Source organism: Streptomyces sp. NBC_00647 (assembly GCF_045207245.1).
In the GTDB taxonomy this organism is placed as follows: domain Bacteria; phylum Actinomycetota; class Actinomycetes; order Streptomycetales; family Streptomycetaceae; genus Streptomyces.
Genome location: NZ_CP109040.1, coordinates 5902462 through 5958695, shown reverse-complemented (window position 1 = coordinate 5958695; position 56234 = coordinate 5902462). Strand labels below are relative to the sequence as shown.

Here is a 56234-nt window from a genome sequence, read left to right as displayed (position 1 = left end):
CCGTGGGGCTCTTCTCCACCGTAGGGAACGGTGTCGCCCAGTGCGCGCTCACTGTGGCCGCCGTGCGGACCGATCAGACGGACCCGGACATCGCCGCGCACGGCACACTCGCCGTTCTCTCCACGGACCCGCTGAACGACGCCCGTTGGCTGGACCTGCCCTGCGGTCCGGCGGTCTCCTGCGTGACGCTGCGGGAGTTCACTCTCCGGCCGGAGGTCACCTCGACCGGTGAAGAGGCCAAACTCCTCACCGGCCAGATCCAGGTCCATGTCCCCTTCCCGACAGGTCCGTACACGGCGATCCTCACGCTTTACACAGCCTCGACCGAGTACTGGGGCGAGTTCTGCGACATGATCGCGGCAATCCTCCAGACGGTCTCGTTCGCCGAGCCGGAGGACTGAGGCGTAGCGGCAGCCGAGCCCGGCCGACGCCGGCTCGGCACTCGACCGGATGCCCTCCGGCTGGCCATCCGCCAGAACACCGATGCCGAGCGGGTCGGCCGGATTCGCGATGCCGTCGAACTCTGACGAATCGCGGGAATTGTCCTCGCACGCTCCAAGAAGCCCGCGACAGTCGCGATTTGGGCCGCCCGAGATTCCCTCATCGGAACAAAACGCGGAACGCAAAGCCGGGGCGAGGTATGGAGGCGGGCCCGGACGCGGGTGGGTGGATGTGGCCATGGACACGATCGGGCGCCGGCGGGCCTCTGTTTCGCACCGACTCCACCCCGTATGACCGCATCCAGAAGGAGGGTTCAGCCTGGCGAAACCAGGAGCCCCACGGATACCGTCATTGCCCTTGACTGACTTCGCTCAACCGATGTCTCACGGGGAGTCCACTGTGAAGCGCCGCTCTTTGCCCGTTGCTGCCGCGTTCGCCGCGACAACAGCCCTGCTGCTGACGGCTTGTGGCGGCGGGGGTGACAGTCCGAAGGACAACGACAAGATCGCGGGGGCGGACAACAGCAGGACGAGCAAGCCCGCTTCACCCAGCGCGAGCTCATCGGACAGCGCCGACCGGCCGGACATCACCCTGCCGAGCGACGTGAAGGACGAGTTCGAGGGCTGGAAGACAGGCGACACCAGGAAGGACGCCATCCTCGCGGATGCCGGCCGCGCGCAGACGGCCACCAACGACGCCATCATCAAGGGCACGTCGAACACCCCCGGCATGACCTTCTACTACAAGGGCAAGGCGCTGACCTCGTCCGCCCAATGGGTGCAGAAGTGGCTGGACGCCGGAATCACGTACACCGGCACCACGCGCTATTACGGCCCGAAGGTCGAAATCTTCGACAGCAAGTCCGCGGGTGTCTCGTACTGCGCCGACGAGAGCAAGGCGTACAACAAGGACCGGAAGACCAAGAAGGTCGACCGGACACCCGCCGGGAAAGACGCCTACGTGCTGTACAACACGCGACTGGAGAAGAACGGCCAGGGCGTGTGGCAGACCTCCGACGGGACGTCCGTACGCGGGAGCAAGACGTGCGTTCGGTGACCAGGTCCCGCGCCGCGACCACAGCCGGAGCGCTCGCGATCGCCTGCGCGCTGTCCGTGCCCACCAGCGCCTTCGCCAAGGGTCCCGGGGGATCCCAGTTCGACGTCGAGGGAAGCAACCAGAAGGACGGCGGCAAGACCCTCGAGTCGCGCATTGTCTACAGCGGTTCCACCGGAGGTTCCAAGGGAACGCGTTCCGGTGGGTTCACTCCCGTCGGCGACTGGTCTCCGCCAGCCTGCTGGTACGAGCCCAAGTGGACACCGGACGAATTCGCCAAGGAGTTCCAGAAGGACTGGGACATCCCGAACGCCAGCGGCGTGGGTGAGGCGTACAACCTCGCCAAGGAGCACTACAAGAACGGTCAGCCCTACAAGGACTTCAACAAGTCCGAGACAGGCAAGGGCATGTGGTGGGACGCGGTCCGCGACAGGGGCCGCGAGGAATCCGGCGACCCCGCCGCCTTCGCCTGCGACACGGCCACCTTCTGGGTGGAGAACGGCGAGACCCCGAACGTGAAGAACGCGGTGACGCCGGAAATCCTGGCGCAACTGGCGTACAGCCGGATCAAGGTGCCCGACACCGAGATCACGCTCGCCCCCGAGGACGTCACCAAGGTCAACCTGCCGACCTGGGCCTGGCTCGACAAGGCGACGTTCAAGGAAGTGTCCGTGACCGCGGCGCTCGATGTCGCCGGGCTCGACATCTCGGCGACGACCACCGCGAAACCCGTCTCGCTCAAACTGGAGCCGGGTACGAGCGACGCCGTGACCTATCCGGCCTCGGGAGAGTGCCGGCTGAACGACGACGACTCGATCGGCGCACCGTACGCCAAGGGCAAGGCCCGCGAGACGCCGTCGTGCGGGATCAAGTACCTGCGCTCATCGGGCGACGGGACGTACAAACTCCGGGCGACGATCACCTGGCAGGTCGACTGGACCGGCACCGGTGGGACCGGCGGCGACCTTCCCGACGGGACCTTCGGAACGACCCAGGACATCACCGTCCAGGAGATCCAGTCCGTCAACCGGTGATGTCCTCCGTCTCGGCGCCTGGGGGATCGTCGCAAGTCGACTTGACACCCGCGGCGGCGCTCAGTGGCAAGCACACCCAAGTGACCGCGGTAAGGAAAGCAGGGGGAATGGCTGAGTCTCTCCGCGAGCAGTTGGGCACGGGAGCGAATTTCAGAGTGCGGGTGACCATCATCGGCGCCCTGGTTTCCATCTTTCCGTTGATCGGAATCTCAGCGGCGATCCCCGCCGCCGGCCGTGACGCGCTGTTCTGGATCTACTGGGCGACGCTGTCCGGCTGTCTGCTCCACCTGCTCTGGATCCTGGCCAGGAATCCGACTCCCGGTAAGCGGCCACCGCTGCTGACGCGGGACCTCGCCATGGGCTGGGCCATCATGATGCCGTGTCTCCTCACTTCCTTCTGGCCGGGAATCGTCGGGGCCCCGTTGTTCACGGTGTTGGTCGGCGCGACCTGGGTCGCGGAAAAGATTCGGAGCCGAAGTGTCACGTTCTGAGAACTCCGTGGAATCGTCCGGCGCCCCGACCGGATCCGCGAGCACGACCGGTACCGGACGCCGGGCGGGGCAGGCACGGAACACTCGAAGGAACAGCGCTTGCCACCCCGCCTCCCGGAGGAACCGTCTCGGGTTCACTCCGGAGGCCGCGGCCTGGTGCACGATCGGCAGGATCCCCGAGCCCCCTGAGGACGTCCGGCAGGCGGCCGGTGCGCTGCGAACCCGGCCGGCGTTCATACGCCCGCCGGCCATGGTCGGAGTCGTCCTCGCCGCTCCCTTCATGCTCATCGGCCTGCTCCTCGGACTCCTCGCGACCGGAGCGGAAGCCCTCCAGGAACTGCTGTCGACGAAGGAGGAGCGTGACGCATCCCGGTCCGAACGCCGGGCGGCCGAGCTCCGCGACCGGGCCGTCACCGAACACGGCCTCGACACGACCTTCGACGGCGACTGGAACGGCGCCGCGGGGCAGTTCCTGCTGCGCTGGTACGGCCACTCCTCCCACCACCAGCGGCTCGTCGCTCTGACCGAGGGCCGCACCGTGCTGGCCGCGCCGCCGAAGCGCGTGTCCATCCGCCGGGAGAGCCTCGTACAGGTCGTCGCGGAGATCCCCTCGGAGGACGCGGTCCTCGAGGATCCGCTCCTCGGTGAACACGCGAGCGACAGACTCCGCCTCCGCTTCTCGGACGGCTCCTGGCTGACCCTGATCACGGAGGAGCGGCGGAGCGAGCTCCATATGTATGTGCTGCGGCGTTCGCGGACGGGTGGTGCCGACGCCGCCATGGGGTGAAGGCGAGCCGCCCCCGGGGATGGACGTATCGTCCGCGTTCAGAGCGGGCGCTGTCGACCGGTACCAACCGCGCGAACAGCTCGGGAGGGGCGTCACCCATGTTGATCTGCCTCGGGCATGGTCAGTTCGGGTATCCGCCCTGGTCCAAAGGCACCTGCCCTTACCACTCCTCCCGAGCGAGCGTGGCGGCGGAATCTGCACAAGGGGGACGCCTGCGTCGCGGGCGAGTCACGTCCAGTGAAGAGTTTCGGAAACCGTGTCGAAGAGCTCCACCATGCGATCAGCCAGCGGATCGACGGGCGTAGAGAAGTTGAGCATCAACCACCTCTTCGTCGCCGGGACCTGAACGTAGTAGGTGAGGTTGGTGGTGGGAAGCGTGTTGCCCAACTGCGCTTCGGGGTCGGGTGCTTCGCGGTGACGGTGGCGTACGGCCGGGCCTGCCATCTCCAGCTCCACGACACCGAGTTCGGCGCTCTCGCCGATGCCTCGGCCGGCCAGATGCTCCGCCAGTTCGTCTGCGTCCGAGTACTCCGGCCACTCATCGGGGGCCGGGAGGCTGATGAGCAGCGAGGACGCGAGCGGCACAGGGCCGATCGTGAGCGTGGACAGATAGAGCTCGATGCCCCCGACCTTGTAGGCGTCCTTGGCCTGGCGCTGAAGGTCCCGCATGAACTGGTCCCGGAGGTGGGGTGCGTTGTCCACCCCTCGGAACGTGCGCTCGGCGAGGGCGATGATGCCGCGGTCACGGTCGTCAGGATCGAGCTGAAGCTGGAACCAGCCGTCCGGCACGACGACGTTGTAGTCCTGCGGCGGTGAGGTGAACTCGGCCGCCCGCTTCATTCGTTGTCCCCGTGACCGCTCGCCTCGCCCGCGCCCGAGGCGAGCAAGGAAATCCGAAGCGTCTGTACGGCCTCATCTGCGAGCTCGGCGATTTCCTCCGTACGAGCGATCACCTCCCAAGTGACGGTGACGACGATCAGGCTCTTCATTCCGGGCGGGAAGACCGCGTACTTGATGAACTCGGTCAGCTTTCGGCCGAAGCCGAACATCCGCTTCACCTGCAGCATGGCCTGCACACGCACTGCGGGCCCGGCGGGCAGTTCCAGGTAGGCGACCTGCGGATCACCCGCGACCTCGGCGTTCGCCCACTCCAGGAGGACGGGCTGGACCTCCTCGCGCGTGGGGCGCTCCACGCCCTCGTCGCCGTACGAGTCGACCATGAGGTTGGCGAGGGCCTCGCCGCTCTCGGTGTAGTACGCCGCCGCGAGCGTGGGGACGTCGTCGTTCAGATCCACGGCCCGCGCGACCATGTCGTCGAAGACCGCACTCTTCTCGATCTCGAGCGCAAGCGGGTTCAGGCTGTTCACGACCTGGGTAGCCAGCGCCTTGGCCTCGGCTTTGGTCCCGTCGCGGAGCGTCAGGTCGATCCATCCCGGCTGGAAGTCGAAGCGGCACTCGAAGTCCTCCGCCAGGGGAGCACCGTCGTCCGGTGTGGTCATGTCGTTCCTTTCGCGCCAGGGCATGGTCGTGGGCATCAGCCCAGGAGCGGGTTGATGTTGTCGTCCAGACCCAGACCGCCCAGCGTAATCCCACCGCCGACAACAGCCAGTCGGGTGGCTGTCCTGGAAATCTTGTTGAGGGAATTGGCGTCGAACTGACCACCGAGCGCCGAGGTGCCCAATTTGACCGACTTGAGATCGGATGCCACTCCGGGGTCCGCGATGGAGAAGGACTTCCCGAGCCCCTTGACGGCGCTCCCGCCTCCGCGAGCCGAGAGCTCGTTCTTTGCCAAGCCGAAGTTTCCGCTGCCGGGCTTGAGGATCTTGAGGTTCTGGCTCCAGGAACTCTTGGAGAACGGCTCGATGAAGGGCTCCTTGAGCGACTTCCACACATCGCCCTTGCCGAGCTTGAAGGACTTCCCGGAAAGCCTCCGGAGGTTCTTGTTCGCACGGCTCATCTGACGGACGGTCCTCGCCGCCCCGGCCCTCCCCAACTTGCCGAGCGCCCCCTTGGCGAACTTGCCCGCGATCTTGGAGAAGCCCTTGCCGACACCCATCATGAGGAACCCGAGCGCGGCGATTCCCAAGTCCATCCAGTCCGCGTTCCCTCGGAGAACCTGCACGAAGGTGCACGCGAAATTGACCAATGTCGCGATCATGGCAATGGCGCCCAGGACTCCCGCCAACGCCTGACCGATCACAGGAATCCAGCCGACTACGAGCGAGAGAATCCCGCATACCGTGGCAATCCCGGACGCCCAGTCGGCGATGTCGGCGACCAGGGTGTCCCAAAAGCCATCCTTCAGGGAGTCGTGGCTGATGACGGCATCGATGGACTCACGGGCCCGTTTGGCCGCGTCGTCCCGGATCTTCTTGGCCGCGTTGATCTTCTCGCGCGCTGCGTCGATCTCGCCGCCTGCAGCATCGCGCTTGTCCTCCAGGTCCTGGCGGTCCTTGTCGGCGTCTTCCTTCTTGCCCTTGTCGGACAGCCCGTCCAGGCTCCTCTGGGCCGCCCCCTTGCGCTCCTCGGCGTCCTGAGCGTCTTTGAGCGCCGCGTCGGCGATCTCCTGGGCACGGTTCAGATCGGAGGCATAATTCCGGGAACCGGCATGCAGCTTGTCCTGATAGCCGCCACCTACCTCGACGACTTCTGAACCGATCGCCGTGGCGGCCGTGTCGTACCGCTTGAAGGCCGCTTCGAGCTTCTTGACGTTGCCCTTGGCCTTCTCGCGGAATTCCTTGCCGGACTTGTTGTCCCAGGCGTCGACGTCGACGACCGCCTTGAGATTGCGGATCTGCCGGTCGAGTTCCTCAGCGGTCTTGCGCAACTGCCGCCCGAGAGCGGCCATACGGTCCGGGTCGCCGGGGATGGGGTCACTGTCGGCGACCGGATGCCAGTCGTGCGGCCGTCCAGCCACCGTCACTTCCCCTTCTTCTTGGAATCCTGCGCACCACGAATCGCCTCGGCCAGTTGGTGATCGATGTCTTCGTACGCCTTCGCGGCCGCCTTGGCAATCTGAGCGAGTGCATCGACCTCGCCGGTCAGCTTCTTTCGACTGATCTCCCAATTCTTGGCGAAATCATCGAACTTGTCCGCGAGGTCGCCGTTCCCGAAGTCGTCCTGGTACTTGCCGCTCAGCTTCTCTATGCCGTCGAAAGCCTTCTTGACATTGCTGAGGCCCGTCCCCATCTCCTTGATCACGTCAAGGTCGAGTCGGGTGTGATCACTCTCGCCGCCCATGGCGCTCCCGTTGTGCCGTCCTGCCAAGCTGCCGTGATTCCGCCGAAGCCGACGGACACACACCGGTGCGATGGAGGGCCGGGGCACCCCATCGCACCGGATCGGATGCGAGCCGAAGAGGGTCTCAGCCCTTGACACCCTTGGCCAGCTGATCATCAAGGTCCTCGTACGCCTTCGCGGCGTCCTCGAGGAACTTGGCCATGCCCTTGAGGCCCTCAAGGGTGTCCTTCATGCCCTTGGTGAACTCCTTGAAGGAGTCGTCGAAGGCCTGGGAGCCCTTGGACGTCGTGTAGCCGTCCGCGACGAGGCCGTCGATGTAGCTGTCGAGGCCGTGGAGCTTGTCCTCCATCTTCTCCTTCTCGTGGCCGAGTCGCTTAGCAGCGTGCCGCATCTTGTCGTAAGTGATGTCCGCGTCTTTGCCGCCGGCCATGTGGCGTCCTCCATGCTTCAACTCGCCGCAGGGCCAACCCCCGTGGCTCCTGATGCGGATGGTGTGATCGTCCGCATTGAGCAAGCAGCTTACTTACGACGCTTGCAGGAGCACACCCCGGTTCTGTCACGAGCCCGCACCAGAGGCGGTGTCCGCCCGGGGCCTCCCTGCTTCCCTCACATGGGCCGTTGCCTGCGGGAAGCGGCGAGCGGCTATCGTCGGGAGCACTGTGGCCCGCGTTCCGGAAGCGGCCCGGGGTGTCTGGGGGAGGACGAGCGTGCGGCTCACTCTGACCGTCGTCGACCCGCTCGGCGGCGCCACCGCCGACGTGGTTCTTGATGCGGATCCCGAGTCCTCGGTGGGGGACATCGCCAAGGAGCTGGCGGAACACGTCGGTTACGGCGGTGGTGCGCAGATCATTCCCCTCGGGCGGCACCAGGGAGCCGTGACCGGGGGCGCGCCCCTCGCGTACGTCGACGGGTATCCCGTCGATCCGGCCGCGACGATCGGCACCTCTCCGCTGCGCGAAGGCGCCGTCGTCAGCCTGCACGACCCCGCCGGATGCCTGCCCGGCGAGCCGACCGGACTCGTCGAACTGCGGGTGGCCGGGGGTCCGTCGGCGGGCGCCGTGCACCGGCTCGGGATCGGCCGCTACGACATCGGCGCCGGCGCGTCGTCGTACCTCCGGATCGACGATCCCGAACTTCCGAAAAGGGCGCTGACGTTGTCAGTTGCAACGGACGGAACGTGTCGCGTCGCCGTGCACGGGGACAAGGACGGCGTCACCCTCGACGGCGGGGCCATCGAGGAGCGCGAGGACGACGAATGGCCGCTCGGCAGCGAGGTCGCCGTCGGCAACACCCTTTTCCAGCTGGACCGTTACTCGCCACCCGACGCCGCGCTCAAGTGGTCGGACGACGGCGCGGGCCTTGACTACAACCGTCCGCCGCGCCTGCATCCGCCGGAGCGCGAGACGAAGTTCCGGCTGCCGAGCCCGGTACGGGACTACGAAGCACGTCCGCTGCCCTGGCTGATGGCCCTGACGCCCTTGGTCAGTGCCGTCGTCATGGTGATGGTCTTCGGGCGCTGGTACTACATGATCATGGCTCTGCTGAGTCCGCTGATCATGCTGGGCAACTACCTGATGGACAAGAAGCAGGGGCGCAAGTCCCATGCCAAGCAGGTCAAGGAGTACAACGAGCACAAGGCGCGGATCGAGAAGGACGCCCAGGAGGCCCTGCTCGCCGAACGGCTCGACCGGCGCCGGGCGATACCCGATCCGGCGACCGTGCTGTCGCTCGGCACCGGGCCGCGCACCCGTCTGTGGGAGCGTCGCCGCACCGACGCCGACCATCTGCTGCTGCGGGTCGGCACCGGGCAACTGCCCTCCGAGGTCGTGCTGGACGACCCGGAGCAGGACGACCACAAGCGTCAGGTCACCTGGACCATCGAGGACGCGCCGGTCGCCCTCCCGCTCGGCGAGCGGGGTGTCGTCGGCATCGCCGGTCCCGGCGACTCGGCGCAGGCACTGGGGCGTTGGGTCATCGCGCAGACGGCGGTGCTGCACAGCCCGCTGGACGTCCAGTTCTACGTCCTGACGGAGAACAGCGGCCGGGACAGCTGGGACTGGGTGCGCTGGCTGCCGCACAGCCGGCCCGCCGGGGCCCAGGACGCCAACGTCCTCATCGGCACGGACGCCGAGACCGTCGGCGCGCGCATCGGTGAACTGACCCAGCTCCTCGACGCCCGTCAGAAGGCCGCCCGGCAGAACGGCAACAAGGCCTCGTTCAGCGATCCGGACATCGTCGTCGTCTGGGACGGTTCCCGGCGGCTGCGGTCCATGCCGGGCGTGGTGCGGCTGCTGCGTGAGGGCCCGGCCATGTCCATGTACGCGATCTGTCTGGACGCCGAGGAGCGGTTCCTGCCCGGCGAGTGTCAGGCCATCGTCATCGCGGAGCCCAAGCCCGAGGAGCACGCGACCGCCCAGCGTCCGGCCCGGACCGCGCCGGCCGCCCCCGGTGGCTTCCCCTCCTTCCACGCCTGGCACGCCACCGAGCCCGACGATTCCGCGTCCGGCGCGGACAAGGCCCTCGAACTGCGGCTGCGCGTCCAGCAGACGGGCATCGCGCGTGTACGGGACGTACGGCCTGACTTCGTGTCGGCGGCCTGGTGCGGCCGGCTGGCCCGCTCCCTGTCCCCGCTGCGCGACATCAGCGGCGAGACCGAGGACTCGGCGCTCCCGGGTGCCAGCCGGCTGCTCGACGTGCTGCAGCTGGAGCCGCCGACCGGTGACGCGATCAGCGCGCGCTGGCGGATGGGCGGGCAGTCGACGACGGCGGTCATCGGTGAGTCGTACGACGGTCCGTTCGGCATCGACATGCGGCGCGACGGACCGCACGGTCTGATCGCCGGTACGACGGGTTCCGGCAAGTCGGAGCTGCTCCAGACCATCGTGGCGTCGCTGGCCGTGGCCAACACCCCCGAGAACATGACGTTCGTGCTCGTCGACTACAAGGGCGGCTCGGCGTTCAAGGACTGCGTCAAACTCCCGCACACCGTCGGCATGGTGACCGACCTCGACGCCCATCTCGTCGAGCGCGCACTGGAATCGCTCGGGGCGGAGCTGAAGCGACGCGAGCACATCCTGGCCGCCGCCGACGCCAAGGACATCGAGGACTACCAGGATCTCGTACGCCGTGATCCCTCGCACGCGCCCGTGCCCCGACTCCTCATCGTCATCGACGAGTTCGCTTCCATGGTGCGTGACCTGCCGGACTTCGTGACGGGCCTGGTCAACATCGCCCAGCGGGGCCGTTCGCTCGGTATCCACCTGCTGCTCGCCACCCAGCGGCCGAGCGGTGTCGTCTCGCCCGAGATCCGGGCCAACACCAACCTCCGTATCGCGCTGCGCGTGACCGACGGCGGCGAGTCCAGCGACGTCATCGACTCCCCCGAGGCCGGACACATCTCCAAGAGCACACCGGGCCGGGCCTACGTCCGGCTCGGGCACGCCTCGCTCGTGCCGTTCCAGTCGGGCCGCGTCGGTGGCCGTCGGCCCGGTGCCGCCGATCCGACGGCGCTCGCGCCCTGGGCGGGACCGCTCGGCTGGGAGGACCTCGGGCGGGCCGCGCTGGTCAAACCGAAGGCCGAGCAGCGCGAGGAGGAGGAGATCACCGACCTCAAGGTCCTGGTCGACGCGGTGCGCGAGGCCAATCAGGCCCTCGGCATTCCGCCGCAGCACAGCCCCTGGCTGCCCGCGCTCTCCGAGACGCTGCTGCTCGACGAGATCCGGATGCCCGCGTTCGCGGGCGGTCCCGGCAAGCTGCCGCCCGCCCCGTACGGCGTCGAGGACCTGCCCGCCGACCAGGCCCGCCGACCCGTCGTGGTGGACTTCGCCGGCTTCGGGCATCTGCTCATCGGCGGTGCCCCGCGCAGTGGCCGTTCGCAGATCCTGCGGACGATCGCCGGCTCACTGGCCCGCACCCACTCGGCGGCCGACGTCCATCTGTACGGCATCGACTGCGGCAACGGCGCGCTCAACGCGCTGACCCGGCTGCCGCACTGCGGCGCCGTCGTCGGCCGCAACCAGACCGAGCGCGTGGTCCGTCTCATCGCCCGTCTGAAGGGTGAACTCACCCGCAGGCAGGATCTGTTGGCGGACAAGGGTTTCGCCGACATCGGCGAGCAGCGGGCCGCGGTGCCGGAGGACGAGCGGCTTCCGCACATCGTGGTGCTGCTCGACCGGTGGGAGGGCTGGCTGCCGACGCTCGGCGAGTACGACCACGGCGACCTGACCGACCAGCTCACCGCGATGATGCGGGAGGGCGCGAGCGTCGGCCTGCACATGGTGATGACGGGTGACCGTCAGATCCTCTCCACCCGGATCGGCTCGCTGACCGAGGACAAGTACGGTCTGCGGCTCGCCGACCGCTCCGACTTCTCGCTGATCGGCATCAACGCCCGCAAGATCCCCGAGGAGATCCCGCCGGGCCGCGGTTACCGCAACGAGCACGGCACCGAGACCCAGTTCGCCCTGCTCACCGAGGATTCCACGGGTCAGGGCCAGGCCGCGGCGATCGGGGCGATCGGTGAGGCCGCAGCGGCCCGCGACGCCGGACTGCCGCGCGACAGGCGCCCGTTCCGGGTCGATGTGCTGCCCACCCGGATCGGCTTCACCGACGCCTGGGAGATGCGGGACCCGGACGCCTCCCGCTCCAAGCTGTGGAGTCTGGTGGGCATCGGCGGCGACGACATCATGGGCTTCGGCCCGGACCTGTCCCAGGGCGTGCCGACGTTCGTCATCGCCGGCCCTGCCAAGTCCGGTCGCAGTACGACCCTGTTGAACATGGCCCGGTCCTATCTGGCCCAGGGCGTACGTCTGGTCGTGGCCGCGCCCCGCCCGTCGCCCCTGCGCGAACTGGACGGGCAGGAAGGCGTGTTGAAGGTCTTCGACGAGGACGACATCGAGAGCGACGACCTGCGCGAGGCCATCGACTCGGCGTCGCGCGAGGAGCCGATCGTGGTCCTGGTCGACGACGGCGAGGTCCTGGAGGACTGCGACGCCGAGACGGTCTTCAAGCGGATCGTGCAGCGCGGCGCCGAACGCGGTCTCGGACTGGTCATCGCCGGTGACGAGGAGGACGTGTGCAGCGGCTTCTCCGGCTGGCAGGTCGAGATGAAGAAGGGCCGCCGCGGCATCCTGCTCTCGCCCCAGGACTCCTCCGCGGGCGAGCTGATCGGCATCCGGACGAACCGGAGCATGGTCGGCGGACCGGTCGCGCCCGGCAAGGGCCTGCTGCACCTCGGGGACGGCGAGCCGCTGACGGTGACGACGCCGATGTGATCCGACGCGTCGAGCGGGTGAGAGAAGGAAGAGCAGGAAGAGCAGGAGAAGGAAGAAGAGGGGGCGGATCCGGTGAGCGGATCGGCGAAGCCGAAGCGGCGGAGGGCCGCGGGAGCGGCGCTGCGCTACGAGCACGTACGGCAGCGGCCGTCGGCGTGGCAGCAGGCGAAGGAGAAGACGTCCTGGAAGGACACGGGCTCGGGCTGCCTGATCCTGCTGGTCTGTCTGGTGGCGGTCGTCGGGTTCGCCATGACCGAGCATGAGTGGGGGCCCGAGCTCTGGGGCCGGGTCGCCCCCGCATCGCCCGGTGGCGGGTACGGCTTCGCGGCCGCCGTCGGTGCCGTGCTGCCGCTCGGGCTCGCCGCCGTGATCGCGACGCTCTCCCGGATGAAGTGGAAGGCGAGCCCCCTCCGTTCGCTCGGCTGGGTGGCCGCTTCCCTGCCCGGCGTCGCCGTCTGCGTCTTCTGGGCGCTGGTCGTGGCCGCGACCACGCGCCCCCGGTACCGGCGCAACTGGGACTCCGGGTGCTACGGCCTGGGCGACCCCTGCTGGGTCCACCAGGAGTACCCCTGGGTCTGGGCCGTCGGCCTGCTCTCGACGGTACTCGTTGCCGCGGCGCTGATCGCCGTGCTCATCAAGGCGACGGACGCCCGCGAGAGGACCGGGTCCACCTGAGTCCCCGCCCGCACAGCCCGTCCCACGGCCCCCACGCCCCCGGCCCGTCCCGCGGCCCGGCACCGAGCCCCTCTAGTCGACCTTCGTCATCCTGGCCACCGGGTCCCCCGCCTCGGCGTTGTCCGTGTCGTAGGTGAGGGAGCTGCCGACGGGAGTCAGCCGTACCTCGTGCCGGCCCTTGGTGCAGACGTCGCGGTTGGACTCCTCGGCCACGCTCGTGGCGACGAGCTGCTTCTTCGTGACCTTCTTGAGGATGAGGACGTCGTCGCAGATGCCGCCGATCTGGTCGGTCTGCCGGAAGGTGCCCAACTTCTCGCCCACGGCGGCCTGGTGGACGGTGACGCGGAACGTGCCCATGGGAAGGGTGCCGTTGAGGGCGAGGCCGTCGCCCTCCCAGGTGCCGAGGTAGGAGGCCGGGATCGCGGACGGCTGCCCGCCCGGGTCGGAAGCGCTCGCCGATGAACCCGGCCCGGAAGGGCTCGCCGTGACATCGGGTCCGGGGGCGCTCGCGCTCGCCGACGGACCCGCGTCGGGGGCGGTCCGGCTCGCGGTGGCCGACGGATGTTCACCCGACGCGCTGCTCTGGTCGTCCGTGTCGCCGCCGCCCGGCATCAGGTCGAAGAGGAACGCCGAACCCACGGTCGCCGCCGCCAGCGCTCCGGCGACCGCCAGCGCGACCGTGCAACTCATCCTGCGGCCACGCCCGTCGGATCCGGGCGCGGAGGTCGCGGCCACGCTGACGGAGACCTTGCCCGGACGGTCGTACGGCTGCTGACCCGGCGCTCCCTCGCGGTGCACCGCATCCTCGGCGGCCCGGTTCTCGCGCTGCCCGGGTACGTAGGTGGGCATCGGAGGCGGAGGCGGTCCGAAGCCCTGCGGAGCCGGCCCGAACCCGCCGGCCGGGCCGGGCGCCACGGATCCCGGGCCCGAACCCGGACCGGACTCCACCGAGGGGCTGCTGAAGCCCACCGGCCCGGAGGGCGCGACTTCCGCGGTCCCGGTCGCCTCGAGGTTCAGCAGTTGCACGGCACTTCGGCTCACCTGCTCGACCAGGGAGCCCGGCAGCCACCCCGCCGACACCAGCCGGGCGGCGCCCTGCGGTGCGAGCCGGACGGCCACCTCGCCCGGAGTGGGCCGCGCCGCAGGCTCCTTGGCCAGGCAGGACGCGACCAGCTCGCGCAACTCGCCGTCCAGGGAGTCGAGTCGGGGCTCCTCGTGCACCACCTTGTAGAGGAGGGAGGCGGAGGAATCGCCGGGGAAGGGGGGTTCGCCGGTCGCGGCGTACGCGAGGACCGCGCCGAGCGAGAAGACGTCCGCGGCTCCCGTGACGCCCTTGCCGAGGATCTGCTCGGGGGACATGTAGCCGGGGGAGCCGACCGAGACGCCCGTCGAGGTCAGGGAGGCGGTGCCGTCCGTCGCCCGGGCGATCCCGAAGTCGATCAAGAGCGGGCCGTCCAGAGTGAGCAGGACGTTGGAGGGTTTGACGTCACGGTGGACAAGACCGAGTGCGTGGACCGCCGCGAGCGCCTCGGCGAGCCCGGCACCGAGAACACGCGCGGAGTGCACCGGAAGCGGTCCGCCGTCCGCGACGGCACCCGTCAGCGAAGGGCCGGCCGCGTAGCCGGTGGCGACCCAGGGGACCGGCGCCTCCGGGTCGGCGTCCAGGACGGGGGCCGTCCACGCGCCGCCAACCCGCCGCGCGGCATCGACCTCGCGGCGGAAGCGCGCACGGAACTCCTCGTCGAGCGCGAAGTGCGGATGCACGATCTTGACCGCGACCGTACGCCCGCCCGCGCTGCGTCCCAGATACACGCGCCCCATGCCGCCCGAGCCCAGCCGGCCGAGCAGCCGGTAGGGCCCCACGACCGTGGGTTCGTCGACTCCGAGCGGCTGCATGGCACCCACAACTCACCCCTCCCCCGTACACACTGCCCAGCAGCGTAGTGCCGTGCGCGCCCGGAGCCCCGAATCTATCGGCACCGCGACGGCCGGCTCACGGCTGGAGGAGCCGTACGTTCACGTCGGCCGGGAACCCGGTGGTGGAGCCGACACGGCGCGCGAACTCCCGTACGGCCTCCAGCTGCGGGCCGCCGAAGCGGAAGTCGAGCGTCGTGAAGTACTGCTCGAGGACGGCCTCGTCGAAGGCCTCCCAGCGGGCGGCCTGTTCGGCGACCTTGGAGACCTCGTCGAGGGAGAGGTCCCGGGAGGCGAGGAAGGCCTGGTGGACCTTGCGGGTGACGAGGGGCTCGCGCTCCAGGTAGTCGCGCCGGGCCGCCCACACGGCGAAGACGAACGGCAGGCCCGTCCACTCCTTCCACAGCGCGCCGAGGTCGTGCACCTGGAGTCCGAACTTCGGTCCGTCGAGCAGGTTGGCGCGCAGCGCCGCGTCACCGATGAGGACGGCGGCGTCCGCCTCCTGCATCATCAGGCTCAGATCGGGCGGGCACGTGTAGTACGAGGGCTGGACGCCGACCTTCTCGGCCAGCAGCAGTTGCGCGAGCCGCACGGAGGTCCGGGAGGTCGAGCCGAGGGCGACGCGGGCGCCGTCCAGCTGGTCGAGGGGGACCTGCGAGACGATCACGCAGGACATCACGGGGCCGTCGCAGCCGACCGCGATGTCCGGGAAGGCGACCAGATCGTCGGCGTGCTTGAGGAACTCGACGAGCGTGATGGGCCCGATGTCGAGATCCCCTCGCACCAGCTTCTCGCTGAGCTTCTCCGGGGTGTCCTTGGTGAGCTCGAAGTCGAGGAGTGTGCCCGTTCTCGCGAGCCCCCAGTAGAGGGGCAGGCAGTTCAGGAACTGGATGTGGCCGACGCGCGGCCGGGTGCGAGAATTGTCCACATCGCGAGGCTAGACCCCATGCGCTACGGTGCGGGCTCCAGGGTCGGCGTGTGCTGGTGGAATCCCTCCGGACCCCTCGTGTCAACGGTTGTGACACCACGAAGTCGACGCACGTCAGACCCCTCGCCCGGGCGGGCCACCCTTCCGGATGACGTGATCTTTGCCTCTATTGCTTTCGGCTGCCTGCGTGCTAGGCTCGCCGCAAGTTGCAGTTTGGTTTCCCTTGCAGTACAGAGCCTGCGGAGCATGTGACCGCGGGCTCTCGTCGTTTTCAGACGTATGCAGTTGTTTACACAATCGCAGGTTCTGGAGCAGGGCAACCCTTTGGGCCCAAGGAGGGCTTATGGCTACCGGAACCGTGAAGTGGTTCAACGCCGAAAAGGGCTTTGGTTTCATTGCCCAGGAAGGCGGCGGCCCGGACGTCTTCGTCCACTACTCCGCGATCAACGCGAGCGGATTCCGCTCTCTCGAAGAGAACCAGTCGGTTTCCTTCGACGTCACGCAGGGTCCGAAGGGCCCGCAGGCGGAGAACGTCACCCCGCTCTAAGCCTTCGGCTCCATGAGCCCAATGCTTTGATCCGGAACGGATAGCAGTACCCAAGGAGCCCCGCGCCAGCCGGTCGTGGGGCTCCTGCCTTTGCTCCGGCGCGGGCCCCGCCCGCCTTCCCCGGACCCCCGCCTTCCCCGGTCCCCCGCCTTTCCCGGACCCCCGTCACACGTGCTGCATCACGAGCACGAACGTCGTCGCGGGTTCCAGAGCCTCGTACGCGTGCGGCACATCGCCCCGGTACGCCATGTAGTCACCGGGTCCGAGCTCGACCTCCTCGCCGCGCGGGCCCGCCTTCAGCCGCCCCGCGCCCACGATCAGATGCTCCACACTCCCCGGAATGTGCGCTTCCGACTCCCGCGCCGCACCCGGCTCCACCCGCAGGTGGTAGATGTCGCGCCGGGCTCCCGGCGGACTCGCGGAGAGGAGCGTCGCCGCGTACTCCGCCTGCTCCGAGTGGACGGTCGGACCCTCCCCCGCACGGATCACCTGGACGGCCGGGGTCGGCGGCTCGACCAGCGCGCTGAACGGGACGCCCAGCGCGACACCCAGCGCCCAGAGCGTCTCCATGCTCGGATTTCCGCTCGCCCCCTCCAGCTGGGAGAGCGTGGACTTCGCGATCCCGGCGCGCTTGGCCAGCTCGGACAGGGAGAGGCCGGCCCGCGCGCGTTCCCGGCGCAGGGAGGCGGCGATCCAGTCGAGGGGGAGGCGGGCCGGGGGGACGCCGGAGCCGTCATCGGTCATGTCGTTCTCTCCATCGGTCCGATCGTTCGCCTTGACGAACGAGGTGCTTGCTGTTCATTGTAGAAAACATGCGTTCGCTGCTCCGAACACCACTCCCGTCCCACGACCCGCATCTGCTGCGGGACGTGGCCCTCGTCTGTCTCGCCGGCGGGATCGTCGGCGTCTCCTTCGGGGCCCTCGCCGTCGCGGGAGGGCTTCCGCTGTGGTTGCCGGTGGTGATGTCACTGCTGGTGTACGCGGGCTCCGCCCAGTTCAGCGCCGTCGGGATACTCCTCGCCGGGGGCGGACCGTTCGCCGCGGCGGCCACCGGACTGCTGCTGAACACCCGCACGGCCGCCTTCAGTCTCGCCGTCGCCGACGTCATCGGGCGGGGCCGCGTCACCCGCTGGGTCGGCGCCCACCTCGTGACCGACGAGACGGTCGCCTTCACCCTCGCCCAGCCGGACCCCGCCCGCCGCCGAGCCGCCTTCTGGATCTCGGGGCTCGGCCTCTACGTGTCCTGGAACCTGTGCGTCCTTCTCGGCGCCCTCGCCGGGGGCGCGCTGGGGGACACCGGACGCTACGGACTCGACGCCGCGTTTCCCGCGGTGCTGGTGGCGCTGGTGCTGCCCGCGCTGCGCGGGGACCGCGGCGTACGGCGCGCCGCACTCGCCGGGGGCGCGGCTGCACTGGCGCTGACGCCCTTCGTGCCGGTCGGGGTGCCCGTGCTGATGGCCCTCATCGGACTGCTGCTCCTGGGCGGGAGGACGGCGTGAGCGGCACGGCACCGGCCCTGGCCGCCGTCCTCGCCCTGGCCGTCGGGACGTACACCTTCCGGCTGGCCGGTCCGCTGCTGCACGGGCGGGTCGAACTCTCCGCCCGGGTACGGAGGTTGCTGTCCGCGGGAGCGGTGGTCCTGCTCGTCGCGCTGCTCGCCACGGGCGCGCTCACCGAGGCCCGCGGCTTCGCGGGGTGGGCCCGGCCCGCCGGGGTGCTGGCGGGCGGGGTACTGGCCTGGCGGCGGGCCCCGTTCGTGGTGGTGGTGCTGGGAGCCGCGGCCACCACGGCCGGGCTGCGCTTGGCCGGGGTCGGCTAGAACTTGGCCCGGGTCGGCTGGAAGCTGCGTCCGGATCACACCGGCCCCGTTCGGATCACTCGGGGTCCGCGGCGTCCCGCACCGGGGCTACGTCGCGTAGAGGGCTTCTATCTCCTTGCTGAAGTCCTTCTCGATCGCCGCGCGCCGCAGTTTCATGGAGGGGGTGAGGTACCCGGCCTCCTCGGTGAAGTCGACCGGCAGGACGGTGAAGCGGCGGATGGACTCGGGGCGAGAGACGAGCTTGTTGGCCTCGTCGACGGCCCGCTGCAGGATGGCCAGCAACTCGGGGTCGTCCATGATGAGTTCGGCGGGAACCGGGTGCTTGCCGTTCATCCGGCGCCAGTGCGCGATGCCCTCGGGGTCGAGGGTCACGAGGGCGGAGACGAACGGGCGGCGGTCGCCGAGGACCATGCACTGGGCGATCAGCGGATGGGAGCGGAGCCAGTCCTGCAGGGGCGCCGGGGCGACGTTCTTGCCGCCCGCGGTGATCAGGATCTCCTTCTTGCGGCCGGTGATGGCGAGGTAGCCGCCGTCGTCCAGTTCACCGATGTCGCCGGTCGCGAACCAGCCGTCCGGCGCGGCGTCGACGACGCCGCCCGCGTGCGGGTCCCAGTAGCCGCGGAAGACCTGCCCGCCGCACAGCAGCACCTCCCCGTCGGCGGCGATCCGCACCCGGGTGCCCGGCAGGGGCCGCCCGACCGTGCCGAGGCGCGGCTTCTGCGGGGGTGTGACGGTCGCGGCGGCCGTGGTCTCCGTCAGGCCGTACCCCTCGAAGATCTCGATCCCGGCGCCCGCGTAGAAGGCGGCGAGCCGGCGGCCGAGCGGGGAGCCGCCGCAGATGGCGTGCCGGACCCTGCCGCCGAGGGCGTTGCGGATGCGGCGGTAGACGAGGGGGTCGTAGAGGGCGCGGGCCGCGCGCAGGCTCCGGCTCGGGCCGGGACCGGTGCCGTGCTGCTTCGCCTCGAGAGCCTCGCCGTACTTCTGGGCGATCCGCGCCGCCCGGTCGAACGAGGAGCCGCGGCCCATCCGTTCGGCCGTGGCGCGGCCGGTGTTGAAGACCTTCTCCAGGACGTACGGGATGGCCAGCAGGAAGGTCGGCCGGAAGGAGGCCAGGTCCGCGAGCAGTTCCTCGGTCTGGAGGCTCGGGGCGTGGCCGAGTTTCACCCGCGCGCGCAGACAGGCCACGGCCACCATGCGGCCGAAGACGTGCGAGAGGGGGAGGAAGAGAAGGGTGGAGGCGGGGTCCCGGGTACGGGCCTTGAAGATCGGGTAGAGCAGTTCCACCGCGTTGTCGACCTCGGTGAAGAAGTTGCCGTGGGTCAGGACACAGCCCTTGGGGCGGCCGGTGGTGCCCGAGGTGTAGATGAGGGTGGCGACGGTGTCCGGGCCCAGCACCCCGCGCCGTACGGCCACTTCCTGGTCGGGGACGTCGCGGCCGAGTTCCGCGAGGCGCTCCACATGGCCCTTCTCGAAGACCCACATGTGGCGGAGGTCGGGGATGCGCTCGCGCTCGGGGCCGAGCGTCGCGGCCTGCGCCACGGTCTCGACGGCGAGCGCGACGGCTCCCGAGTCCTGGAGGATCCAGCGGGTCTGGAAGGCGGAGGAGGTCGGATAGACCGGCACGGTGACCAGACCCGCGGCCCAGGCGGCGAAGTCGAGGAGTGTCCACTCGTACGTCGTCCGGGCCATGATGGCGATCCGGTCGCCCGGCACGAGCCCCTCCGCGATCAGCCCCTTGGCCACCGCCAGCACCTGATCGGCGAACTCGGCGGCGGTCACGTCCGTCCAGCCGCCGTCCGGCGCCTTCCGGCTGAGGACCGCCTCACGCGGGGCCGCGACCGCGTTGTCGAACGGGATGTCCGCGAGGGAGCCGTGCGTCACCTGCCCCACGATCGGCGGCACCGCGACCTCGCGCACGACGCCGTCCAGCCGCCGGATCTCGGGCTCCGGGAGCGGAGGGGCGGAGTCGTGGGAGTGGGGGCTGGACACGAGGCGGCTCCTTGTCGGCCGGAGGCCGGGCGGGTGCAAGGCGTGTGCGGGCTCGGAGGAGCGCGGGGGCGCGCATCCTCATACGGCCTTGGAGAGTGGGGGGTTCAGGGGTCTCGGCAACCCGGTGAAACGGGGATCCTACGGCTCGGGAGTGTGGGGTTTGTGACGCTTTGGGGCGGGCGAGGTGCGGGTTACCCGGGGTAGCTGTGCCCCCGTCGCACCCCGCCGCCCCGACTCCACCCGCCCGTCGGCGAGCGGCTCCGGAACCCCTCGCCGAGGGTCCACCCCCCGGGAGATCGTGGTGACTCATCTCGACCCGCCCCCCGTCCTGACATACCCTTACCCCGGGTAACTTACTCCAGAGTAAAATTACGTCCGAGCTGGGAGCTGAACCATGGCCGACCGCTGTCCGAGCTTCGCCGGCCCCGAGTCCCGGACCCGGACCCTCGCCGCTCCCCCCTCACTCACCCCGCTGCTGGCCCGCGGTGCCGCGCTCTCCCCCTTCAAGCGCCCCCGCCCGGACGCCCCGGTCCCCGCCACCCGGCTCGTCCTCTCCGGTGTACGGGTCGACCTCGCCCACCTCGCCGCGTACGAGCGGGTGTGCGGGTTCGCGACCGGCGCGGACGTCCTGCCGGTCACGTATCCGCATGTGCTCGCCTTTCCGCTGGCCATGCGGATCATGGCGGCGCGCGCGTTCCCGCTGCCGCTGCTCGGGCTGGTGCACACGTCGATCGAGATCACCCAGCACCAGGGGCCCGCGGCGACCGCGGAGTACGAACTCGCCGTGCGGGCGGAGGGATTGGCTCCGCACCGGCGGGGCACCGAGGCGACCGTGCTGACCGAGGCGCGGAGCGACGGCAGGCTCGTGTGGGAGTCCAGGAGCACCTACCTCGCCCGGCACGGCTCCCCGGGCCACGCCCCGCGGAACGTCTCGCGGAACACCTCGCGAAGTGTGCCGCCCGGGACCCCGCCGCAAGCCCCTCGGAACTCCTCCCCGGAGGAGCCGCAGCCACTGCCCGCCGTCGCCGAGTGGCACCTCGCCCAGGACGTCGGCCGTCGCTACGGCGCCGTCTCCGGGGACCGCAACCCCATCCATCTGCACCCCCTCACCGCCCGCCTCTTCGGCTTCCCGCGCGCCATCGCGCACGGCATGTGGACTATCGCCCGCTGCCTCGCCGAGTACGGGCCGCAGCAAGCGGTGGGTGTGCGGGCCGAGTTCAGGGCGCCGGTCCTGCTCCCCGGGACGGTGACGTACGCCGTGCGGGGCCCGTCGTTCGAGCTCCGGGCGGGCGAGCGGGTCCATCTGTCCGGCGACGTGCGGCCGATCCACCCGCGGAGCGAGTGACCTTCGGGGGAACACCGCATGGCGGGAAGCGCCGCAACGGTTGCCCTTGCTCAACAACTCCCAGCCGTACTGCTCGCCGCAGCGTGCGGGGGCGTACCTCGACGGCACCCTGGAGCGCAACGGGCTCGACGTGAAGGGCCGGCCGCTGGCGCTCGGGCCGGGCGACGGCGGCGCGGGCCCGCCGCGGGCGGTCGTCCGCCGGGCCGCGCGCAGCGGCGCCAAGGCCCTGTACCGCGTGGGCCGCGAGAGGGTCGCCCCGACACTGCGCCGCTGGGGCCAGGCCTGACCTGCGCCCGACGCGGACGGCCCCTGCGGCGGCGGAGGCGCGCCCGAGCATCCGGGCGTCAGAGGCCGTCCGGCAGAGGGTCAGACCTCCGCGACGGGCTGGGGCGGGATCTCCGTGACGCCCGTGGCCGGCGGGGACCACGGCCGTCCCTGCATCAGCGTGCCGAGTCCCGCCCAGGCGAAGTTCATCAGGGTGGCGGCGGCCTGCCGGGCCGAGACACCCGGGGTGGTGTTGGCCCACGCGGCGAGGGACTCGGCCGCGCCGACCAGCGCCTCCGCGAGCCCGGCGACCTCGCGCGCGGGCAGCGAGGGATCGCGGTGCGCCTCACGCGCGGCGACGACGATCAACTGCGTGACGAACTGGACCAGTTCCTCGCGCATCGCGAAGACCTCGGCCGCGAAGGGCTCACCGTGCGTGCGGGCCTGGAGATGCAGGACGGCCCAGCCGTCCGGGTTCTCGGCGGTGTGGCTGAAGAACGCCCGCAGCCCTTCCCAGAGTTGCCGGTCGGCGGGCAGTCCGTGCCGGACACCGGCGCGGACGGCGGCGGTGAGCGACTTGGCCTCACGCCGGATGCACGCGGTGAAGAGGTCTTCCTTCGAGTTCAGGTACAGATACACCAACGGCTTGGACACGCCCGCCAGTTCGGCGATCTCGTCCATCGACGCGGCCCGGTACCCACGCTGTCCGAAGGTCCGTACGGCCGCGTCCAGCATCTGCTGTTCGCGTACCGCGCGCGGCATCCGCTTGTTCTTCACAGCACCCATGCGGGCAAGCCTACGATCGGCCGGCGCCGGGCCGGACGCACAGGAGCGTCAGGAGACCCTGCTCCGGGGGAGCGGGAGCGTCAGGAGGCCTGGGTCGGGGTGCTGCCGTGGGCGGCCTCGTCGACGACGGCGTCCTCCTGGTTGCGGTTGCGCTCCAGGTTGGCCTTGGCACGGTCCACGCGGGCGACGACCTGGGCCGAGGCGCGGTCGCGCTCCCCCCGCAGGACGACGAAGCTGATCGGCGCGGAGATCACCAAGGACAGCAGGACGACCCACATGTAGTTGGAATCGCCCAGGCCGCGGGGGGCGATGCCCGAGTAGACGAGGCCCCAGACGACCACGAGGCAGCCTACGAAGATACCGAGGCGCATCAGTGTGTAGCGGAGCATCTCAATCCACTCTTCCGTTCCGAACGTTCCCAAAGGGGTCCCGTCCAGTGAAGCACGACGGGACGGCGATCTTGCAGGGGGTCCTCAGTCGCGCAGTGCGAGGGACAGCAGCATGGTGATGTCGTCCCGCTCGTCGCCGGGCGCGACGCGGATCGCGCCGGGCACCCGCCCGACCTCCTTGTAGCCGCAGGAGGCGTAGAAGCGCTCGAGCCCCTCCCCGCCCCGGCAGGTCAGCCGGATCGCCTCGATGCCGTCGATGCGGCCCGCGGCGTCCTCGGCCGCGGCGAGCAGGTCCCGGCCGTACCCCTTGCCCTGGTGCCGGGGGTGCACCATCACGGTGTACAGCCAGACCCAGTGCCGCATCAGCCGGTGGGTGTTGAGCGTGAGGAAGGCGGTCGCGGCGACGCCGCCCTCCTCGTCCCGCCCGACCAGGAGCCGGGTGCGGCCCTCCGCCATGGCGACGAAGTGCTTCACGAGTTCGGGGCGCACGTCGCCGGCGGTCACCGGCGGCACGAAGCCGACGGAGCCGCCCGCGTTCGAGACGTCCGCCCAGAGGGCGACCACACCGTCCCGGAGGTCGGGGGTGACCGCCGGGTCCAGGTCGAAGACCAGCGCCATGGTCAGACCCGCATGGGCTGCGGCGACTCGCGGCGCGCCGGGTCCGGTCCGTCGTACTCGCGGATGATCTCGTACCGCGTGTTGCGCTCGACGGGGCGGAAGCCGGCGTCGCGGATCAGGTCCAGGAGGTCCTCGCGGGTCAGCTTGTTCGGGGTGCCGTAGTTGTCGGCGTCGTGCGTGATCTTGTACTCGACGACCGAGCCGTCCATGTCGTCGGCGCCGTGCTGGAGCGCGAGCTGGGCGGTCTGGACGCCGTGCATGACCCAGAAGACCTTGACGTGCGGGACGTTGTCGAAGAGCAGCCGGGAGACCGCGAAGGTCTTCAGGGCCTCGGCGCCGGTCGCCATCTGGGTGCGCGCCTGGAGACGGTTCCTGACCTTGCCGTCCTTCATGTCCACGAAGTCGTGCTGGTAGCGCAGCGGGATGAAGACCTGGAAGCCGCCGGTCTCGTCCTGGAGTTCACGCAGCCGCAGCACGTGGTCCACGCGGTGGCGGGGTTCCTCGATGTGCCCGTACAGCATCGTGCACGGGGTCTTGAGACCCTTCTCGTGCGCGAGGCGGTGGATGCGCGACCAGTCCTCCCAGTGGGTGCGGTGGTCGACGATGTGCTGACGGACCTCCCAGTCGAAGATCTCCGCGCCGCCGCCGGTCAATGACTCCAGACCGGCTTCGATCAGCTCGTCGAGGATCTCCGAGGCCGACAGCCCCGAGATGGTCTCGAAGTGGTGGATCTCCGTGGCGGTGAAGGCCTTCAGCGAGACGTTCGGAAGAGCCTTCTTCAGCTCACTGAGCGACCGCGGGTAGTAGCGCCACGGCAGGTTGGGGTGGAGCCCGTTGACGATGTGCAGCTCGGTGAGGTTCTCGCCCTCCATCGTCTTGGCGAGACGGACGGCCTCCTCGATACGCATCGTGTACGCGTCCTTCTCGCCCGGCTTGCGCTGGAACGAGCAGTACGCGCAGGACGCGGTGCACACGTTCGTCATGTTGAGGTGACGGTTGACGTTGAAGTGGACGACGTCGCCGTTCTTCCTCGTGCGCACCTCGTGCGCGAGCCCGCCGAGCCAGGCCAGGTCGTCCGACTCGTACAGCGCGATGCCGTCCTCGCGGGTGAGCCGCTCACCGGCCCGGACCTTGTCCTCCAGCTCGCGCTTGAGCCCGACATCCATGCGATTACCTCTCCCTGTGACGAACCCTGCCAACCGTACTCCCCCGCCTTTCCGGCGAAGGGCCCCCACCAGGGGGTTCGCGCCTACTCCTCCTCGGGCAGCTCTCCGACCCGGTTCTCCCACTTCGTGGAGAGCACGATCGTCGTACGGGTACGGGAGACGCCCTTGGTGCCCGACAGTCGCCGGATGGTCTTCTCCAGACCGTCGACGTCGCTCGACCGCACCTTGAGCATGAACGAGTCGTCGCCCGCGATGAACCAGCAGTCCTCGATCTCGCCGAGGTCGCGCAGACGCCGGGCCACGTCCTCGTGGTCGGCGGCGTCGGAGAGCGAGATGCCGATCAGGGCGGTGACACCGAGGCCGAGCGAGGCCGAGTCGACCGTCGCGCGGTATCCGGTGATGACGCCGGCCGCCTCCAGCCGGTTGATGCGGTCGGTGACACTGGGTCCCGACAGCCCGACGAGGCGCCCCAGCTCCGCGTACGAGGCCCGGCCGTTCTCCCTCAGGGCCTGGATGAGCTGCCTGTCCACCGCGTCCATGCGATCGAAGCCTTCCACTGAAAAGGTCTTGAGAGGTCTGAGAAGTCTGAGAGGTGTCGAGAGGTCCGAAGAGGTCCTGAACTGCTGATGGTGCCCGGCGCCTCGGGCGCGTCCCTCAGGTGGTGTCGCCCCGGGAACCGCCGCCGAGTTCGCCCTTCCACCGGCGGTACAGCGCGTGTTCGACGCCCGCCGCGTCGAGGACCCGCCCGGCGACGAAGTCCACCAGGTCCTGGATGTGCGTGGCGCCCGCGTAGAACGCCGGAGAGGCGGGCAGCACGATCGCGCCCGCGTCGTCCAGGGAGACCAGATGACGCAGCGTCTGCCCGTTCAGCGGGGTCTCCCGCACGGAGACGACGAGCTTGCGCCCCTCCTTGAGCGTGACGCTCGCGGCCCGCTGCAGCAGGTCCTTGGAGAGACCGAGGGCGACTCCGGCCACACAGGCGGTGGACGCGGGCACGATGAGCATGCCCTTGGCCGGGTACGAGCCCGACGAGGGCCCCGCCGCCAGGTCGCCCGCGCTCCAGTGCCGTACGCCGTCGAGATGCTCCTCGAAGGCGTCGAAGGTGCCGGGCTTGCCGTCGGCGCCGCGCGCCAGCCACTCGCGCAGGTCGTCGCGCCAGTGGGCGTCGCGGAACGGGAGGCCGGTCTCGTCGAGCAGCGTGAGCCGTGAGGCCCTGCTGACGACCAGATCGACGCTCTCCCCCGCTTCCAGCAGCGAACGCAGCACCGCGGCCGCATACGGCGTACCGGACGCGCCGGACACCCCCACGATCCAAGGCCGGCGCTGCGTCTGTCCTGGCTTCATGATGTCGAGCCTATCCGGCCACCGCGCGGATTCAGACCGTGAGCCCGCGCACCAGAAGATCGAGCAGGGCGCAGACGAACAGAGCGATGCCGATGAAGCCGTTGACTTGGAAGAACGCCCTGTTCAGACGGGTGAGGTCGTGCGGCTTCACGATGGAGTGCTCATAGAGGAAGGCGCCCGCGACGATCACCAGGCCGAGCCAGAAGAAGGCACCCGCCCCGGTGGCCACCCCGTACCAGACGAACAGCGCCGTCGTCACCGCGTGGCAGGCGCGCGCGCCCCGGATCGCGGCCGGGATGCCGAAGCGCGCCGGGACCGACATCACGCCGATCTCGCGGTCGGTCTCGACGTCCTGGCAGGCGTAGATCAGGTCGAAGCCGCCGATCCACACGCCGACCGCGAGACCGAGGACGACGGCGTCCCAGGACCAGGTGCCGGTGACGGCGATCCAGGCGCCGATCGGACCCATCGCCTGGGCGAGACCCAGGATGGCCTGCGGGAAGTTCGTGAACCGCTTGCCGTACGGGTAGACGACCATCGGGATGACGGCGATGGGCGCCAGCGCCAGGCACAGCGGGTTCAGCAGGGCAGCCGCGGCGAGGAAGACCACCAGGGCGACCAGCGCGCCCGTCCAGGCGTGCTTCACGCTCATCGCGCCGGTGACCAGTTCACGATGGGCCGTACGGGGGTTGCGGGCGTCGATCTCGCGGTCGATGATCCGGTTCGCCGCCATGGCGAAGGTGCGCAGGCCCACCATCGCGACGGTGACGAGGAGCAGCTTTCCCCAGTGGATGTTCTTGTCCCACGCGAACATCGCCGTCAGCGCCGCGATGTACGCGAAGGGCAGCGCGAACACCGAGTGCTCGATCATGACGAGGCGCAGGAACGCCTTGGTGCGGCCCGGCTGCGGAAGCGCCGCGGAAGCTGAACTCACAGCCCGTACTCCTTCCAACGGCGGTCGACCTTCGCCGCCGTCTCCGGGTCGGACAGCACCATCTCGGGCCAGCCGCCGTCCCGGGTGTAGCCCTCCTCGGGCCACTTCTTCGTCGCGTCGATGCCTGCCTTGCCGCCCCAGAACTGCTGGTAGGAGGCGTGGTCGAGGTGGTCGACCGGGCCTTCGACGACGGTGAGGTCACGTCCGTAGTCCGTGTTGCCGAGCGCGCGCCAGGCGACCTCGTGCAGATCGTGGACGTCGCAGTCGGAGTCGACGACCACGATGAGCTTCGTCAGGGACATCATGTGGGCGCCCCAGATGGCGTGCATCACCTTCTGGGCGTGCTTGGGGTACTTCTTGTCGATCGCGACGATCGCGCAGTTGTGGAAACCGCCCGCCTCCGGCAGGTGGTAGTCCACGATGTCCGGCACGATGATCTTCAGCAGGGGGAGGAAGAACCGCTCCGTCGCCCGGCCCAGGGGCCCGTCCTCCGTCGGAGGCCGTCCCACCACGATGGACTGGAGCAGCGGCCGCTTCCGCATCGTCACGCAGTCGATGGTCAGCGCCGGGAACGGCTCCTGCGGCGTGTAGAACCCGGTGTGGTCGCCGAAGGGCCCCTCGGGCAGCATCTCGCCCGGCTCCAGCCAGCCCTCGATGACGACCTCGGCGTTCGCGGGCACCTGGAGCGGCACGGTCTTGCAGTCGACCATCTCGATCCGCTTGCCCTGGAGGAACCCCGCGAAGAGGTACTCGTCGATGTCACCGGGCAGCGGGGCGGTGGAGGCGTACGTCACGGCGGGCGGGCACCCGAAGGCGATCGCCACCGGCAGCCGCTCGCCCCTGCGGGCCGCCACCTGGTAGTGGTTGCGGCTGTCCTTGTGGATCTGCCAGTGCATGCCGATGGTGCGCTTGTCGTGCCGCTGGAGCCGGTAGAGGCCGAGATTGCGGATGCCGGACTCGGGGTCCTTGGTGTGGGTGAGGCCCAGGTTGAAGAAGGAGCCGCCGTCGTCGGGCCAGGTGAACAGGGCGGGCAGGGCGTCGAGGTCGACGTCGTCGCCACGCAGCACCACTTCCTGCACCGGCGCGTCCTTGACCTTCTTCGGCGGTACGTGCGCCATCGCGCCGAGCTTCCCGAAAGCCTCGCGCACGCCCACGAAGCCGTGCGGCAGCTCCGGCCGGAGCAGTCCGCCGATCTTCTCGGAGATCTCGGCGTACGACTTCAGGCCGAGGGCCTTCAGCAGACGCCGGTCGGTTCCGAAGACGTTCATCGCGAGCGGCATCGCCGACCCGCGCACGTTCTCGAAGAGCAGCGCGGGCCCGCCCGCCTTCTGCACCCGGTCGACGATCTCCCCGACCTCCAGGTACGGATCCACCTCGGCCTTGATGCGCTTGAGGTCTCCCTCGCGCTCCAGCGCCCTCAGCAGGGAGCGAAGATCGTCGTAAGCCATGTGTCCAAGTATCGGCCACCCGCTACCCTGTGCCCGTCACCGGGGCCCCGTGCCGCCCCGCCGTCGCTCACTGGGGGATCGTTCGGCCATGCTCAGGTATCTGCCCTTTCTGCTGGTCCTGGCGCTGTGGATCTACGCCTTCATCGACTGCCTGAACACGCCGGAGGAAGAGGTCAGGGGCCTGCCCAAGGTGGTCTGGGTCATCATCATCCTGCTCTTCGGCGAGGTGCTGGTCGGTCCGATCGCCTGGCTGGTCGCGGGCCGTACCCGCAAGGGTCCCGCGGGCGGCTCCACGCCCTCCGAGTGGCACCGCAACCAGCGGACGACGTTCGTCGCACCTGACGACAACCCCGAGTTCCTCAAGTCCCTCAAGGCCGAGAACGGCAAGGACGAGTCCCTCCTGAAGGACTGGGAGGCCGACCTGCGGCGCCGCGAGGAGGAGCTGAAGCGGCGCGAGGAACAGAGCAGGTCCGACGAAGAGTCCTGACATGGAACTGCGCCTGCTGGTGACCTTCGAGAAGGTCGCGACCGTGCTGAGCTTCACCCGGGCCGCGACCGAGCTGGCGTACGCGCAGTCCAGTGTGACCAGCCAGATCCGCGCCCTGGAGTCCTCGCTCGGCACGGAGCTCTTCGACCGGCTGGGCAGCAGGATCCGGCTGACCGAGGCGGGCGAACGGCTGCTGCCCTACGCCCGGCAGATCATCGAGCTGACCGACGAGGCACGCGCCGCGGTCGTCGGTGCCGAGGAGCCCTCCGGCACGCTCACCATCGGCACGATGGAGTCCCTCACCTCGTACCGGCTCCTGCCGCTCCTCGAGTTCTTCCACCACCGCCATCCCCGGGTGCGGCTGTCGCTGCGCACGACCATCGGCGACGAGACCCGCCAGGCGCTGCGCCAGGGCACGTACGACGTCGGCTTTCTGATGGAGCAGGAGACCGGGCACCCGGGTCTGGAGGTCGCGGTGCTGGCGGTGGAACCGCTGGCGCTCGTCGCCGCCCCCGGAGACCCGATGGCCGACGCGGCACCGGACACCGCCGATCTCGTGGGCCGGCCGCTGCTCGCCACCGAACCGGGCTGTGCCTACCGGGACTTGTTCGAACGGGAGCTCAACTCCCGGGCGCCGGAAGGATCTCGTGTCGCGTTCATGGAGTTCGGCACGATCGAGGCGACCAAACGGGCCGCGGCGGCCGGCCTCGGCATCGCGCTGCTGCCGGAGGTGACGGTCGCCGCGGAACTGGCGCGGGGTGAGCTCGTACGAGTGTGCTGGGAACCGCCGTTCACGCTTCGGACGCAACTGGCGTGGCGGGCCGGGAAGCGGCTTCCGGCTCATGCGCGGCTGTTCGTGGAGCGTGCGCGGCGACTGGTGTCCGAGGAGTCCGGCCGACCCGAGTGATCCGGCCGGCCAGGGAGATCCCGGCGGTCCCGGCGGTCCCGGCGGTCCTGGGGAGCGTGACCTTCAGGCTGGCCGTCACGATCAGCGGGACGCCGAACGCCTGGACGAGGCCGATGTGGTGGCCGTACACGGCCCAGTCCATGACCATCGCGACGGCCGGGTAGGTGAAGGCGAGCACGGCGATCTTCGCGGTCGGGAGCTTGGCGTACGCGGCGTACATCAGGACGTACATCAGCCCCGTGTGGACGATGCCGAGCCCGACCAGCCACCCCCAGTCCGCGCCGGTCCCGCGCATCGCGCCGAAGTCGGCGAAGGGGAGCAGCAGCGGGATGCCGACCAGGACCTGGACGAGCGCGATGAGGTGGGGCCGGACGCCGGTGATGCGCTTGGTGACCAGGGTGGACAGCCCGTAGAGGAGCGCGGCGAGGAGGGCCTGGCCGACGCCGGTGAGATACGAGCCGCCGTTCGCGAAGTCGGCCGGGGAGACGCCCGAGACGAGGATCAGACCCGCGAAGGCCAGGACGATCCAGCCGACCTTGGCGGCGGTGAGCCGTTCACGGAAGAGCAGGGCACCGAGCAGCACCACGTAGAACGGCTGGGTGTGGTAGACGACGGTCGCGACGGAGATCGAGGTGTTCTCGTACGACTGGAAGAGAAGGACCCAGTTGAAGACGATGAACACGCCGCCGAGCACGGCGAGTCCGAGCGTGCGCGGGGTGAAGCCGTGGCCCCGGAAGTATCCCCGGGCCAGCGCGTAGCCGCCGAGGGCGAGCGCGCCGAACAGGACGCGGAAGAAGACGACATTGAAGGGCGAGGCCCCGGACTCGACGACGAAGACGCCGAGGGTGCCGGAGAGCATCATGGCGGCGGTCAGCTGGGCGGTGCCCTTGTTCTCGACTGCGGTGGCGGAGGTCATGTCCCGAAGGTAGGAGTAGGGACCGGGGGCGGGCCACGCGCTGGTGGGGCGTCCTGCCGATGACCCCATCGGTGCCGCCGATGGGCGCCGGTCGGCGCCCCGGACCCGGCGCCCGCCCCTCCGCTCCTCCGCTCCTCCGCTCCTCCGCTCCTCCGCTCCTCCTGCGGAGCGAATCCCCCTCGCCCTAGCGGGACCGCTCCTCGCGGGGCTGCTCCTCACGGGACCGCTCCTCGCGCAGGACGAGTGCGAGCAGACCCGGGAAACGGGTGTCGAACTCCGCCCGGCGCAGCCGGTTGACCCGCTTGGGGCCTTCGTCGCGCTGTTCGACGAGACCGGCGCCGCGGAGCACGGCGAAGTGATGGCTGAGCGCCGCCTTGCCGACGGGCACGTCGAAACTGCCGCAGCTGCGGCTCCACTCCGCGGACTCCGCCAGCGCCCTGACGAGCTGGAGCCGTACGGGATCGGCGAGGGCGGCGAGAGCGGCCTGCACGGGGACCTCGTCCGGATGGGTGTGCTCGGGCGCCGCCCGATGACTGGTCCGCTCCGCCACGCCGGTCTCCCCTGGTGATTCCCTGATCCGCTTGCCGAGTGTTCGATGAAAACCATACACTCCCGAGTGTTCGCTTTTCATTGAACAGTCCGCGCGGAGCGCCGGCTGTTCGGCCGGGCAACAACCAGAGGTGTGCCATGCGTGCGGTCCAGTTCGAGGAGTACGGCGGTCCCGAGGTCCTGCGGGTCGTGGAGGCGGAGGTCCCCGAGCCGGGCCCCGGGCAGGTGAGCGTCGACGTGGCCTACACGGGCGTCAACTTCGCCGACCTCAAGGCGAGGTCGGAGGGCTACCGCGTGCCGGGCCTCCCCTTCGTGCCGGGACTCGAGGTCTCGGGCCGGATCCGGGCCGTCGGTCCGGACGTCACGGGACTGCGGGTCGGCCAGGAGGTCGCGGCGCTGACGGAGGGCGGGGCGTACGCGGAGGTCACCGTGGCCGACGCCGTGACGGTCTTCCCGCTGCCCGACGGCATCGACCTGCGCACCGGCGCCACGCTCCCCACCGTCCTGCCCACGGCGTACGCCCTCCTGCACACCGTGGGCCGGCTCCAGCCCGGCGAGACGGTGCTCGTCCAGGGCGCGGCGGGCGGCGTGGGCACGGTGCTGGGCCGGCTGGCGAAGGCGGCCGGGGCCGGCGCGGTGTACGGCGTCGTCTCCGCCGCCCCCAAGGCCGAGTACGCCCTCGCCCACGGCTACGACGAGGTGTTCGTGGGCTCCTTCACGGACGAGGTCCGCGCGGCGACCGCCGGCCGCGGAGTGGACCTGGCCCTGGACCCGGTGGGCGGTGAGACCCTCCGCGGCAGCCTCGCCTCGCTCGCCCCCTTCGGCCGTCTGGTCTCCTTCGGCAACGCGAGCTCGGCCGAGCCCTGGACGGTGGGCCAGCCGGAGCTCTACCCCACCGGCCTGTCGGTCGCGGGGTTCTCGATCCTCGGCCTCGCCAGGACGGCCCCGGCCCTCCTGCGCGACATCGCCTCGCTCGCGTTCCGCAAGGTGGCCGACGGCACCGTGACCCTGCCGGTGACGGCGGAGTTCGGCCTGGAGGCCGCCGGAGAGGCGCACGCGCTGATGGGGTCACGGACGAGCACGGGGAAGTTGCTGCTGCGGGTGGCGACTTCGGATCGGTCGCGGCCGTGACCGCCACCCACCGGGCCTTCGTCCCGGTCCGCGGGCCGCACAGCGGCTGACGTCCCCCGGACGACCCTGACGGAAGTCCTCCCGAGGCGCACTCGGCGCATACCTTCGGCCCCGCTCCCTAGACCATCGGCGGACGGCGGGGCGGCGTTCCGTTTTCCAGACTGGGTCCAGGACGAAGGACCGTCGGTGCGGAAGTCGGGAGGCGCGATGCAGGGGACGCCGGGGATCAGCCGGGCACGGTTTCTGGGGATGGCCGCGGCCGTCGGGGGCGCGTCGGCGCTGCCCGTCGGGGCGGCGGGGCGGGCGGAGGCGGCAGCCGAACGGCCGAGGGAGCGGAGCGCCGGGCGGCCGCGGGCGACGGTCGGGCGGCGCGGGCTGACGTACCGGGGTGTCGTCTACGAGGTCGGTGCCGGGGAGACGCCCGCGACGGCGTGGAACGTCCGGCGCATGCGCGCGGACCTGCGCGCCGTCGCCCGTGACCTGCACGCCAACTCCGTCAAGGTCACCGGCGACGGTGTCGAACGGCTCACCGCGACCGCGGCCGAGGCGGCGGAACGCGGGCTGGACGTCTGGCTCGAACCGACCCTCGGGGACGTGCCGGAGCGGGAGATCCTCGACCACCTCGCGGAGACGGGCCGGTACGCCGAGCGGCTGCGGCGGCAGGGCGCCGGGGTGCACCTGAGCGTCGGCTGCGAGTTCGTGCTGTACGTCCCCGGCATCGTGCCCGGCGCGACCATCCAGGAGCGGGTGGAGAACCTGCTCAAGGGCGACTTCGACCCCGTGCTCATGGCCCGGCGGCTGCGCCGGTTCACCGCGAAGGCCGCGAAGGTGGGCCGGTCCGTCTTCCACGGGCCGCTGACCTACGCCGCCGCGCAGGACGAGGACGTCGACTGGGGCCTCTTCGACCTGGTGGGCATCGACTACTACGGGTACTTCCGGCGCCCGTCGGACTATCTCCGGGACCTCGCCCCGTACCGCCGCTTCGGGAAGCCGGTCGCCGTCATGGAGTTCGGCTGCTGCACCTTCGAGGGCGCGCCGGAGCAGGGCGGCATGGGCTGGGACGTCGTCGATTACACGAAGGAGCCGCCGGAGATCAAGGCCGGTCTCGTGCGCAGCGAGCGCACGCAGGCCGCGTATCTGACGGACGTGCTGGCGGCGTTCGAGGCGATGGGGCTGTACTCGGCGATGGCGTACACCTTCGTCACCCGCGACGCCCCGCACCGGCCCCGTGACCCGCGCCACGACCTCGACATGGCGAGCTACAGCCTCGTGAAGACGATCGAGGACCGCCCAGGCGACCCGGCCTCGGGCGTGCACGGGGAGCCGAAGGAGGCCTTCCACGCGCTGGCCCGGCAGTACGGACGTGCCCACCACCGCTGACGGCCGCCACCGGCGACCGCCCGCCCCGGCCGAGAACCCGGGGCTCCCGGCGTGCACCGGACCCGGCCGGGCGAACTTGACGCGCCAGAAAGGTACTTCCGCACCTTGCCCTCGTGTTCCGGCCCCACGAGGGTGGGGCCGCACAGGAGAGTGGAGTCATGGAACGCATCGATCAGGCGCAGGCCCGAGCGTGGCTCGCCACCGCCGTGGCGGAGGCCCGCGCCGGGCTCGCCGAGGGCGGCATCCCCATCGGGGCGGCACTGTACGGCGCGGACGGCACCCTTCTCGGCCGCGGCCACAACCGCCGCGTCCAGGACGGCGACCCCTCGGCGCACGCCGAGACGGCCGCGTTCCGCGACGCGGGACGGCAGCGGACGTACCGGGGTACGACCATGGTGACCACCTTGTCGCCGTGCTGGTACTGCAGCGGCCTGGTCCGGCAGTTCGGGATCTCCCGGGTCGTCGTCGGCGAGGCGGCCACCTTCCACGGCGGCCACGACTGGCTCGCCGAGCACGGCGTCGCGATCGTGCTGCTCGACGATCCCGCGTGCACGGAACTGATGCGCGACTTCATCAACAAGAACCCGGCCCTGTGGAACGAGGACATCGGTGATTGACCCGAGCGCGGGGGCGGTTCCCGCAGATTCGACCGCTCCCGGGGAATCGGCCGGGGACGGTCCCGGCACCCCGGCCGGCGCGACCGGTCCCGGCGCCCCGGCGGCCTCCCGCATCCCCACCATCGACCTGCGCCCCTGGCTGTCCGGAGACCCCGGGGCGCGTGCCGCCGTCGCCCGTACCGTCGACGACGCCCTGCGGACGGCCGGCTTCCTGCTCGTCACCGGTCACGGGGTCGACCCGGAGCTGCGCCGCCGCATCCGGGAGGCCGCCCGCGCCTTCTTCGTGCTGCCCGCCGAGAAGAAGCAGCCGTACGCCGCCCGGGTCGGCGGGCGCGGCTGGCTCGGGCCGGGTGCCGAGGCCAACGGCTACGCGGAGGGCACCGAGACCCCGCCGGACCTCAAGGAGTCCCTGACGTTCGCGACGCACGAGCCGTTCGAGGACCCGGAGACCAACGCGGAGTGGTACGCGCCGAACGTCTGGCCCGCCGAGGCTCCGGGCCTGCGCGAATTCTGCGCGGAGTACCTGACGGCGATGGGCGAGCTGGAGAACCGCCTCCTGGCACTGCTCGGCGAGGCGCTCGGCCTCGAACCGGACTTCTTCACCCGGCACATGGACCATCCGACGTACGGCTTCAACATCAACTGGTATCCGGGGACGGAGGTCGTCGGTGAGCCCGAGCCGGGCCAGTTCCGCATCGGGCCGCACACCGACTTCGGCACGGTCACCATCCTCGACCGGCAGGCCGGCAGGGGCGGGCTCCAGGTGTTCACGGACGAGGACGGCTGGCAGGACGCGCCCTTCGACCCGGCGGCGTTCACGATCAACATCGGCGATCTGATGGCCCGTTGGACCGGCGACCGGTGGCGCTCGGGACGGCACCGGGTGCTGCCGCCGCCGGCCGACGCGCCGGCTGAGGAGCTGATCTCGCTGGTGTACTTCGGCGAATGCACACCGGGAACGCTGGTCGAGTCGGTGCCCGCCCCCGTGGGCCGCGTCATGTACGAACCCGTCGACTCGCATGTCTACCTGCGGGAGAAGCTCGATTCGATCACTGTCGGTTGAACGGTGGAACGTTTTCGTAATTGAACGGACACCAGGCGGCCTATCCCGAACCAACCCCCCCTTCTTAAACTGTTGTTGATACACCTCACAGCAGCACATCGGACCGGACCGCGGACCAGGGGGAGATGCGGTGCACTCAGGGCTGCACGGCAGGGGGGCGCTGTTCGACACCGATCCGCCCGGGCTCGCGTCACGACTGGTCGGTCTGCGTCCGTACCAGCTCCGCGCCACACCGTACGAACATTCCGGGGAACTGCCGTTCGTGGTGTTCGCGGGCGGCCGGGGGCTGGGCAAGACCGCCCTGCTCCTCGAACTGCGCGAGGCCTATCGCGGACACACCCCGGTCGCTCTGATCGACGGCGAGGAGCGGCAGTTCGCCGCGCCGCCCGCCGACCGTCCCGCCGAGTCCTGGTCCCCGGTGGGACAGGCGCTCACCACGGCCGCGGAGCAGCTCGCCGAACCGGTGAAGGGCGCCGGAAGGATCGGCTTTCCGCGACTGTCCTCCGGACTCCTGGCCGTGGCGGCGGGCGGCTGGAGCAACCGTGACGTGCCGCGCATCCGGCAGGAGGCGGAGCGGATCCTGCTGCTCAACGAGACCGACTCGTGGCTGTCGGGGTTCGCGGGGCGCTGGGTGAGCAAGGTGATCTCCAAGCTCATCGCGTCGATGAGCGGGACGGGCCCGGTGGTGGAGCCGATCATCGAGGCGACCCTGGAGGCCTTCACGGAGGGAGTCTCCCCGGCCCACCGCCGGCTGCGCAGGGCCGCGACCTGGTACCGGGACTATCCGAACGCGGGCGGCAGCCCCAAGCTCGCGCTGATCCTGCTCTCCCGGCACTTCCGGGCGGGCGGCGACTCCCGCAGACACGCCGAACGCCATCTCGTACGGGCGCTGCTGGCCGACCTGGACGACGCGTACGCGGGGGTCGTGCAGCGCTCGCACCGGCGGGGGCGCCCGGTCCTGCTGATCGACAACGTCCAGGAGCCCGGGGGCCTCGGGCTCCTGGAGCCCGTCCTGCGCGACCGCGCCGACGGCATCGCGGACCAGGTCGTGTTCTTCGCCGCGCTACGGGGCTACGCGCATCCGGCGCTGCGCAACGCGGGCCGGCTCGTCCTGCCCGAGGCGGCCCGGGAGACCGGCTGGCGGCCCGGTACCTCGCCGTCCTCGCGGGCCCTGCTCGTCTCACTTCCGCCGCTGACCCCCGACGACACCCTGCACATCATGGACACCGCGTCCGGCGGTCTCGGCACCGCCTCCGGCGGACCTGTCTCCGTGCCACCCCAACTCCCGCACGCCACGCATCGGCTGACGGTGGGCAGCCCGCTCGGCATCACCCTGCTGGCCGCCTCGGCACGGCAGAACCTGCCCGAAGGCGCCGACACACTGGGCATGTTGCTGACCGCCGATGTCGCCCTGCACGAGGACCACGCCGGCCGCCCCGCCTATCAGGAACTCCTCGACCGGCTCGTCCCCGGCGGCCGGCTCGACGAACTGACCGTGCTGGCAGCGGCCCACGACCGCGACTCGGCCCGCTCGCTCGCGGAGTCCCGGCTCCCGGAGGACTTCGGCGCGTCGGGCGTCCTGGACCTGGAGGAACGGCTCGCCTCGGAGGGCTGGGCGACGGCGGACGGACAGTTCGTCGGCGACCCCTTCCTGCGCGCGCTGCTCCTGCTGAGGCTGCACCACGGCGACCGGGACCACGAGCGGTGGCGGGCGGTGCACCGCGCCCTCATCGACCACTACCAGGACGCGGGCGAGACCGCCCTGCCCGACAGCGCCCGCTACCGGCTGCATCACGAACTCGCCCTCGGCAAGGCGGACTTCGCGGTGGCGCATCTGCGCGACACCTTCCCCCGTTCCGACACCCGCCGCTGGCTGTCCTCACTGGTCTTCATCGCCTCGGCGCCGTACTACCACGCGCACGATCCGGACGGCCGGGACTTCGACGGCCACGACCACCGGGCCGCCGTCGCCCTCGGCCGCACGGACGCCGCGCAGCTGCCGCCGAGCGGAGTGGACGCCGTACTGCACCTGCGGGTAAGGCGGTTGCTGCACGCGGTGTGGCAGCTGACCGATCCGCTGGTGCTGCCGGACCCGAGGGTGACCGAGCGGCTGCGCTTCGAGCTGGAACAGCTGTCGAACCTGCGGCCCGCGGGCAACGCCCTGCTGTGGCGGGCCTCGCGGGACTGGCCGTCCGACGCCCTGGCCGGCCGGCCGCTGCGCATCCCGGGCGACGACGAGGGGGACCGGTGATGGCTCGCTTATGGGTGTGGCTGCGCGAGGACGTCTGGGAGATACGTTTCCGCCGGTACATCGCGCTGACGCTCGTGGCCGTCCTCGTGGGCCTCGGCGTGTGGGGCGGCATGACGGCCGCGAAGGAGGACCGGTCGTGCGCGCCGGGGGTCGTGCAGCCGAAGGACAGTGCCGAGTGCGTGGGCGTCTCCTCGACGACGTACGCCTTCGGACGTCCGCAGTTCGCCGACGCCGTCCGGGCCATCAACCGCGAGAACCACCGTCTGGCTCCCGGCAGTTACGTCACCGTCGCCCTGCTCGAACCCTTCACGGCGACCGACGCGGACAACCTGCGCGACGTACTGCACGAGCTCCAGGGCGCCTATCTGGCGCAGTACCAGGCGAACCACGACACGACCGGGCTCAAGCCGAAGATCCGGCTCGTGCTCGCCAACCCCGGCGCCACCGGCGCCTCCTGGCGGCACACCGTAGACCAGCTGGAGCGGATGGCGAAGGGCCCGGACCGGCTGCGCGCGGTGACCGGGGTCGGGCTGAGCACCGACAACAACCAGAAGGCGGTCGAGGAGCTGACCCGGCGGGGCATCCCGGTGATAGGGAGTTCGATCACCGCCGACGACCTGGCCAACGGGCAGAACGGCGAGGACCCCTTCCCGGGGCTCGCCCGTGTCTCCCCCACCAACACCGACGAGGCGCGCGCTCTCGCCTCCTTCGCCAAGGTGTCGGCGGCCAACGCCTTCCTGGTCTACGACCGGACGGGCGACCCGTACACCCGCACGCTCCAGAGGTCCTTCGAGAAGATGCTCAAGGGCGCGCGTTACGAGGCCCAGCCGTTCACGCCGCCCGCCGACCGCAGCAAGGAGGGCAGCACCGCCAACGTCTTCGCGCAGATCGCCAACATCCTGTGCAACACGCCGAAGGGCACGGACACCATCCTGTTCGCGGGCCGGCACACCCAGTTGCGGCAGTTCATCAACGCGCTGGGCGCCCGGGGCTGCTCCGACCGCCGCTTCACCGTGCTGACCGGCGACGAGGGCTCGTACCTCGCCGGTGACAAGGACCTCGACCCGGCCGCGCTCGAGGACCCGCGTATGACCGTGCGCTACACGGCGCTCGCCCACCCGGACGCCTGGCTCGAGGACCGTGCGCGAACCGGCGGCAGCGCGGCCGACGCGAAGGTGCTCCAGCGGCTGCTGGACCGTGCCGCGCGGGGTCCGGTCGGCCCCCTCGGCAAGGTCGCCCTGGACGACGGCCAGCTGATCATCGCGTACGACGCCATGCGGCTCGCGGTGCACGGCATCCGCGGAGCCTCGCCGACCGGGCGGATCCCCGCGCTCGTGGACGTCGGCCTCCAGTGGCCCCAGGTGAAGGGCAAGCAGCTGCGGGTGAACGGGGCGAGCGGCTGGATCTGTCTGGACGCCCACGGCAACCCGTACGACAAGGCCGTGCCGATCGTGGAACTGACCCACGACAGCCGCGCCCGGTTCGTACGGATCGCCTGGCCCGAGGGCAAGCCACCCGCGGCGGAGTGCCTGCCGCCGTCCTAGCGCTGCCGCCGTCCCGGGCCTGCGGCCGTCCTGGCGCTGCGGCCGGGACGACGAAGGCCGGCCTCGGTGACGTGGGTCCCCGGTGCCGGCCTTGTCTCGTTCGGGTGTGTCAGACGCCCGCGTAGGAGTGCTTGCCGCTGACGAAGATGTTGACGCCGTAGTAGTTGAACAGCCAGCAGCCGAAGGCGATCAGGGCGATGTAGGCGGCCTTGCGGCCCTTCCAGCCGGCCGTGGCCCGCGCGTGCAGGTAGCAGGCGTACGCGACCCACGTGATGAACGCCCAGGTCTCCTTGGGGTCCCAGCCCCAGTAGCGGCCCCACGCGTCGCCCGCCCAGATCGCGCCCGCGATGATCGTGAACGTCCACAGCGGGAAGACGGCGGCGTTCACGCGGTACGAGAACTTGTCGAGCGAGGCCGAGGCGGGCAGCCGCTCCATGACGGAGGTGGCGAACCGGCCGGGCTGTCCGCCGTTCGCGAGCTTGTTCTCGTAGGAGTCCTTGAAGAGGTAGAGCAGCGTGCCGACGGCGCCCACGTAGAAGACGGCGCCGCACAGGATCGCGGTCGAGACGTGGATGTACAGCCAGTACGAGTGCAGCGCGGGAACCAGCTGGTCGCTCGCGGTGTACAGGACGGTGACGGCGAGACCGAGGTCGAGGAGGACCGTGGTGACCAGGGGGAGGCCGAGCCAGCGGACGTTCTTCTTCAGCGCGAGCAGGACGAGGAAGACCCCGACGGCGACGGTGGAGAAGGTGATGTTGAACTCGTACATGTTGCCCCACGGCGCCCGCCGCACGGACAGGGCGCGGGCGACCACACCCGCCGCCTCGACGGCCCACGCGAGCACCGTGAGGGACACGGCGATCCGCCCGTAGAGGTCACCCTGCTCGTCCCCGCCGTGCGCACCGGGCCCGTCGGGGACGTCCCGCGCGCCCACCGCGGACCGGGTGACGACCTTGGGCCGCTCCAGTACGGCGGTGCCGCCGGCCTTCTGCACGGTGACCTCGGGGGCCGCCGCGGTCGCCTTGGCGCCGTTCGCGGTGAGCGCGTTGGCGGTGCGGGCGACCTTGCTGCGGCTGCCGAAGAGCCACTCGGCGATGTAGGCGAAGAAGGCCAGGGTGTAGACGGCCATCGCCGAGTAGATCAGCGTGTTGCTGATGTTGGCGAGGTGTTCGTTGGTCGCGGTGGCCAGGTCGGTCACGGCGCCCAGGTCGTGTGCGGTGGCGAGCGTCACTGCTTCTCAGCCCCTTCGGCGGCTGTTGCGGGGGGTTCGGCGTCGGCGTCGGTGGGTGCCGCGTCTTCGTCGGGCTTGGTGGGTGCCTGTTCGTGCAAGAGCGCGGCCAGGTCGCCGAGCTCCTCGGGAAGCTTCGCGGACTCGCTGCGGCCGAGCCCCGCCATCTCGACGACGGTGACGCCGTCGGCGCCCGTGGTGGCCCGTACCCAGACACGGCGGCGCTGGATGAACAGCGATCCGGCGAGGCCGAAGATCGCGGCGAACGCTCCGGCCAGCGCCCAGTCACTGCCGGGCTGCTGGGTGACCTGGAAGTTCGCCCACTCCTTGATGTCCTTGTCGAAGGTGATCGAACCGGCGCCGTCCGGCAGCTTCATCGTCTCGCCGGGCCGCAGCCGCGACTTGAGGATCTCGCCCTTGGCGTCCTTGAACTGCTTCATGTGGGAGGTCTCGAGCTGGTACACGTTCTGCGGGAGGCCCGCGTCGACCCCCAGGCTGCCGTGGAAGCCGCTCAGCGCGAGCACGGGGTAGTCGAGCGCGGGGAACTGGGAGAACATGTCGCCCTTGCCCGCCCCGGCGAAGGTCGGCACGAAGAAGGCGGAGAAGCCGAGCTGTTCGCTCTTCCCCTGCGCGTTCCGGTAGCCGTCCATGACCTTGACGGCGCCCTGCGAGGTGACGTTGGAGTCCAGCGGCAGCAGGGGCACGGCCTCGTGGAAGACGACCTTCCCCTTGCCGTCGCGGACGGTCACGACGGGCGCGTAGCCGTGGGCGGTGAGATAGACCTTCGAGTCGCCGATCACCAGCGGCTCGTTGACCTTGACGACGGTCTTCTTCCCCTTGCCGTAGGCACCGACGCTGTAGTCGACGGTCGCCTGGTACGTGCGGGGCGTGCCCTTGTTGGGGCCGGTCCGCTCGTAGATGCCGGTGAAGTTCTTCAAGTCGAAGCTGAACGGCGTGAGGTCGTCGGTGCTGAAGAGGCTGCCGGACTTGAAGTCGTCGTAGGACAGGAGCGCGTTCGAGAAGCCGTCGCCCTCGACGATCAGCTTGTCGCCCTCGGACTTGAAGAGCTGGCCCCAGGCGAAGGCGACGAGCATCACGATCAGCGCGATGTGGAAGAGCAGGTTGCCGGTCTCGCGGAGGTAGCCCTTCTCGGCGGCGACGGCGTCCTTGTCGACGTGCGCCCGGAACCGCTTCTGCTTGAGCACCTTCAGCGCGATCTCGCGGACCTGCTCGGGCTCCGCCGCGGTGCGCCAGGTCGTGTACGCGGGCAGCCGGGTGAGCCGCTTCGGGGCGCCCGGCGGACGGCCGCGCAACTGTCCGACGAACTGCCAGGTGCGGGGCACGATGCAGCCGATGAGCGAGACGAACAGCAGGATGTAGATCGCGGAGAACCACACCGAGCTGTACACGTGGAACAGGCCCAGCCGGTCGTAGAGCGAACCGAGAGCACTGTGCGCGTCCTTGAACTCCTGCACCTTCGCCGCGTCCTGGTTGGACTGCGGGATGAGCGAGCCGGGGATGGCGCCGAGCGACAGCAGGAAGAGCAGGATCAGCGCGACCCGCATCGACGTGAGCTGGCGCCAGATCCAGCGGACCCAGCCGGTGACCTCGCGGCCTGTCCAGGCGATCCATCCCAGGGCGCCGGGGGTGCGCGCGCCGCCGAAGGAGCCGGGCATCGCCGTCTCCACGGGCGCGGTGGACAGCTGCGAACCGGCCTCGCCGATCTCCCGTGCGTCCCGCGCGTCCTGGGAGGCCCGCGTGTCCTCGTCGGCCGGCCCCCCGGCGCCGGCGGGGCCGGTCGTGTTGCCGGTGTCAGTGGTGCTCATGGGTCAGATCCCTACCGTGAAGCCGTCGGACCAGGTCTGCATCTGCTGCACGATGCCGTCCCACGCACCGGTCAGCAGGAGCAGGCCGGTCACGATCATCATTCCGCCGCCGATCCGCATGACCCAGGTGTAGTGCCGCTTGACCCAGCCGAACGCGCCGAGCGCCTTGCGGAAGGCGACGGCGGCGAGGACGAAGGGCACTCCGAGACCGAGGCAGTACGCGACGGTCAGTATGGCCCCGCGCCCGGCGCTCGCCTGGTCCATGGAGAGCATATTGACGGAGGTGAGTGTCGGTCCCAGGCACGGCGTCCAGCCGATGCCGAAGAGGGCACCCAGCAGCGGCGCACCCGCGAGCCCGGTCACCGGCCGCCGGTGGAAGCGGAACTCGCGCTGGGTGAGCCAGGGCATCAGCCCCATGAAGAACACACCCAGCACGATCATCAGCGCGCCGAGGACCTTGCTGAGCGTGCCGTTGTACTCGTGCAGGGTCGAGCCGAAGTACCCGAACAGCGCCCCGCCGGAGACGAACACGGCGGTGAAGCCGAGCACGAACAGACTCGCCCCCGCGACCATCCGCCCCCGTCTGGCCTCCGCCAGATCCGTGCCGCTGACTCCGGTGACGTACGACAGATAGCCGGGGACGAGCGGCAGGACGCACGGTGAGAAGAAGGAGACGAGCCCGCCGAGCACGGCGATCGGCAGCGCGAGCAGCAGGGCTCCGCTGTAGACCGTGGTGTTCATGCCGGTCGAGGCGGCGAGGTCCGTTGACGACAGGAGAAGGGACACGCCGGTCACTTCTCCGCGACGATGGGGTCGAGCATCTCGTGCAGCTTCTCTTCGCTGAGCGCCTGCAGCGTGCGGGCCGCGATCTTCCCGTCCCGGTCGATGATGAGCGTGGAGGGGATCGTCTGCGGGTTGAGCGTGCCCTTCTTGAAGCGGAGCATCAGCTTGCCCGTCGGGTCGTACAGGCTGGGATACGTGACCTTCTGCTCCGTCTCGAAGGCTTTCGCCAATGAGGTGCTGGCGTCACGTGTGTTGATGCCGACGAACTGCACGCCCTGCCCGGCGGTCTCCTTGGCGACCTTGACGAAGTTCGGCGCCTCGGCGCGGCACGGCGGGCACCAGGAACCCCACACGTTGAGGACGACGACCTTGCCCTTGTAGTCCGCGATGTCGAGCTGCTTGCCGTCGACAGTCTTTCCGGAGAGGTCAGGGACGGCGTCCCTGGACCCCTTGGCGACCGTGGAGATGCCGTCCTTGCCGGAAACGTAGTTGCTTTTGCCCGCGCCGCCGGAGGTGCCGCCCGAGCCGCACGCGGACAGCAGGAGCGCGGCGACGGCGGCCCCGGCGGCGTACAGGGCGAGACGGCCACGGGTGCGGTTCGGGCGCTGGTCTGCGCGGCAGGCGGCACTCATGTGAAAAGTTTCGCATGCCCGTTTCGGGGATCTTCCGCACCCCCCTTGCGGGTGGAAACCCGCATTTCAGGCGGCACGCCCCCGGAGGTAGGAGTTCCAGCCGCCGGAGGGCCGCTCCGCCACGTCCAGCGACTGGAGCTTCGCCAGCACCTCGGGCCGCTGCACATCCAGCCAGTCCACGAACTGGCGGAAGGAGACGAGGCGCACGTCGGCGCTCTTCTCCCTCTCCCGGGCGATGTGGGTGAAGGCCTGCTCGACGGCGTCCATGTAGATGCCGCCGTTCCAGTCCTCGAAGTGGTTGCCGATGAAGAAGGGGGCGCGATTCGTCTCGTATGCCCGCTTGAATCCCGAGATGTACGACTCGGCCGCCTGGGTGCGCCAGGCCGGGTAGTTGTACGAGGGCGCCCGGGTGGAGTTGACGGACTGGTTGGCGAGGATGTTGTAGTCCATCGAGAGGACCTCGAAGCGGTGCCCGGGGAAGGGCATCGCCTGGAGCGGCAGGTCCCAGAGCCCCTGCTTCCTCTGCGGCCAGCGCTGGACACCGCCGGGCGAGGAGGCGTCGTAGCGCCAGCCGAGCTCCCTGGCGACGGGCAGCAGGTTGCTCTGGCCGAGCAGACACGGGGTGCGGGCGCCGATGAGCTCCTTCTCGTAGTCGAAGGGAAGCGCGGGCAGATCCGTCCAGCCCGAGTTGGTGCGCCACTCCGTCACGAAGGACTTGGCCTGCTCGATCTCGCTGTGCCACTGCCGGGCCGTCCAGTTGGCGACCGAGCCGGAGCCGGAGCAGAAGTGCCCGTTGAAGTGGGTGCCGATCTCATGGCCGTCGAGCCAGGCCCGGCGGACCAGCTTCAGCGTGGACCTGACGTGGTCGTCGCTCAGGTAACCGATGTCCGAGGCGCCGCGGGGGTTGTTCGGCGGCAGGTACAGGCGCTTCTTCGACTCGGGCAGCAGATAGAGCCCGGAGAGGAAGAACGTCATGTGCGCGTCGTTCTCCTGGGCGAGCTGGAGGAAGCGCTCGAAGAGGCCGGTGCCGACCTCTCCGGCACCGTCCCAGGAGAAGACCACGAACTGCGGCGGGGTCTCGCCGGGCTCCAGCGGCACGGGGCGCTCGGGCTGGCGCGGCTGCTTGCCCGTGTAGGCGGTGGAACCGTCACCGATGGGGCGCGCGGTCCGCTTCGGGGCGCCCGGCCTGCCGGTGCCGGCCGTGGGGGAACCGCCGGGGTGACCCACGGCGTCCTTCTGCGCGATGGTGCCGCACGCGGCAAGTCCCAGCGTGGCCGCGGCACCTGCCCCGAGGCCGATCATTCCCCTCCGGCTGACGTCCCGCATGCGGTCCTCATTTCATCGCACCCTCTCAGCTGGCTCTCAGCTGGCATCCCATGAGAGGGCACGATGAAGTCGGAGGTTCCGTCCAACGCGCACAGATTTATATGATTTTACGAAGATGCGCCCATTCGGCCGGGCTTATCGGCTTTTGCCCGTCAGGCCCCGAACGCCTTGTCCTTGCCCTTCACCGGCTTGGCACCCGCGAGGAGATGAGCCGGAACCAGATCGCGCGCGGGCTCGGTGTAGCCCACGGACACGATCTTGTCGCCCCGGTAGGTGAAGGTCGTCAGGGACGCCAGCGTGCACTGCCGCTTGCGCGGGTCGTGCCACAGCCGACGCTTCTCCACATAGCTGCGCACGATCCAGATCGGCAGCTGATGGCTCACCAGCACCGCCTCGTGGCCACGCGCCGCGTCCTTGGCGGCGTCCAGCGCGCCCATCATCCGCACGACCTGCTCGACGTACGGCTCGCCCCAGGACGGCTTGAAGGGGTTGACGAGGTGCTTCCAGTTCTCCGGCCGCCGCAGCGCGCCGTCCCCGACGCCGAAGGTCTTGCCCTGGAAGACGTTGTCCGCCTCGACGAGCCGGCCGTCGGTCGCCAGGTCGAGACCGTGCGCCTTCGCGATCGGCGTGGCCGTCTCCTGCGCCCGCTCCAGCGGCGAGGCCACCACATGCGTGACGTCACGCGACGCGAGGTGCTCGGCGACCCGGTCGGCCATCTGCCGTCCGAGCTCGGACAGGTGGTACCCGGGCAGCCGCCCGTAGAGCACCCCGTCCGGGTTGGCGACCTCGCCGTGCCGCATCAGGTGGACGACGGTGATGTCGCTGTCGCCGGTCGTCCCGATGGTCTCGCTCATGCCGTGGCCTCCGCCGCTGCCCGTGCCGCCGCCGGAAGGGCGTCGGCGATCCGCTGAACCGCTTGCTCGTCGTGAGCCGTCGACACGAACCACGACTCGAACGAGGACGGCGGCAGATACACGCCCTGCGCCAGCATCGAGTGGAAGAACGCGGTGTAGCGGAAGGACTCCTGCGCCTTCGCGCCCTCGTAATCGCGCACCTCACGTCCCGTGAAGAAGACGGAGAACATGTTGGAGGCGCTCTGCAGGCGGTGGGTCACACCCTCCTTGGTGAGCGCCTCGGTCACCAGCGTCCGGATCCGCTCCGACACCGCGTCCACCTTGTCGTACGCCGCGTCGTCGAGGAGCCGCAGCTGCGCGAGCCCGGCGGCGGTGGCGACGGGATTGCCCGAGAGCGTGCCCGCCTGGTACACCGGCCCGGCGGGCGCGAGGTGCGCCATGACGTCCTCACGGCCGCCGAACGCGGCGGCCGGGAAGCCGCCGCCCATCACCTTGCCGAAGGTCATCAGGTCGGGGCGCACGCCGTCGATCCCGTACCAGCCGGCCTTGCTCGTGCGGAAGCCGGTCATGACCTCGTCGGAGATGAAGAGGGCGCCATTCTTCGCGCAGGCGTCCTTGAGGCCCTGGTTGAAGCCGGGCGCGGGAGGCACCACACCCATGTTGCCGGGCGAGGCCTCGGTGATCACGCAGGCGATCTCACCGGGGTGCGCGTGGAAGGCCGCCTGCACGGCTTCGAGGTCGTTGTAGGGCAGGACGATGGTGTCGGCGGCCTGGGCGCCGGTGACGCCGGGCGTGTCGGGCAGCGCGAAGGTCGCCACCCCGCTGCCCGCCGCGGCGAGCAGCGAGTCGACGTGCCCGTGATAGCAGCCGGCGAACTTGATCACCTTCGACCGCCGGGTGAACCCGCGGGCCAGCCGGATGGCCGACATGGTCGCCTCCGTACCGCTGGAGACGAGCCTGACCTGCTCGACGGGCTCGACGCGCGCGACGATCTCCTCGGCCAGGGCGACCTCGCCCTCACCGGGCGTACCGAAGGACGTACCGCGGGAGACGGCCTCCTGAACGGCGGCGATGACCGCCGGGTGGGAGTGCCCGAGGATCATCGGACCCCAGGAGCAGACGAGGTCGACGTACTCACGGCCGTCGGCGTCGGTCAGGTACGGACCGGTACCGGACACCATGAACCGGGGCGTACCGCCCACGGCTCGGAAGGCGCGCACGGGAGAATTCACGCCACCGGGGGTGACGGCCGCCGCACGGTCGAACAGCGACTGCGAGGCTGGGGCTTCGTAGGGATAAGGCAGTTCGGTCATGACCTGCGACGTCTCCGACTCCGGGGGGCTAGTGACCTCCTCAGGGTAGGCCAGGGGCCCCGGGGGTCCGTGAGGGGAAGAACGGGACGGCCGTGAACGGATGAACCCGGCCCGACGTACGGCTCCACAGAGGAAAGATCCCGGCCATCGTGGAGCCGGTGTGACGGAGGCCGGTACGACAACCGGGCTCCTTCCCCCGGCCATCTGCGAAACTGGGCCACGAACGGACAGCTCACATGAACGACGGTGTTCAGGGGCCGCGAAGATCCCGCGGACAGGTATTTCGGCGTACGTTTCGGCGTGCGACCGTGGGGGAGGTCACTGTCACGATGATCGGGTTGCGTGGCGGGGGTCGCGCGACTTAGAAAAGCAGTCGGGTGGAGATATGCATCGCGGTGGCGGACTGGGCGAGGGGACCGACGACCTCAACCCTCGGCGTGCCCGGCGGGGGAAACACCGGCGCGAGGCGGAGGAAGCGGCCGGCGCACGGGCTGGACAGGCACAGGGATCGCAGAGTGACCCCGAGCGGATCGACCGCGCGGTGGAGCGGCTGCGGTCGGAAAGCGGGAATGGTGGCCGAGTGGGGGTGACGTACAAATACTTCGGCGCGCCGGACGGCGCGACGGCGGCCCGGGTCCCGATCTCGATGCGCCCCGAGGAACTCGGCGGCGACGAGCTCGGCATGAACGGCATGTTCACCAAGATCAAGCCGGAAACGATGGCCGCGATGGTCCTCACCGGCATAGAAGGCGTCCCCCTGAACAAGGTGCCGCCGCTCGAACTCGTCGTTCTGCACCCCGACTACGCCGTGGTCAAGCTCCCGATGACCGTCGTCGACCCGCTGCGCGGCATAGGCGAGGAGGCCGTCGGCGCGGCCGCGTTCATCTGGTCCACCGTCCCGGACCGGGGCGGCCCGCGCGACGCGTTCAACGTCTACCAGCTGCTGCACGAGTGGCAGGACTTCTCGCACCGCCTGCATGAGGCCGGGCACCAGCCGTACTGCCTGGTGTGGCCCTGATCCGGGTTCTCCCGGAAACCTGACCCGGGTCTCCCCCGGAACCCGGCCCACCGGCGCCGGGACACTCAGAGCCCGCCCGCCACCCGGAGTACCGCGCCCGTCGTGTACGAGGCGTCGTCCGACAGCAGCCAGGCCACCGCGCCGGAGATCTCCTCCGGCCGGCCCGCGCGGCCCATGGGGATGCCGGCGGCCACCCGGGCCGGGCGCTGCGGGTCCTCGTGGAAGTCCGTCCAGACCGTGCCCGGGGCGACACAGTTCACCCGGATCCCGTCGGCCGCCACCTCCTTGGACAGACCGATGGTCAGAGCGTCGACGGCGGCCTTCGCCGCCGCGTAGTGGACGTACTGGCCCGGACTGCCCAGGGTCGCCGCGGCGGACGAGACGTTGACGATCGCGCCCCCGCCGGCCGCGGTCATCTCCCGCACGGCACGGCGCGCGCAGAGCAGATAGCCGAGCACGTTGACCGCGAGGGCGTCCCGCATCCCGTCGGGGTCGGCGTCGGCGAGCCGTCCGTTGGGTCCGCTGACACCCGCGTTGTTCACCAGCCCGGTGACCGGGCCGAGTCCGGCCGCCGCGTCGAAGAGCCCGTCGACCGCCGCGGGGTCGGAGGTGTCCACCGCCACGGCCAGACAGTTCCGGCCCGCGTCGGCGACGGCGTCCGCCACCGCGTCGGCCGCCGCGCGGTCGGACCGGTAGCCGATCACGAGGTCGTGGCCCTCCTGGGCCAGCCGTCGGCAGACGGCCGCACCGATACCGCGGCTGCCCCCGGTCACCACCGTGATCTTCCGTCCGTCTCGCATGATCGCCTCCCTCGCGCCCAGCCGATCAGTGTGCCAGGAGCGGGGTCAGGGAGCCGTCAGAACGGGGGCCCGGGGTGTCAGGGAGGCATCAGCACTCCGTTCGCCGTCTTCCGGGGCGCCTTCCATGGGAGACGGACGCCTACCGGGGCAGTCGTACCCCGAGGAGCGAGCGAGGGATGGGTGAGGGCGCGGTGCGGGCGACAGATGAGGGTGCGGGCGGGAGTGCCGGACAGACACGAGTCGTGGTCGGGGTGAACGGGTCGCCGGGCGGCCTGGCGGCCCTGCACCGGGCCGCGTACGAAGCCCGGCGCGGCGGTACGGAGCTGGTGGCCGTGTTCGCCTGGGAGCCGCCCGGCGGTTCCCTCGCACACCGGCGCGCGCTCTGCCCGCTGCCGCTGGAGGATCTCCGGCGGGACGCGGGCCGACGGCTGCTCGCCACGCTCGAGGCGGCCTTCGGCACCGCGGGACCCGGGGTTCCCTACCGGGCCGTGATTGTGCAGGGAGCCGGCGGGCCCGCTCTGGTGGAGACCGCCGACCGGGAGGACGACCTCCTGGTGGTCGGGGCGGGAGGTCGCGGGCCGGTACTCCGGGCGCTGCTCCCCTCCGTCGCCCGTTACTGCCTCGCGCACGCCCGCTGTCCCGTGCTGGCCGTACCGCCCTCGCCCCTGGCGGCCCACCTCTCCGCGGTGCACCGCCGGATCGGCCTGCGCCTGCCCCTGGACGCGCGGGAACTGACGGAGGGCCGGTCCTGAATTCGGCTGAACATCGGCGGCGGTCACGCCATCGCCCACCGGCCGGCCGGCGAAGAGAGCGTGCACGTCTCCGACCTGGCCGCCCGGGTCCGCGCCGAACTCGAGGACGGCTGCGACCGCGCCCGACTCCCCTTCCCCCAGCCGATGTTGGGGCCGGGGCGGGCGATCGTTCGGCCCGGCGTGGTCGCGGTGTCCGACGGCATCGCCCGCGTCCTCGTACGCCGTGAGTCGCCGGCGGACATGAGCCGCCGGGACGTGGGGATCTGACGCCGGGGCCCCGCCCGGCCTATCGGGGTGAGCAGACGAGTCGCCGCCGATCGGGTCATGCGCGGAGCTCCGCACCGGCCCGCGGGACACCGGGCTTCTCGGTGAATCAGCAGGTCAGGGAGGTCCACCCGACCTCGGCCGGTGGCACGATCGGCCGATCAGCGGTACGTCGGCCGTGGGCCGGGCGGGTCTCCCAAGTGGTGGGCTTCCCGCTTCGGCTTGACGGTGGATCACGTCGGGCCGGGTTTTTGTCTGCTGACAAGAGGTCAGCTGCCTGGTCTCGACGGAAGGACTCCGAAATGCGATCTGCCCGCATGCTCCTCGCCGCCGCGACGGCCACCGCCGCTCTCGCGATCGCCGCCCCCGGTGCCTACGCCGTCTCGGCCGGCGACTGGGACCACGGCGACTCCTCCTCCTCCAGCAAGGAGCACGACTCCTCTTCCTCCAGCAAGGAGCATGACAAGGGCTCCTGGAAGGACAGCGAGCACGACAAGGGCTCCTGGCACCACGAGAAGCCGGAAGGCGGCGTGCACACCGGCGGCGGTGCGCTGACGGCCATCACGGCGGACGACTGGAACAAGGACGACAAGAAGTACGACCCGGAGACCTACAAGGAGAAGGACTCCTCGGGCTCCGAGAAGGGTTCGGGTTCGTGGGAGAAGGACTCCTCCGACTCCGAGAAGGGTTCGGGCTCGTGGGAGAAGGACTCCTCCGACTCCGAAAAGGGTTCGGGCTCGTGGGAGAAGGACTCTGAGCACGGCAAGCCCCACGGCGGCATGCACACCGGTGGCGGCGGTCTCGCCTCGTCGCCGGGTGTCACGGCCGGCGGAATCGCCATCCTGGGCGTCGCGGCCGCGGGCGTCTACGCGCTGCGCCGTAGAAGCGCCGAGGGCGGTGTGGCCTGACCATGCCTGACGACATAGCGGCCCGGGCCGCCACCCACGAACCCCGTGGCGGCCCGGCCGGCTCTCCTTCTCCGACACCTCAGCCGCTCCCACCCCTGCTCCTTCCCCGCCCCTGACCCCGCCCCTGACCGGGCCCCTGGCCCCCTCTCCGGCTCCGGTTGCCGGTCCATGGCCTTGCGCGCTTGCTCCCGCTGCTCCCCTTGCCGGCGTTCCTGCTGTTGCTGCTCTTGCTGCAGTACCTGCCCTTGCTGCTCTTGCTGCTCTTGCTGCTCAAGCTGTTTCGGCCTTGTCCGCTCTGCTGCCCTGACCCGATGAGGTGGTGCCCGATGGCAGCCCGGTTGTCCTCTCCTGCCGAGAGCCCGTTCACGTCGCCCGGCCGGAACTCCCGGCGTCGTGTGACGTGGATCGTGTGGTGCGCCGGCATCGCGGTCCTGCTGGCGATGAGCCTGTTCCGCGGCCATGACGAACCGTCCGGCCCCTCCCCCGCCTCCCGGGCCGCGGCGGCCCCCGCGCCCTCGTCCTCGCGGGCGCCCTCGGCCGTTCACGAGGACGGGAAGCATCTCCCGCGGGCCGAGCCGACCCGTCTGCTCATCCCGAAGATCTCGGTGGACGCGCCCTTCACCGACCTCGTCATCGACGACTCGGGCCGGCTCCAGCCCCCGCCCGCGAACGACACCAACCTGGTCGGCTGGTACGCCAAGGGTGTCTCCCCCGGTGAGCGGGGTGCGGCGATCATCGCCGGGCATGTCGACACGACGACCTCGGCCGCGGTGTTCGCCGGTCTCAGCGACCTGAAGAAGGGCGACAAGTTCAGCGTCCAGCGGTCCGACGGCCGGACGGCGTCCTTCGCCGTCGACAGCACGGAGACCTTCGCGAAGGACGCCTTCCCCGACGAGCGGGTGTACGCCGACACTCCCGACGCCCAGGTTCGCCTCATCACCTGCGCCGGCACCTACGACCGCTCCGTCAAGGACTACACCGACAACCTGGTGGTCTTCGCCCACCTCGTCTGACCGGCCGAGCGGACAGGACGGCGCCGGAAGTCGGCGATTCCGGAGGTCCTCCGGCTCGCCGACTCCCGCCGAGGGCAGGTCATTCCGTCAGCTCTTCGCCACGAGTTCCTCGAGTGCGATGTTGAGTTCGAGGACGTTGACCCGGGGTTCGCCGATGAAGCCGAGGGTACGGCCGTCGGTGTGCTCGTCGACCAGCTTCCGCACCTGGGCCACGGACAGTTGGTTCCTCTCCGCGACGCGGTGGACCTGGATGTCCGCGTAGTCGGGGGAGATGTCCGGGTCAAGGCCGGAGCCGGAGGACGTCACCGCGTCGGCGGGCACGTCCGACGCCTTGACCGTGTAGCCGTTCACCGAGTTGTCCGTGATGACGGCCTCCTTGGCAGCGGTCACCCAGTCGATCAGGTCCTTGTTGTCGCCCGAGCGGTTGGTGGCGCCGGACAGGATCAGCTTGTACCGGGTGTTGACGCTGTTGGCGCCGAGGCCGTTCTGCGGGCGGCCCTGGAACCATTTCAGGTCGGGCTCCGGGGTCTCCTGGCCCTTCTCCAGCGGCAGGTTGTAGGCCTGGCCGATGAGTGAGGAGCCGACGACCTTGCCGTCCGCCGTGATCTCCGAGCCGTTCGCCTTGTCGTTGAACAGGCCCTGGGCCACCCCGGTGACAGCCAGCGGATACAGCACCCCGCAGACGACGGTCAGGACGAGCAGGGCGCGCAGGCCTGCCCAGAGCAACCGGGCAGTGTTCATAACCGAGTTGTTCATGGTGATCAGCACGCTTTCGAGGAGTTACAGCCCGGGGACGAGGGAGATGAGCAGGTCGATGACCTTGATGCCGATGAAGGGCGCGACCAGGCCGCCGAGGCCGTAGATCCCGAGGTTGCGCCGCAGCAGCCGGTCGGCGCTGACCGGGCGGTAGCGCACACCGCGCAGGGCGAGCGGCACCAGCGCGATGATGATCAGCGCGTTGAAGACGACCGCGGAGAGGATCGCGGAGTCGGGCGAGGACAGGTGCATGACGTTGAGCTTGTCCAGGCCCGGGTAGACCGCCGCGAACAACGCCGGGATGATCGCGAAGTACTTGGCGACGTCGTTGGCGATGGAGAACGTCGTCAACGCGCCCCGGGTGATCAGTAGTTGCTTGCCGATCTCGACGATCTCGATGAGCTTGGTGGGGTTGGAGTCCAGGTCCACCATGTTCCCGGCCTCCTTGGCGGCCGAGGTGCCGGTGTTCATGGCGACACCCACGTCCGCCTGGGCGAGCGCGGGGGCGTCGTTGGTGCCGTCGCCAGTCATCGCGACGAGCTTGCCGCCCGCCTGTTCCCGCTTGATGAGCGCCATCTTGTCCTCGGGAGTCGCCTCCGCGAGGAAGTCGTCGACGCCCGCCTCCTCGGCGATCGCCTTGGCGGTCAGCGGATTGTCACCGGTGATCATGACGGTCCTGATGCCCATGCGGCGCAGCTCGTCGAACCGCTCGCGCATGCCGTCCTTGACGACGTCCTTGAGGTGGATGACGCCCAGTATCCGGGCCCCGCGCGCGTCCTCGACGGCCACCAGCAGCGGGGTGCCGCCCGCCGCGGCGATCCGCTCGGCCAAGGGGCCGGCGTCCTTCGAGACCGTGCCGCCCCGCTCCTTGACCCAGGCGATGACCGAACCGGCCGCGCCCTTGCGGATCTTCCGGCCGCCGACGTCCACGCCCGACATCCGGGTCTGGGCGGTGAAGGCGATCCACTCGGCGCCCGCCAGGTCGCCCTGGTGCCGCTCGCGCAGCCCGTACTTCTCCTTCGCCAGCACGACGATCGAGCGCCCCTCCGGCGTCTCGTCGGCCAGCGACGAGAGCTGGGCGGCGTCGGCGACCTCCGCCTCGGTCGTCCCCGTCACCGGGACGAACTCGGACGCCTGCCGGTTGCCCAACGTGATGGTGCCGGTCTTGTCCAGCAGCAGGGTGGAGACGTCACCCGCGGCCTCGACCGCACGGCCCGACATCGCGAGGACGTTGCGCTGCACGAGACGGTCCATGCCCGCGATGCCGATCGCGGAGAGCAGGGCGCCGATGGTGGTCGGGATCAGACAGACCAGCAGGGCCACCAGCACGACCATCGTGAGATGAGTGCCGGCATAGTCCGCGAACGGCGGCAGGGTGGCCACGGCGAGCAGGAAGACGATGGTCAGGGACGCGAGAAGGATGTTCAGCGCGATCTCGTTGGGCGTCTTCTGCCGGGCCGCGCCCTCGACCAGGGCGATCATCCGGTCGATGAAGGTCTCGCCGGGCTTCGTCGTGATCTTGACGACGACACGGTCGGAGAGGACCTTCGTGCCGCCGGTGACCGCCGAGCGGTCGCCGCCGGACTCCCGGATGACCGGGGCCGACTCACCGGTGATGGCCGACTCGTCGACGGACGCGACACCCTCGACCACGTCACCGTCGCCGGGAATGACGTCACCGGCCTCGCAGACGACCAGGTCACCGATCTTCAGCTCGGTGCCGGGCACCTGTTCCTCGGTGCGGCCGTCGGCGGAGAGACGTCGGGCCACCGTGTCGGTCTTGGCCTTGCGCAGGGTGTCCGCCTGCGCCTTGCCGCGCCCCTCGGCCACCGCCTCCGCCAGGTTGGCGAAGACGACGGTGAGCCACAGCCAGGCGCTGATCGCCCAGCCGAACCAGTCGCCCGGGTCCTTGAAGGAGAACACCGTCGTCAGCACCGAGCCGATGAGGACCACGAACATCACGGGCGACTTGACCATCACCCGCGGGTCCAGCTTGCGGAACGCGTCCGGCAGCGACCTGAGCAGCTGCCTGGGGTCGAACAGACCCGCGCCGACCTTTCCTTCGTCCTTGTGGCCGGTCGGCACATCACTGTGCGGCGCTCGGGTCGGGGCGGCTGTGGACATCGCGTCCTCTTGGTTCTCTGTACGAGTGGTCATGACGCCAGCCCCTCGGCCAGCGGGCCCAGCGCGAGGGCCGGGAAGTAGGTCAGACCGGTGATGATCAGGATCGCTCCGACCAACAGGCCGGTGAACAGCGGCTTTTCGGTGCGCAGCGTGCCCGCGGTCGCCGGGACCGGCTTCTGCTCGGCGAGCGAACCCGCCAGCGCCAGGACGAACACCATCGGCAGGAACCGGCCGAGCAGCATGGCCAGCCCGATCGTGCTGTTGAACCACTGCGTGTCGGCGTTCAGACCGGCGAAGGCCGAGCCGTTGTTGTTGGCGCCCGAGGTGTAGGCGTACAGGATCTCGGAGAAGCCGTGCGCGCCCGAGTTCGTCATCGAGTTGCCCGGGGTGGGCAGGGCCATCGCGGCGGCGGTGAAGACGAGCACCAGCGCCGGGGTGATCAGGATGTACAGGGCCGCGAACTTGATCTCGCGGGTGCCGATCTTCTTGCCGAGGTACTCCGGGGTCCGGCCGACCATCAGACCGGCGATGAACACCGCGATGATCGCCATGATCAGCATGCCGTAGAGACCGGAGCCGGTACCGCCGGGCGCGATCTCGCCGAGCTGCATGCCCAGCATCGTGATGCCGCCGCCCAGACCTGTGAAGGACGAGTGGAAGGAGTCCACCGCACCCGTCGAGGTCAGGGTGGTCGCCACCGCGAAGATCGACGAGCCGCCGACACCGAAGCGCGTCTCCTTGCCCTCCATCGCCCCGCCGGCGATGTCGAACGCCGGACCGTGGTGGGCGAACTCGGTCCACATCATCAAAGCCGTGAAGCCGATCCAGATCGTCACCATCGTCGCGAGAATCGCGTAGCCCTGGCGCAGCGAGCCGACCATCCGGCCGAACGTCCGGGTCAGCGCGAACGGGATGAGCAGGATCAGGAAGATCTCGAAGAGGTTCGTGAACGGGGTCGGGTTCTCGAACGGGTGGGCGCTGTTGGCGTTGAAGTAGCCGCCGCCGTTGGTGCCCAGCTCCTTGATGGCCTCCTGCGAGGCCACCGCCCCGCCGTTCCACTCCTGCGAACCGCCGAAGAACTGGCCCACCGCGTGGATGCCGGAGAAGTTCTGGATCGCGCCGCACGCCACCAGGACGACCGCGGCGATCACCGAGATCGGCAGCAGGATACGCACCACACCGCGCACCAGGTCGGACCAGAAGTTGCCGAGCTCGCCGGTGCGCGACCGTGCGAAGCCGCGGACGAGAGCCACGGCCACCGCGATGCCGACGGCCGCGGAGACGAAGTTCTGGACGGCCAGACCGGC

Annotated in this window: 55 protein-coding genes (2 of these 55 only partly in view); 25 read left to right on the top strand and 30 right to left on the bottom strand. The window is 70.2% G+C overall.

The window, feature by feature from the left end; all coding sequences use genetic code 11:
- The 5 genes from OG788_RS26210 to OG788_RS26190 all read left to right on the top strand — a co-directional run.
- Positions 1-401, top strand: partial view of a hypothetical protein gene (locus OG788_RS26210; RefSeq protein ID WP_406373837.1) — the 3' portion only. 253 nt of this gene lie to the left of the window's left edge; 401 of the gene's 654 nt are visible here — the last part of the coding sequence; its start codon lies beyond the left edge, outside the window; it ends in the stop codon at positions 399-401.
- A 439-nt stretch (positions 402-840) separates the two neighbouring features.
- Entirely contained in the window at positions 841-1497 is a 657-nt protein-coding gene (locus OG788_RS26205) for a hypothetical protein (protein WP_406373836.1), read from the top strand.
- Positions 1494-2528: a hypothetical protein gene (locus OG788_RS26200; protein WP_406376848.1), complete on the top strand. Its 1035-nt coding sequence runs from the start codon at positions 1494-1496 to the stop codon at positions 2526-2528. Before OG788_RS26205 ends, OG788_RS26200 begins: the two co-directional genes overlap by 4 nt.
- Positions 2529-2635: 107 nt before the next feature.
- Positions 2636-3019, top strand: a complete 384-nt coding sequence (locus tag OG788_RS26195; RefSeq protein WP_406373834.1) for a hypothetical protein — start codon at positions 2636-2638, stop codon at positions 3017-3019.
- A gap of 250 nt (positions 3020-3269) precedes the next feature.
- Positions 3270-3806: a hypothetical protein gene (locus tag OG788_RS26190; RefSeq protein WP_406373832.1), complete on the top strand. Its 537-nt coding sequence runs from the start codon at positions 3270-3272 to the stop codon at positions 3804-3806.
- 228 nt (positions 3807-4034) lie between these two features.
- On the opposite strand, the gene OG788_RS26185 is transcribed toward OG788_RS26190, so the two are convergent.
- The 5 genes from OG788_RS26185 to OG788_RS26165 all read right to left on the bottom strand — a co-directional run bounded on the left by OG788_RS26185 (position 4035) and on the right by OG788_RS26165 (position 7476).
- Positions 4035-4646 carry a hypothetical protein gene (locus OG788_RS26185; RefSeq protein ID WP_351548400.1) on the bottom strand — a complete coding sequence of 204 codons (612 nt, stop codon included), beginning with the start codon at positions 4644-4646 and terminating at the stop codon, positions 4035-4037.
- Positions 4643-5305 carry a hypothetical protein gene (locus OG788_RS26180; RefSeq protein ID WP_406373830.1) on the bottom strand — a complete coding sequence of 221 codons (663 nt, stop codon included), beginning with the start codon at positions 5303-5305 and terminating at the stop codon, positions 4643-4645. The genes OG788_RS26185 and OG788_RS26180 overlap by 4 nt, the downstream gene beginning before the upstream one ends.
- A 35-nt stretch (positions 5306-5340) precedes the next feature.
- Positions 5341-6729 (bottom strand): hypothetical protein, encoded by a 1389-nt coding sequence (locus tag OG788_RS26175; protein ID WP_406373828.1) that lies wholly within the window; start codon positions 6727-6729, stop codon positions 5341-5343.
- Positions 6726-7046, bottom strand: coding sequence for a hypothetical protein (locus OG788_RS26170; RefSeq protein ID WP_351548391.1), 321 nt, complete (start codon positions 7044-7046; stop codon positions 6726-6728). The genes OG788_RS26175 and OG788_RS26170 overlap by 4 nt, the downstream gene beginning before the upstream one ends.
- 124 nt (positions 7047-7170) lie before the next feature.
- Positions 7171-7476, bottom strand: coding sequence for a WXG100 family type VII secretion target (locus OG788_RS26165; protein WP_266761472.1), 306 nt, complete (start codon positions 7474-7476; stop codon positions 7171-7173).
- 277 nt (positions 7477-7753) lie between these two features.
- On the opposite strand from OG788_RS26165, the gene OG788_RS26160 reads away from it, so the two are divergent.
- A complete protein-coding gene (locus OG788_RS26160; RefSeq protein WP_406373826.1) occupies positions 7754-12319 on the top strand; it encodes an FtsK/SpoIIIE domain-containing protein in 4566 nt (1521 codons plus the stop codon).
- A gap of 72 nt (positions 12320-12391) precedes the next feature.
- Positions 12392-12994 (top strand): hypothetical protein, encoded by a 603-nt coding sequence (locus OG788_RS26155; protein ID WP_406373824.1) that lies wholly within the window; start codon positions 12392-12394, stop codon positions 12992-12994.
- Between the two features lie 72 nt (positions 12995-13066).
- Here the strand turns inward: OG788_RS26155 and OG788_RS26150 are convergent, their stop codons facing one another.
- Both OG788_RS26150 and OG788_RS26145 read right to left on the bottom strand, forming a co-directional pair.
- Positions 13067-14890 (bottom strand): serine/threonine-protein kinase, encoded by a 1824-nt coding sequence (locus tag OG788_RS26150; protein ID WP_406376847.1) that lies wholly within the window; start codon positions 14888-14890, stop codon positions 13067-13069.
- A gap of 97 nt (positions 14891-14987) precedes the next feature.
- Positions 14988-15836 (bottom strand): menaquinone biosynthesis protein, encoded by an 849-nt coding sequence (locus OG788_RS26145; RefSeq protein ID WP_351124441.1) that lies wholly within the window; start codon positions 15834-15836, stop codon positions 14988-14990.
- Positions 15837-16179: 343 nt separating this feature from the next.
- Here OG788_RS26145 and OG788_RS26140 point away from each other — a divergent pair, with 343 nt between their 5' ends.
- The gene (locus OG788_RS26140) at positions 16180-16383 is read left to right on the top strand and encodes a cold-shock protein (RefSeq protein ID WP_010986243.1); all 204 of its coding nucleotides are present in this window, start codon (positions 16180-16182) and stop codon (positions 16381-16383) included.
- A gap of 165 nt (positions 16384-16548) precedes the next feature.
- On the opposite strand, the gene OG788_RS26135 is transcribed toward OG788_RS26140, so the two are convergent.
- The gene (locus OG788_RS26135) at positions 16549-17127 is read right to left on the bottom strand and encodes an XRE family transcriptional regulator (RefSeq protein ID WP_351548380.1); all 579 of its coding nucleotides are present in this window, start codon (positions 17125-17127) and stop codon (positions 16549-16551) included.
- Positions 17128-17195: 68 nt separating this feature from the next.
- Between OG788_RS26135 and OG788_RS26130 the strand changes: the two genes are divergently transcribed.
- Both OG788_RS26130 and OG788_RS26125 read left to right on the top strand, forming a co-directional pair.
- On the top strand, positions 17196-17882 hold the full coding sequence (locus OG788_RS26130; protein WP_406373822.1) for an AzlC family ABC transporter permease: 687 nt from the start codon (positions 17196-17198) through the stop codon (positions 17880-17882).
- Positions 17879-18202 carry an AzlD domain-containing protein gene (locus OG788_RS26125; protein ID WP_406373820.1) on the top strand — a complete coding sequence of 108 codons (324 nt, stop codon included), beginning with the start codon at positions 17879-17881 and terminating at the stop codon, positions 18200-18202. The genes OG788_RS26130 and OG788_RS26125 overlap by 4 nt, the downstream gene beginning before the upstream one ends.
- Before the next feature lie 87 nt (positions 18203-18289).
- Here OG788_RS26125 and OG788_RS26120 read toward each other — a convergent pair whose 3' ends face one another.
- Positions 18290-20191, bottom strand: a complete 1902-nt coding sequence (locus OG788_RS26120) for an AMP-dependent synthetase/ligase (RefSeq protein ID WP_406373818.1) — start codon at positions 20189-20191, stop codon at positions 18290-18292.
- 394 nt (positions 20192-20585) lie between these two features.
- Here OG788_RS26120 and OG788_RS26115 point away from each other — a divergent pair, with 394 nt between their 5' ends.
- Together OG788_RS26115 and OG788_RS26110 are read left to right on the top strand one after the other, a co-directional pair.
- Positions 20586-21536, top strand: coding sequence for a MaoC family dehydratase (locus OG788_RS26115; RefSeq protein ID WP_406373816.1), 951 nt, complete (start codon positions 20586-20588; stop codon positions 21534-21536).
- Positions 21537-21582: 46 nt separating this feature from the next.
- Positions 21583-21822, top strand: coding sequence for a hypothetical protein (locus tag OG788_RS26110; RefSeq protein WP_406373815.1), 240 nt, complete (start codon positions 21583-21585; stop codon positions 21820-21822).
- An 80-nt stretch (positions 21823-21902) separates the two neighbouring features.
- On the opposite strand, the gene OG788_RS26105 is transcribed toward OG788_RS26110, so the two are convergent.
- The 8 genes from OG788_RS26105 to OG788_RS26070 all read right to left on the bottom strand — a co-directional run bounded on the left by OG788_RS26105 (position 21903) and on the right by OG788_RS26070 (position 28485).
- A complete protein-coding gene (locus tag OG788_RS26105) occupies positions 21903-22586 on the bottom strand; it encodes a TetR/AcrR family transcriptional regulator (RefSeq protein WP_406373813.1) in 684 nt (227 codons plus the stop codon).
- A gap of 80 nt (positions 22587-22666) precedes the next feature.
- Positions 22667-22975, bottom strand: coding sequence for a DUF4229 domain-containing protein (locus OG788_RS26100; RefSeq protein ID WP_351548359.1), 309 nt, complete (start codon positions 22973-22975; stop codon positions 22667-22669).
- Between the two features lie 84 nt (positions 22976-23059).
- Positions 23060-23593, bottom strand: a complete 534-nt coding sequence (locus OG788_RS26095; RefSeq protein WP_406373811.1) for a GNAT family N-acetyltransferase — start codon at positions 23591-23593, stop codon at positions 23060-23062.
- A 2-nt stretch (positions 23594-23595) separates the two neighbouring features.
- Positions 23596-24759, bottom strand: coding sequence for an aminofutalosine synthase MqnE (mqnE, locus tag OG788_RS26090; RefSeq protein ID WP_356754752.1), 1164 nt, complete (start codon positions 24757-24759; stop codon positions 23596-23598).
- A gap of 83 nt (positions 24760-24842) precedes the next feature.
- Positions 24843-25298: an Lrp/AsnC family transcriptional regulator gene (locus tag OG788_RS26085; RefSeq protein ID WP_028805064.1), complete on the bottom strand. Its 456-nt coding sequence runs from the start codon at positions 25296-25298 to the stop codon at positions 24843-24845.
- Between the two features lie 115 nt (positions 25299-25413).
- Entirely contained in the window at positions 25414-26103 is a 690-nt protein-coding gene (locus tag OG788_RS26080) for a UbiX family flavin prenyltransferase (RefSeq protein WP_406373808.1), read from the bottom strand.
- Between the two features lie 31 nt (positions 26104-26134).
- The gene (gene mqnP, locus OG788_RS26075) at positions 26135-27037 is read right to left on the bottom strand and encodes a menaquinone biosynthesis prenyltransferase MqnP (RefSeq protein WP_356754756.1); all 903 of its coding nucleotides are present in this window, start codon (positions 27035-27037) and stop codon (positions 26135-26137) included.
- On the bottom strand, positions 27034-28485 hold the full coding sequence (locus OG788_RS26070; protein ID WP_351548342.1) for a menaquinone biosynthesis decarboxylase: 1452 nt from the start codon (positions 28483-28485) through the stop codon (positions 27034-27036). The genes mqnP and OG788_RS26070 overlap by 4 nt, the downstream gene beginning before the upstream one ends.
- Before the next feature lie 88 nt (positions 28486-28573).
- Between OG788_RS26070 and OG788_RS26065 the strand changes: the two genes are divergently transcribed.
- Complete coding sequence (locus OG788_RS26065) at positions 28574-28972, top strand: PLD nuclease N-terminal domain-containing protein (RefSeq protein ID WP_351548339.1); 399 nt, start codon at positions 28574-28576, stop codon at positions 28970-28972.
- A 1-nt stretch (position 28973) separates the two neighbouring features.
- The gene (locus tag OG788_RS26060) at positions 28974-29879 is read left to right on the top strand and encodes a LysR family transcriptional regulator (RefSeq protein WP_406373805.1); all 906 of its coding nucleotides are present in this window, start codon (positions 28974-28976) and stop codon (positions 29877-29879) included.
- Here the strand turns inward: OG788_RS26060 and OG788_RS26055 are convergent.
- Both OG788_RS26055 and OG788_RS26050 read right to left on the bottom strand, forming a co-directional pair.
- Positions 29764-30795, bottom strand: a complete 1032-nt coding sequence (locus tag OG788_RS26055) for a DMT family transporter (RefSeq protein ID WP_406373803.1) — start codon at positions 30793-30795, stop codon at positions 29764-29766. The genes OG788_RS26060 and OG788_RS26055 overlap by 116 nt on opposite strands.
- 184 nt (positions 30796-30979) lie before the next feature.
- Entirely contained in the window at positions 30980-31345 is a 366-nt protein-coding gene (locus OG788_RS26050) for an ArsR/SmtB family transcription factor (protein ID WP_406373801.1), read from the bottom strand.
- A 137-nt stretch (positions 31346-31482) separates the two neighbouring features.
- On the opposite strand from OG788_RS26050, the gene OG788_RS26045 reads away from it, so the two are divergent.
- The 6 genes from OG788_RS26045 (at position 31483) to OG788_RS26020 (ending at position 39330) form a co-directional block, all read left to right on the top strand.
- Complete coding sequence (locus tag OG788_RS26045; RefSeq protein WP_406373799.1) at positions 31483-32475, top strand: zinc-binding alcohol dehydrogenase family protein; 993 nt, start codon at positions 31483-31485, stop codon at positions 32473-32475.
- 207 nt (positions 32476-32682) lie between these two features.
- Positions 32683-33855, top strand: a complete 1173-nt coding sequence (locus OG788_RS26040) for an abortive phage infection protein (RefSeq protein ID WP_406376846.1) — start codon at positions 32683-32685, stop codon at positions 33853-33855.
- Between the two features lie 158 nt (positions 33856-34013).
- The gene (locus OG788_RS26035) at positions 34014-34472 is read left to right on the top strand and encodes a nucleoside deaminase (RefSeq protein WP_406373797.1); all 459 of its coding nucleotides are present in this window, start codon (positions 34014-34016) and stop codon (positions 34470-34472) included.
- A gap of 112 nt (positions 34473-34584) precedes the next feature.
- Positions 34585-35535 (top strand): isopenicillin N synthase family dioxygenase, encoded by a 951-nt coding sequence (locus OG788_RS26030; protein ID WP_406376845.1) that lies wholly within the window; start codon positions 34585-34587, stop codon positions 35533-35535.
- Between the two features lie 130 nt (positions 35536-35665).
- Positions 35666-37786 (top strand): hypothetical protein, encoded by a 2121-nt coding sequence (locus OG788_RS26025; RefSeq protein WP_406373795.1) that lies wholly within the window; start codon positions 35666-35668, stop codon positions 37784-37786.
- Positions 37786-39330, top strand: coding sequence for an ABC transporter substrate-binding protein (locus OG788_RS26020; RefSeq protein WP_406373793.1), 1545 nt, complete (start codon positions 37786-37788; stop codon positions 39328-39330). The genes OG788_RS26025 and OG788_RS26020 overlap by 1 nt, the downstream gene beginning before the upstream one ends.
- 109 nt (positions 39331-39439) lie before the next feature.
- On the opposite strand, the gene ccsB is transcribed toward OG788_RS26020, so the two are convergent.
- The 7 genes from ccsB to hemL all read right to left on the bottom strand — a co-directional run bounded on the left by ccsB (position 39440) and on the right by hemL (position 47292).
- A complete protein-coding gene (gene ccsB / locus OG788_RS26015) occupies positions 39440-40561 on the bottom strand; it encodes a c-type cytochrome biogenesis protein CcsB (RefSeq protein WP_406373791.1) in 1122 nt (373 codons plus the stop codon).
- Complete coding sequence (locus tag OG788_RS26010; protein WP_406373789.1) at positions 40558-42384, bottom strand: cytochrome c biogenesis protein ResB; 1827 nt, start codon at positions 42382-42384, stop codon at positions 40558-40560. The genes ccsB and OG788_RS26010 overlap by 4 nt, the downstream gene beginning before the upstream one ends.
- 3 nt (positions 42385-42387) lie before the next feature.
- Positions 42388-43125: a cytochrome c biogenesis protein CcdA gene (locus OG788_RS26005; protein WP_351548441.1), complete on the bottom strand. Its 738-nt coding sequence runs from the start codon at positions 43123-43125 to the stop codon at positions 42388-42390.
- A 50-nt stretch (positions 43126-43175) separates the two neighbouring features.
- Positions 43176-43799 (bottom strand): TlpA family protein disulfide reductase, encoded by a 624-nt coding sequence (locus tag OG788_RS26000; RefSeq protein ID WP_406373788.1) that lies wholly within the window; start codon positions 43797-43799, stop codon positions 43176-43178.
- Positions 43800-43865: 66 nt separating this feature from the next.
- Complete coding sequence (locus tag OG788_RS25995; RefSeq protein ID WP_406373786.1) at positions 43866-45125, bottom strand: hypothetical protein; 1260 nt, start codon at positions 45123-45125, stop codon at positions 43866-43868.
- A 152-nt stretch (positions 45126-45277) separates the two neighbouring features.
- Positions 45278-45979: a histidine phosphatase family protein gene (locus OG788_RS25990; protein ID WP_351548305.1), complete on the bottom strand. Its 702-nt coding sequence runs from the start codon at positions 45977-45979 to the stop codon at positions 45278-45280.
- Positions 45976-47292 carry a glutamate-1-semialdehyde 2,1-aminomutase gene (hemL, locus tag OG788_RS25985; RefSeq protein WP_356754779.1) on the bottom strand — a complete coding sequence of 439 codons (1317 nt, stop codon included), beginning with the start codon at positions 47290-47292 and terminating at the stop codon, positions 45976-45978. Before hemL ends, OG788_RS25990 begins: the two co-directional genes overlap by 4 nt.
- A 580-nt stretch (positions 47293-47872) precedes the next feature.
- On the opposite strand from hemL, the gene OG788_RS25980 reads away from it, so the two are divergent.
- Positions 47873-48310, top strand: coding sequence for a hypothetical protein (locus OG788_RS25980; protein WP_019061278.1), 438 nt, complete (start codon positions 47873-47875; stop codon positions 48308-48310).
- 65 nt (positions 48311-48375) lie between these two features.
- Here the strand turns inward: OG788_RS25980 and OG788_RS25975 are convergent, their stop codons facing one another.
- Positions 48376-49110 carry an SDR family NAD(P)-dependent oxidoreductase gene (locus OG788_RS25975; RefSeq protein ID WP_406373783.1) on the bottom strand — a complete coding sequence of 245 codons (735 nt, stop codon included), beginning with the start codon at positions 49108-49110 and terminating at the stop codon, positions 48376-48378.
- A 176-nt stretch (positions 49111-49286) separates the two neighbouring features.
- On the opposite strand from OG788_RS25975, the gene OG788_RS25970 reads away from it, so the two are divergent.
- From OG788_RS25970 to OG788_RS25955, 4 genes are all read left to right on the top strand, one after another.
- Positions 49287-49862: a universal stress protein gene (locus tag OG788_RS25970; RefSeq protein ID WP_406373781.1), complete on the top strand. Its 576-nt coding sequence runs from the start codon at positions 49287-49289 to the stop codon at positions 49860-49862.
- A gap of 60 nt (positions 49863-49922) precedes the next feature.
- Positions 49923-50129, top strand: a complete 207-nt coding sequence (locus tag OG788_RS25965; protein WP_406373779.1) for a hypothetical protein — start codon at positions 49923-49925, stop codon at positions 50127-50129.
- 299 nt (positions 50130-50428) lie between these two features.
- Entirely contained in the window at positions 50429-51034 is a 606-nt protein-coding gene (locus tag OG788_RS25960; protein WP_406373777.1) for a hypothetical protein, read from the top strand.
- A 326-nt stretch (positions 51035-51360) separates the two neighbouring features.
- A complete protein-coding gene (locus tag OG788_RS25955; RefSeq protein WP_406373775.1) occupies positions 51361-52047 on the top strand; it encodes a class F sortase in 687 nt (228 codons plus the stop codon).
- 87 nt (positions 52048-52134) lie between these two features.
- Here the strand turns inward: OG788_RS25955 and OG788_RS25950 are convergent, their stop codons facing one another.
- The 3 genes in view from OG788_RS25950 to kdpA are tightly spaced (at most 24 nt apart) and all read right to left on the bottom strand, a layout consistent with a single transcriptional unit that may run on beyond the window.
- Positions 52135-52803 (bottom strand): potassium-transporting ATPase subunit C, encoded by a 669-nt coding sequence (locus OG788_RS25950; protein WP_406373773.1) that lies wholly within the window; start codon positions 52801-52803, stop codon positions 52135-52137.
- A 24-nt stretch (positions 52804-52827) separates the two neighbouring features.
- Complete coding sequence (kdpB, locus tag OG788_RS25945) at positions 52828-54960, bottom strand: potassium-transporting ATPase subunit KdpB (RefSeq protein ID WP_406373771.1); 2133 nt, start codon at positions 54958-54960, stop codon at positions 52828-52830.
- A protein-coding gene (gene kdpA, locus OG788_RS25940; RefSeq protein ID WP_406373769.1) for a potassium-transporting ATPase subunit KdpA crosses the window boundary here: on the bottom strand, positions 54957-56234 show its 3' portion. 387 nt of this gene lie beyond the right edge of the window; the window shows 1278 of its 1665 coding nt (coding positions 388-1665); its start codon lies off the right edge, out of view; the stop codon is at positions 54957-54959. Before kdpA ends, kdpB begins: the two co-directional genes overlap by 4 nt.

Excerpts from the sequence above, each read along its gene's own strand:
- OG788_RS26130 (WP_406373822.1), top strand. The coding sequence starts at position 17,196 with ATGCGTTCGCTGCTCCGAACACCACTCCCGTCCCACGACCCGCATCTG.
- OG788_RS26085 (WP_028805064.1), bottom strand. The coding sequence starts at position 25,298 with ATGGACGCGGTGGACAGGCAGCTCATCCAGGCCCTGAGGGAGAACGGC.
- OG788_RS26135 (WP_351548380.1), bottom strand. The coding sequence starts at position 17,127 with ATGACCGATGACGGCTCCGGCGTCCCCCCGGCCCGCCTCCCCCTCGAC.
- OG788_RS25950 (WP_406373773.1), bottom strand. The coding sequence starts at position 52,803 with ATGAACAACTCGGTTATGAACACTGCCCGGTTGCTCTGGGCAGGCCTG.
- OG788_RS26080 (WP_406373808.1), bottom strand. The coding sequence starts at position 26,103 with ATGAAGCCAGGACAGACGCAGCGCCGGCCTTGGATCGTGGGGGTGTCC.
- OG788_RS25990 (WP_351548305.1), bottom strand. The coding sequence starts at position 45,979 with ATGAGCGAGACCATCGGGACGACCGGCGACAGCGACATCACCGTCGTC.
- OG788_RS26115 (WP_406373816.1), top strand. The coding sequence starts at position 20,586 with ATGGCCGACCGCTGTCCGAGCTTCGCCGGCCCCGAGTCCCGGACCCGG.
- OG788_RS26005 (WP_351548441.1), bottom strand. The coding sequence starts at position 43,125 with ATGAACACCACGGTCTACAGCGGAGCCCTGCTGCTCGCGCTGCCGATC.
- OG788_RS25970 (WP_406373781.1), top strand. The coding sequence starts at position 49,287 with ATGGGTGAGGGCGCGGTGCGGGCGACAGATGAGGGTGCGGGCGGGAGT.
- OG788_RS26140 (WP_010986243.1), top strand. The coding sequence starts at position 16,180 with ATGGCTACCGGAACCGTGAAGTGGTTCAACGCCGAAAAGGGCTTTGGT.
- OG788_RS26170 (WP_351548391.1), bottom strand. The coding sequence starts at position 7,046 with ATGGGCGGCGAGAGTGATCACACCCGACTCGACCTTGACGTGATCAAG.
- hemL (WP_356754779.1), bottom strand. The coding sequence starts at position 47,292 with ATGACCGAACTGCCTTATCCCTACGAAGCCCCAGCCTCGCAGTCGCTG.
- OG788_RS26060 (WP_406373805.1), top strand. The coding sequence starts at position 28,974 with ATGGAACTGCGCCTGCTGGTGACCTTCGAGAAGGTCGCGACCGTGCTG.
- OG788_RS26000 (WP_406373788.1), bottom strand. The coding sequence starts at position 43,799 with ATGAGTGCCGCCTGCCGCGCAGACCAGCGCCCGAACCGCACCCGTGGC.
- OG788_RS25995 (WP_406373786.1), bottom strand. The coding sequence starts at position 45,125 with ATGCGGGACGTCAGCCGGAGGGGAATGATCGGCCTCGGGGCAGGTGCC.
- OG788_RS26150 (WP_406376847.1), bottom strand. The coding sequence starts at position 14,890 with ATGCAGCCGCTCGGAGTCGACGAACCCACGGTCGTGGGGCCCTACCGG.
- OG788_RS26165 (WP_266761472.1), bottom strand. The coding sequence starts at position 7,476 with ATGGCCGGCGGCAAAGACGCGGACATCACTTACGACAAGATGCGGCAC.
- OG788_RS26070 (WP_351548342.1), bottom strand. The coding sequence starts at position 28,485 with ATGGCTTACGACGATCTTCGCTCCCTGCTGAGGGCGCTGGAGCGCGAG.
- OG788_RS26100 (WP_351548359.1), bottom strand. The coding sequence starts at position 22,975 with ATGCTCCGCTACACACTGATGCGCCTCGGTATCTTCGTAGGCTGCCTC.
- OG788_RS26180 (WP_406373830.1), bottom strand. The coding sequence starts at position 5,305 with ATGACCACACCGGACGACGGTGCTCCCCTGGCGGAGGACTTCGAGTGC.
- kdpB (WP_406373771.1), bottom strand. The coding sequence starts at position 54,960 with ATGACCACTCGTACAGAGAACCAAGAGGACGCGATGTCCACAGCCGCC.
- OG788_RS26105 (WP_406373813.1), bottom strand. The coding sequence starts at position 22,586 with ATGGGTGCTGTGAAGAACAAGCGGATGCCGCGCGCGGTACGCGAACAG.
- OG788_RS26185 (WP_351548400.1), bottom strand. The coding sequence starts at position 4,646 with ATGAAGCGGGCGGCCGAGTTCACCTCACCGCCGCAGGACTACAACGTC.
- OG788_RS26035 (WP_406373797.1), top strand. The coding sequence starts at position 34,014 with ATGGAACGCATCGATCAGGCGCAGGCCCGAGCGTGGCTCGCCACCGCC.
- OG788_RS26190 (WP_406373832.1), top strand. The coding sequence starts at position 3,270 with ATGGTCGGAGTCGTCCTCGCCGCTCCCTTCATGCTCATCGGCCTGCTC.
- OG788_RS26195 (WP_406373834.1), top strand. The coding sequence starts at position 2,636 with ATGGCTGAGTCTCTCCGCGAGCAGTTGGGCACGGGAGCGAATTTCAGA.
- OG788_RS26040 (WP_406376846.1), top strand. The coding sequence starts at position 32,683 with ATGCAGGGGACGCCGGGGATCAGCCGGGCACGGTTTCTGGGGATGGCC.
- OG788_RS26010 (WP_406373789.1), bottom strand. The coding sequence starts at position 42,384 with ATGAGCACCACTGACACCGGCAACACGACCGGCCCCGCCGGCGCCGGG.
- mqnE (WP_356754752.1), bottom strand. The coding sequence starts at position 24,759 with ATGGATGTCGGGCTCAAGCGCGAGCTGGAGGACAAGGTCCGGGCCGGT.
- OG788_RS25975 (WP_406373783.1), bottom strand. The coding sequence starts at position 49,110 with ATGCGAGACGGACGGAAGATCACGGTGGTGACCGGGGGCAGCCGCGGT.
- OG788_RS26045 (WP_406373799.1), top strand. The coding sequence starts at position 31,483 with ATGCGTGCGGTCCAGTTCGAGGAGTACGGCGGTCCCGAGGTCCTGCGG.
- OG788_RS26055 (WP_406373803.1), bottom strand. The coding sequence starts at position 30,795 with ATGACCTCCGCCACCGCAGTCGAGAACAAGGGCACCGCCCAGCTGACC.
- OG788_RS26095 (WP_406373811.1), bottom strand. The coding sequence starts at position 23,593 with ATGGCGCTGGTCTTCGACCTGGACCCGGCGGTCACCCCCGACCTCCGG.
- OG788_RS26065 (WP_351548339.1), top strand. The coding sequence starts at position 28,574 with ATGCTCAGGTATCTGCCCTTTCTGCTGGTCCTGGCGCTGTGGATCTAC.
- OG788_RS25955 (WP_406373775.1), top strand. The coding sequence starts at position 51,361 with ATGGCAGCCCGGTTGTCCTCTCCTGCCGAGAGCCCGTTCACGTCGCCC.
- OG788_RS25960 (WP_406373777.1), top strand. The coding sequence starts at position 50,429 with ATGCGATCTGCCCGCATGCTCCTCGCCGCCGCGACGGCCACCGCCGCT.
- OG788_RS26020 (WP_406373793.1), top strand. The coding sequence starts at position 37,786 with ATGGCTCGCTTATGGGTGTGGCTGCGCGAGGACGTCTGGGAGATACGT.